Origin of the sequence: Psychrobacillus sp. FSL K6-1267, assembly GCF_038003265.1 — a bacterium.
Classification (GTDB): domain Bacteria; phylum Bacillota; class Bacilli; order Bacillales_A; family Planococcaceae; genus Psychrobacillus; species Psychrobacillus faecigallinarum.
Map to the genome: position 1 here is coordinate 3,113,936 of NZ_JBBOOR010000001.1, position 57,455 is coordinate 3,171,390.

Annotated in this window: 65 protein-coding genes (2 of these 65 running past the window's edge); 17 read left to right on the plus strand and 48 right to left on the minus strand. The window is 36.4% G+C overall.

Features of this window, described 5'->3' with window-relative positions; genetic code table 11:
- The 10 genes from hisD to hprK form a co-directional block, all read right to left on the minus strand.
- On the minus strand, window positions 1–130 hold the 5' portion of the coding sequence (hisD, locus tag MHB55_RS15990; RefSeq protein WP_340863642.1) for a histidinol dehydrogenase. The gene continues 1,157 nt to the left of window position 1, outside the view; only the first 130 of its 1,287 coding nucleotides appear in the window; the start codon lies at window positions 128–130; the stop codon falls past the left edge of the window.
- 11 nt (window positions 131–141) lie between these two features.
- Window positions 142–771 (minus strand): ATP phosphoribosyltransferase, encoded by a 630-nt coding sequence (hisG, locus tag MHB55_RS15995; RefSeq protein WP_144538979.1) that lies wholly within the window; start codon window positions 769–771, stop codon window positions 142–144.
- A complete protein-coding gene (locus tag MHB55_RS16000; protein ID WP_318245418.1) occupies window positions 764–1,951 on the minus strand; it encodes an ATP phosphoribosyltransferase regulatory subunit in 1,188 nt (395 codons plus the stop codon). Before MHB55_RS16000 ends, hisG begins: the two co-directional genes overlap by 8 nt.
- Before the next feature lie 346 nt (window positions 1,952–2,297).
- Entirely contained in the window at window positions 2,298–2,924 is a 627-nt protein-coding gene (locus MHB55_RS16005; RefSeq protein WP_144538983.1) for a nitroreductase family protein, read from the minus strand.
- 62 nt (window positions 2,925–2,986) lie between these two features.
- Window positions 2,987–3,421, minus strand: coding sequence for a MarR family winged helix-turn-helix transcriptional regulator (locus MHB55_RS16010; RefSeq protein ID WP_151113113.1), 435 nt, complete (start codon window positions 3,419–3,421; stop codon window positions 2,987–2,989).
- Between the two features lie 202 nt (window positions 3,422–3,623).
- Window positions 3,624–4,133 (minus strand): acyltransferase, encoded by a 510-nt coding sequence (locus tag MHB55_RS16015; RefSeq protein ID WP_191697633.1) that lies wholly within the window; start codon window positions 4,131–4,133, stop codon window positions 3,624–3,626.
- Entirely contained in the window at window positions 4,130–4,786 is a 657-nt protein-coding gene (ppaX, locus tag MHB55_RS16020) for a pyrophosphatase PpaX (RefSeq protein ID WP_340863643.1), read from the minus strand. The genes MHB55_RS16015 and ppaX overlap by 4 nt, the downstream gene beginning before the upstream one ends.
- The gene (locus tag MHB55_RS16025) at window positions 4,783–5,721 is read right to left on the minus strand and encodes a nucleoside recognition domain-containing protein (protein WP_340863981.1); all 939 of its coding nucleotides are present in this window, start codon (window positions 5,719–5,721) and stop codon (window positions 4,783–4,785) included. Before MHB55_RS16025 ends, ppaX begins: the two co-directional genes overlap by 4 nt.
- Window positions 5,722–5,744: 23 nt before the next feature.
- Complete coding sequence (gene lgt, locus MHB55_RS16030; protein ID WP_340863644.1) at window positions 5,745–6,554, minus strand: prolipoprotein diacylglyceryl transferase; 810 nt, start codon at window positions 6,552–6,554, stop codon at window positions 5,745–5,747.
- A 28-nt stretch (window positions 6,555–6,582) separates the two neighbouring features.
- Complete coding sequence (gene hprK, locus MHB55_RS16035) at window positions 6,583–7,512, minus strand: HPr(Ser) kinase/phosphatase (RefSeq protein WP_144538993.1); 930 nt, start codon at window positions 7,510–7,512, stop codon at window positions 6,583–6,585.
- A 119-nt stretch (window positions 7,513–7,631) separates the two neighbouring features.
- Between hprK and MHB55_RS16040 the strand changes: the two genes are divergently transcribed.
- Window positions 7,632–8,183, plus strand: coding sequence for an N-acetylmuramoyl-L-alanine amidase family protein (locus MHB55_RS16040; protein ID WP_340863645.1), 552 nt, complete (start codon window positions 7,632–7,634; stop codon window positions 8,181–8,183).
- Window positions 8,184–8,325: 142 nt separating this feature from the next.
- Here the strand turns inward: MHB55_RS16040 and MHB55_RS16045 are convergent, their stop codons facing one another.
- From MHB55_RS16045 to MHB55_RS16060, 4 genes are all read right to left on the minus strand, one after another.
- Window positions 8,326–9,453, minus strand: coding sequence for a DUF4097 family beta strand repeat-containing protein (locus MHB55_RS16045; RefSeq protein ID WP_144538997.1), 1,128 nt, complete (start codon window positions 9,451–9,453; stop codon window positions 8,326–8,328).
- Window positions 9,454–9,554: 101 nt separating this feature from the next.
- The gene (gene uvrA, locus MHB55_RS16050) at window positions 9,555–12,425 is read right to left on the minus strand and encodes an excinuclease ABC subunit UvrA (RefSeq protein WP_340863646.1); all 2,871 of its coding nucleotides are present in this window, start codon (window positions 12,423–12,425) and stop codon (window positions 9,555–9,557) included.
- A gap of 6 nt (window positions 12,426–12,431) precedes the next feature.
- Entirely contained in the window at window positions 12,432–14,414 is a 1,983-nt protein-coding gene (gene uvrB, locus MHB55_RS16055) for an excinuclease ABC subunit UvrB (RefSeq protein WP_154310096.1), read from the minus strand.
- Window positions 14,415–14,877: 463 nt separating this feature from the next.
- Entirely contained in the window at window positions 14,878–15,108 is a 231-nt protein-coding gene (locus tag MHB55_RS16060) for an IDEAL domain-containing protein (protein WP_144539003.1), read from the minus strand.
- A 212-nt stretch (window positions 15,109–15,320) separates the two neighbouring features.
- Between MHB55_RS16060 and MHB55_RS16065 the strand changes: the two genes are divergently transcribed.
- Window positions 15,321–15,830: a competence protein ComK gene (locus tag MHB55_RS16065; RefSeq protein ID WP_229654114.1), complete on the plus strand. Its 510-nt coding sequence runs from the start codon at window positions 15,321–15,323 to the stop codon at window positions 15,828–15,830.
- Here MHB55_RS16065 and MHB55_RS16070 read toward each other — a convergent pair.
- Window positions 15,827–16,180, minus strand: a complete 354-nt coding sequence (locus MHB55_RS16070; protein WP_144539007.1) for a hypothetical protein — start codon at window positions 16,178–16,180, stop codon at window positions 15,827–15,829. The two genes, MHB55_RS16065 and MHB55_RS16070, sit on opposite strands and share 4 nt — an antisense overlap.
- Before the next feature lie 121 nt (window positions 16,181–16,301).
- Window positions 16,302–17,534, minus strand: a complete 1,233-nt coding sequence (locus tag MHB55_RS16075; RefSeq protein WP_144539009.1) for an EAL and HDOD domain-containing protein — start codon at window positions 17,532–17,534, stop codon at window positions 16,302–16,304.
- Between the two features lie 151 nt (window positions 17,535–17,685).
- Between MHB55_RS16075 and MHB55_RS16080 the strand changes: the two genes are divergently transcribed.
- The 3 genes from MHB55_RS16080 to MHB55_RS16090 all read left to right on the plus strand — a co-directional run bounded on the left by MHB55_RS16080 (window position 17,686) and on the right by MHB55_RS16090 (window position 20,499).
- On the plus strand, window positions 17,686–18,462 hold the full coding sequence (locus tag MHB55_RS16080) for an enoyl-CoA hydratase-related protein (RefSeq protein ID WP_144539011.1): 777 nt from the start codon (window positions 17,686–17,688) through the stop codon (window positions 18,460–18,462).
- A gap of 67 nt (window positions 18,463–18,529) precedes the next feature.
- A complete protein-coding gene (locus MHB55_RS16085) occupies window positions 18,530–19,966 on the plus strand; it encodes an FAD-binding oxidoreductase (RefSeq protein WP_445678254.1) in 1,437 nt (478 codons plus the stop codon).
- On the plus strand, window positions 19,963–20,499 hold the full coding sequence (locus tag MHB55_RS16090) for an MFS transporter (RefSeq protein ID WP_144539015.1): 537 nt from the start codon (window positions 19,963–19,965) through the stop codon (window positions 20,497–20,499). Before MHB55_RS16085 ends, MHB55_RS16090 begins: the two co-directional genes overlap by 4 nt.
- A gap of 53 nt (window positions 20,500–20,552) precedes the next feature.
- Here MHB55_RS16090 and MHB55_RS16095 read toward each other — a convergent pair whose 3' ends face one another.
- From MHB55_RS16095 to MHB55_RS16120, 6 genes are all read right to left on the minus strand, one after another.
- On the minus strand, window positions 20,553–21,026 hold the full coding sequence (locus tag MHB55_RS16095; protein ID WP_340844753.1) for a GNAT family N-acetyltransferase: 474 nt from the start codon (window positions 21,024–21,026) through the stop codon (window positions 20,553–20,555).
- Window positions 21,023–21,349 (minus strand): hypothetical protein, encoded by a 327-nt coding sequence (locus MHB55_RS16100; RefSeq protein WP_144539019.1) that lies wholly within the window; start codon window positions 21,347–21,349, stop codon window positions 21,023–21,025. Before MHB55_RS16100 ends, MHB55_RS16095 begins: the two co-directional genes overlap by 4 nt.
- 178 nt (window positions 21,350–21,527) lie before the next feature.
- Complete coding sequence (locus MHB55_RS16105; RefSeq protein WP_186318191.1) at window positions 21,528–21,695, minus strand: hypothetical protein; 168 nt, start codon at window positions 21,693–21,695, stop codon at window positions 21,528–21,530.
- On the minus strand, window positions 21,688–22,218 hold the full coding sequence (locus MHB55_RS16110; protein ID WP_260866639.1) for a GNAT family N-acetyltransferase: 531 nt from the start codon (window positions 22,216–22,218) through the stop codon (window positions 21,688–21,690). The genes MHB55_RS16105 and MHB55_RS16110 overlap by 8 nt, the downstream gene beginning before the upstream one ends.
- 7 nt (window positions 22,219–22,225) lie before the next feature.
- Entirely contained in the window at window positions 22,226–23,245 is a 1,020-nt protein-coding gene (locus MHB55_RS16115) for a serine hydrolase domain-containing protein (protein ID WP_340863647.1), read from the minus strand.
- Window positions 23,246–23,255: 10 nt separating this feature from the next.
- Window positions 23,256–23,729 (minus strand): GyrI-like domain-containing protein, encoded by a 474-nt coding sequence (locus tag MHB55_RS16120; protein WP_340863648.1) that lies wholly within the window; start codon window positions 23,727–23,729, stop codon window positions 23,256–23,258.
- A 90-nt stretch (window positions 23,730–23,819) separates the two neighbouring features.
- Here MHB55_RS16120 and MHB55_RS16125 point away from each other — a divergent pair, with 90 nt between their 5' ends.
- Genes MHB55_RS16125 through MHB55_RS16135 form a run of 3 tightly spaced genes read left to right on the plus strand, consistent with a single transcriptional unit; the run spans window position 23,820 to window position 26,888 of the window.
- Window positions 23,820–24,722 (plus strand): DoxX-like family protein, encoded by a 903-nt coding sequence (locus MHB55_RS16125; protein ID WP_340863649.1) that lies wholly within the window; start codon window positions 23,820–23,822, stop codon window positions 24,720–24,722.
- A gap of 11 nt (window positions 24,723–24,733) precedes the next feature.
- Entirely contained in the window at window positions 24,734–25,342 is a 609-nt protein-coding gene (locus tag MHB55_RS16130) for a DUF4166 domain-containing protein (RefSeq protein ID WP_340863650.1), read from the plus strand.
- The gene (locus MHB55_RS16135) at window positions 25,332–26,888 is read left to right on the plus strand and encodes a YndJ family protein (RefSeq protein WP_340863651.1); all 1,557 of its coding nucleotides are present in this window, start codon (window positions 25,332–25,334) and stop codon (window positions 26,886–26,888) included. Before MHB55_RS16130 ends, MHB55_RS16135 begins: the two co-directional genes overlap by 11 nt.
- 221 nt (window positions 26,889–27,109) lie before the next feature.
- Here MHB55_RS16135 and MHB55_RS16140 read toward each other — a convergent pair whose 3' ends face one another.
- From MHB55_RS16140 to MHB55_RS16150, 3 genes are all read right to left on the minus strand, one after another.
- The gene (locus MHB55_RS16140) at window positions 27,110–27,880 is read right to left on the minus strand and encodes a class I SAM-dependent methyltransferase (protein WP_340863652.1); all 771 of its coding nucleotides are present in this window, start codon (window positions 27,878–27,880) and stop codon (window positions 27,110–27,112) included.
- A gap of 131 nt (window positions 27,881–28,011) precedes the next feature.
- Window positions 28,012–28,401: a DUF378 domain-containing protein gene (locus MHB55_RS16145; protein WP_144539031.1), complete on the minus strand. Its 390-nt coding sequence runs from the start codon at window positions 28,399–28,401 to the stop codon at window positions 28,012–28,014.
- A gap of 76 nt (window positions 28,402–28,477) precedes the next feature.
- The gene (locus tag MHB55_RS16150) at window positions 28,478–28,654 is read right to left on the minus strand and encodes an asparagine synthase (protein ID WP_144539033.1); all 177 of its coding nucleotides are present in this window, start codon (window positions 28,652–28,654) and stop codon (window positions 28,478–28,480) included.
- 335 nt (window positions 28,655–28,989) lie between these two features.
- On the opposite strand from MHB55_RS16150, the gene MHB55_RS16155 reads away from it, so the two are divergent.
- On the plus strand, window positions 28,990–29,529 hold the full coding sequence (locus MHB55_RS16155) for a 2'-5' RNA ligase family protein (protein ID WP_340863653.1): 540 nt from the start codon (window positions 28,990–28,992) through the stop codon (window positions 29,527–29,529).
- A 37-nt stretch (window positions 29,530–29,566) separates the two neighbouring features.
- Here the strand turns inward: MHB55_RS16155 and MHB55_RS16160 are convergent, their stop codons facing one another.
- Window positions 29,567–30,655 (minus strand): mechanosensitive ion channel family protein, encoded by a 1,089-nt coding sequence (locus MHB55_RS16160; protein ID WP_144539037.1) that lies wholly within the window; start codon window positions 30,653–30,655, stop codon window positions 29,567–29,569.
- 98 nt (window positions 30,656–30,753) lie between these two features.
- On the minus strand, window positions 30,754–31,629 hold the full coding sequence (locus MHB55_RS16165; protein WP_340863654.1) for a DMT family transporter: 876 nt from the start codon (window positions 31,627–31,629) through the stop codon (window positions 30,754–30,756).
- A gap of 325 nt (window positions 31,630–31,954) precedes the next feature.
- On the opposite strand from MHB55_RS16165, the gene MHB55_RS16170 reads away from it, so the two are divergent.
- The 3 genes from MHB55_RS16170 to MHB55_RS16180 all read left to right on the plus strand — a co-directional run bounded on the left by MHB55_RS16170 (window position 31,955) and on the right by MHB55_RS16180 (window position 34,610).
- On the plus strand, window positions 31,955–32,653 hold the full coding sequence (locus tag MHB55_RS16170; protein ID WP_144539039.1) for a response regulator transcription factor: 699 nt from the start codon (window positions 31,955–31,957) through the stop codon (window positions 32,651–32,653).
- Window positions 32,646–33,755, plus strand: coding sequence for a HAMP domain-containing sensor histidine kinase (locus tag MHB55_RS16175; protein WP_144539041.1), 1,110 nt, complete (start codon window positions 32,646–32,648; stop codon window positions 33,753–33,755). The genes MHB55_RS16170 and MHB55_RS16175 overlap by 8 nt, the downstream gene beginning before the upstream one ends.
- Before the next feature lie 69 nt (window positions 33,756–33,824).
- The gene (locus tag MHB55_RS16180; RefSeq protein WP_144539043.1) at window positions 33,825–34,610 is read left to right on the plus strand and encodes a M15 family metallopeptidase; all 786 of its coding nucleotides are present in this window, start codon (window positions 33,825–33,827) and stop codon (window positions 34,608–34,610) included.
- Window positions 34,611–34,693: 83 nt separating this feature from the next.
- Here MHB55_RS16180 and MHB55_RS16185 read toward each other — a convergent pair whose 3' ends face one another.
- The 4 genes from MHB55_RS16185 to garR form a co-directional block, all read right to left on the minus strand.
- The gene (locus MHB55_RS16185) at window positions 34,694–36,013 is read right to left on the minus strand and encodes a gluconate:H+ symporter (RefSeq protein WP_144539045.1); all 1,320 of its coding nucleotides are present in this window, start codon (window positions 36,011–36,013) and stop codon (window positions 34,694–34,696) included.
- A 363-nt stretch (window positions 36,014–36,376) separates the two neighbouring features.
- Window positions 36,377–37,213, minus strand: a complete 837-nt coding sequence (locus MHB55_RS16190) for a class II fructose-bisphosphate aldolase (RefSeq protein ID WP_151113082.1) — start codon at window positions 37,211–37,213, stop codon at window positions 36,377–36,379.
- 15 nt (window positions 37,214–37,228) lie between these two features.
- Window positions 37,229–38,668, minus strand: coding sequence for a four-carbon acid sugar kinase family protein (locus MHB55_RS16195; protein WP_340863655.1), 1,440 nt, complete (start codon window positions 38,666–38,668; stop codon window positions 37,229–37,231).
- Window positions 38,669–38,670: 2 nt separating this feature from the next.
- Window positions 38,671–39,564, minus strand: coding sequence for a 2-hydroxy-3-oxopropionate reductase (garR, locus tag MHB55_RS16200; RefSeq protein ID WP_144539051.1), 894 nt, complete (start codon window positions 39,562–39,564; stop codon window positions 38,671–38,673).
- A gap of 226 nt (window positions 39,565–39,790) precedes the next feature.
- Between garR and MHB55_RS16205 the strand changes: the two genes are divergently transcribed.
- Entirely contained in the window at window positions 39,791–40,423 is a 633-nt protein-coding gene (locus MHB55_RS16205; RefSeq protein WP_370455706.1) for a GntR family transcriptional regulator, read from the plus strand.
- A 39-nt stretch (window positions 40,424–40,462) separates the two neighbouring features.
- Here MHB55_RS16205 and MHB55_RS16210 read toward each other — a convergent pair whose 3' ends face one another.
- From MHB55_RS16210 to MHB55_RS16230, 5 genes are all read right to left on the minus strand, one after another.
- Window positions 40,463–40,777, minus strand: a complete 315-nt coding sequence (locus MHB55_RS16210; RefSeq protein WP_340863656.1) for a hypothetical protein — start codon at window positions 40,775–40,777, stop codon at window positions 40,463–40,465.
- A 219-nt stretch (window positions 40,778–40,996) separates the two neighbouring features.
- On the minus strand, window positions 40,997–41,692 hold the full coding sequence (locus tag MHB55_RS16215) for an ABC transporter permease (RefSeq protein ID WP_340863657.1): 696 nt from the start codon (window positions 41,690–41,692) through the stop codon (window positions 40,997–40,999).
- The gene (locus MHB55_RS16220) at window positions 41,685–42,605 is read right to left on the minus strand and encodes an ABC transporter ATP-binding protein (protein WP_154310082.1); all 921 of its coding nucleotides are present in this window, start codon (window positions 42,603–42,605) and stop codon (window positions 41,685–41,687) included. Before MHB55_RS16220 ends, MHB55_RS16215 begins: the two co-directional genes overlap by 8 nt.
- A 100-nt stretch (window positions 42,606–42,705) precedes the next feature.
- Window positions 42,706–43,641, minus strand: coding sequence for a sensor histidine kinase (locus MHB55_RS16225; RefSeq protein WP_340863658.1), 936 nt, complete (start codon window positions 43,639–43,641; stop codon window positions 42,706–42,708).
- Window position 43,642: 1 nt separating this feature from the next.
- Window positions 43,643–44,338 carry a response regulator transcription factor gene (locus tag MHB55_RS16230; RefSeq protein WP_154310080.1) on the minus strand — a complete coding sequence of 232 codons (696 nt, stop codon included), beginning with the start codon at window positions 44,336–44,338 and terminating at the stop codon, window positions 43,643–43,645.
- A gap of 213 nt (window positions 44,339–44,551) precedes the next feature.
- Between MHB55_RS16230 and MHB55_RS16235 the strand changes: the two genes are divergently transcribed.
- On the plus strand, window positions 44,552–45,535 hold the full coding sequence (locus MHB55_RS16235) for a C39 family peptidase (RefSeq protein ID WP_340863659.1): 984 nt from the start codon (window positions 44,552–44,554) through the stop codon (window positions 45,533–45,535).
- A gap of 212 nt (window positions 45,536–45,747) precedes the next feature.
- A complete protein-coding gene (locus MHB55_RS16240; RefSeq protein WP_340863660.1) occupies window positions 45,748–46,140 on the plus strand; it encodes an MFS transporter permease in 393 nt (130 codons plus the stop codon).
- 207 nt (window positions 46,141–46,347) lie between these two features.
- Here the strand turns inward: MHB55_RS16240 and MHB55_RS16245 are convergent, their stop codons facing one another.
- The 8 genes from MHB55_RS16245 to MHB55_RS16280 form a co-directional block, all read right to left on the minus strand.
- Window positions 46,348–47,025 (minus strand): hypothetical protein, encoded by a 678-nt coding sequence (locus MHB55_RS16245; protein ID WP_340863661.1) that lies wholly within the window; start codon window positions 47,023–47,025, stop codon window positions 46,348–46,350.
- Between the two features lie 53 nt (window positions 47,026–47,078).
- Window positions 47,079–47,498, minus strand: a complete 420-nt coding sequence (locus MHB55_RS16250) for a DUF2262 domain-containing protein (RefSeq protein ID WP_144539069.1) — start codon at window positions 47,496–47,498, stop codon at window positions 47,079–47,081.
- Between the two features lie 184 nt (window positions 47,499–47,682).
- Entirely contained in the window at window positions 47,683–48,405 is a 723-nt protein-coding gene (locus tag MHB55_RS16255) for an amino acid ABC transporter ATP-binding protein (RefSeq protein WP_144539071.1), read from the minus strand.
- A complete protein-coding gene (locus MHB55_RS16260) occupies window positions 48,398–49,054 on the minus strand; it encodes an amino acid ABC transporter permease (RefSeq protein WP_144539073.1) in 657 nt (218 codons plus the stop codon). Before MHB55_RS16260 ends, MHB55_RS16255 begins: the two co-directional genes overlap by 8 nt.
- 46 nt (window positions 49,055–49,100) lie before the next feature.
- Window positions 49,101–49,901, minus strand: a complete 801-nt coding sequence (locus MHB55_RS16265; RefSeq protein ID WP_144539075.1) for a transporter substrate-binding domain-containing protein — start codon at window positions 49,899–49,901, stop codon at window positions 49,101–49,103.
- A gap of 22 nt (window positions 49,902–49,923) precedes the next feature.
- Window positions 49,924–51,231 (minus strand): aspartate aminotransferase family protein, encoded by a 1,308-nt coding sequence (locus MHB55_RS16270; protein WP_144539077.1) that lies wholly within the window; start codon window positions 51,229–51,231, stop codon window positions 49,924–49,926.
- A gap of 236 nt (window positions 51,232–51,467) precedes the next feature.
- A complete protein-coding gene (locus tag MHB55_RS16275; protein ID WP_340863662.1) occupies window positions 51,468–51,872 on the minus strand; it encodes a hypothetical protein in 405 nt (134 codons plus the stop codon).
- Window positions 51,873–51,885: 13 nt separating this feature from the next.
- Window positions 51,886–52,431: a GNAT family N-acetyltransferase gene (locus tag MHB55_RS16280; RefSeq protein ID WP_229654021.1), complete on the minus strand. Its 546-nt coding sequence runs from the start codon at window positions 52,429–52,431 to the stop codon at window positions 51,886–51,888.
- 130 nt (window positions 52,432–52,561) lie between these two features.
- Here MHB55_RS16280 and MHB55_RS16285 point away from each other — a divergent pair, with 130 nt between their 5' ends.
- Window positions 52,562–53,266 carry a class I SAM-dependent methyltransferase gene (locus MHB55_RS16285; protein WP_340863663.1) on the plus strand — a complete coding sequence of 235 codons (705 nt, stop codon included), beginning with the start codon at window positions 52,562–52,564 and terminating at the stop codon, window positions 53,264–53,266.
- A gap of 7 nt (window positions 53,267–53,273) precedes the next feature.
- Here MHB55_RS16285 and MHB55_RS16290 read toward each other — a convergent pair whose 3' ends face one another.
- Window positions 53,274–54,122 carry a DUF2268 domain-containing protein gene (locus MHB55_RS16290; protein ID WP_154310073.1) on the minus strand — a complete coding sequence of 283 codons (849 nt, stop codon included), beginning with the start codon at window positions 54,120–54,122 and terminating at the stop codon, window positions 53,274–53,276.
- Window positions 54,123–54,285: 163 nt separating this feature from the next.
- Between MHB55_RS16290 and MHB55_RS16295 the strand changes: the two genes are divergently transcribed.
- The gene (locus MHB55_RS16295; protein WP_340863664.1) at window positions 54,286–54,537 is read left to right on the plus strand and encodes a hypothetical protein; all 252 of its coding nucleotides are present in this window, start codon (window positions 54,286–54,288) and stop codon (window positions 54,535–54,537) included.
- 375 nt (window positions 54,538–54,912) lie between these two features.
- Here MHB55_RS16295 and MHB55_RS16300 read toward each other — a convergent pair whose 3' ends face one another.
- The 3 genes from MHB55_RS16300 to MHB55_RS16310 all read right to left on the minus strand — a co-directional run.
- Window positions 54,913–55,665: an SDR family NAD(P)-dependent oxidoreductase gene (locus MHB55_RS16300; RefSeq protein ID WP_225216123.1), complete on the minus strand. Its 753-nt coding sequence runs from the start codon at window positions 55,663–55,665 to the stop codon at window positions 54,913–54,915.
- 333 nt (window positions 55,666–55,998) lie between these two features.
- Window positions 55,999–57,132 carry a bifunctional cystathionine gamma-lyase/homocysteine desulfhydrase gene (locus MHB55_RS16305; protein ID WP_191697612.1) on the minus strand — a complete coding sequence of 378 codons (1,134 nt, stop codon included), beginning with the start codon at window positions 57,130–57,132 and terminating at the stop codon, window positions 55,999–56,001.
- A gap of 3 nt (window positions 57,133–57,135) precedes the next feature.
- A protein-coding gene (locus MHB55_RS16310) for a PLP-dependent cysteine synthase family protein (RefSeq protein ID WP_154310071.1) crosses the window boundary here: on the minus strand, window positions 57,136–57,455 show its 3' end. Its footprint extends 610 nt past the window's final position; the window shows 320 of its 930 coding nt (coding positions 611–930); its start codon lies off the right edge, out of view; its stop codon occupies window positions 57,136–57,138.

Genomic DNA, 57,455 nt, shown 5'->3' on the forward strand with positions numbered 1-57,455 from the left:
CGAATAACGCTTGATCTCCGTTTTCTTTTACATCGGAAATCACCTCATGTACAGTTGTCACGTGATCGATATTTGCCTGTTCCATAGACCGCTGTAAAGAAATGGTGTCTGTAAGCTTTTCTATTTTCATCGTGGCATTCCCTACCTTTTTAGAAGTTCTTTATTTAGCTTCGCAACGAACGCTCGAATTCGCTCGCTTTTTACTCGATAGCTTACCGGATTGACGATTATCCTAGATGATATATCTACAATTTTTTCATATTCTACTAAACCATTTTCCTTTAACGTTTGTCCTGTAGATACAATGTCGACGATACGATCGGCAAGGCCAATCATTGGAGCTAGCTCAATAGAACCGTTCAGTTCAATGATCTCCACCTGCTCCCCTTTTTCCTTATAAAAATTGGTCGCAATCGTTGGATATTTAGTAGCAACACGAGGAGCTATCTCATTCATAACAGTATTCGGCAAGCCTGCTGTCGCAATATAGCAGTTACTAATATGCAAATCTAATAGTTCATGCACGTCCCGATGCTGCTCTAGCAAAACGTCCTTCCCCGCTATTCCAATGTCAGCAACCCCATGCTCCACATAAACTGGAACATCCATGGGCTTTGCCAGAATAAATTGTATCCTCTCATCCGGTGCCTCTACGATCAACTTACGAGAATCACTAATTTCGGCTGGTAAGTTAAATCCTGCGTCGATAAATAATTGATATGCTTCTTCAAAAATACGTCCTTTAGGCATTGCAATCGTTAATTCATTCACTTGCAGAACCACCTTCTACTACCTTAATTATTTCATGAAAACTATCTTGATAGGCTTCTATGTCATGGACACTGTCCTTATATTGAAGGGTGACACGCTCTCCATTATTTCTTCTTGCATCCGCTAGCACATTAGCCTTCAGGAATGAGCCCTTATCAAATAAAAGAAGCGTATGCTTTTCATCAGTTGCCTTTTTAGGCAATACTTCTAACAAGCGATCAACCCGTATTCCAAAGCCCGTAGCTCCCACGCTTTGTTCAAATTGCCTAAATAGCTCGTCATATCTTCCCCCATTGCCAATTGGAAAACCACTTCCTGCTGCATGAATTTCAAATAACATACCTGTGTAATAGCTCATATGACTCGCCAATGAAAAATCAAACGAGTAAATAGCAGGATCACTCAGTTGTACTTCTAAAAGCTTCTTTAGTTGTTCAATCTGATCCAATAAATACTGTTGTTCGTCTGTCAAAAGCTGTCTAAAATCTTCCCATGATTTAGACTCTAGCGTATAATCTACAAGCTTTGTCAAATTCTCCTTTTGTGTGTCTGTCAGCTTCAAGTCATCTAGCATTTGTACAAATCCTACAAAGTTCTTTTCTACTAGGAGCAGTCTAAGTGTTTCGACTTGCTCTAGCTTGCTAGTATTGTTAGAAAGAATTGCTGTCAGTATTCCAGCATGACCAATAGTAATTTGGAAGTTCTCCACGCCTAACGCTTTAATGAGTTCTACTGCGGTATAGATAATTTCACTGTCTCCATAAGCACTAAAATCACCAATCAGCTCTAGGCCCAGCTGTTCAAATTCCGCTGGTCTTCCGCCTTCACGTTGCTGTGCACGAAAGACGTTAGCATAATAAGCTAAACGTAATGGATTTTTTTCCTTTAAAAGCTTTGATGCTGCAATTCTAGCAATCGGGGTTGTCATATCAGGTCTAAGAACAAGCATCTCACCTTGATTGTCCACCAACTTAAATAATGAGGATTCATCGATTGCAGATGCTTTCCCAATGGTTTCAAAATACTCTACCGATGGCGTTTTGATAAAGTCATATCCTTTGTTTCGAATAAATTCTCTCGCTATAGATCTTATGTATTCTTTTTGCTCATTAACCTCTGGAAATGAGTCTCGCATCCCAAGCGGCTTTTCAAACATTTGAATTTTACTCAATGGTTTCACCTCTTATTTTAAATACTTCACTATGCTAGAGTGCTAATATAATAAATTAAGTAAATTTTATACTATTTCATACTATTCGTCAACTTCAGAACGTTATCGAAATCAGTAGGATTTTGAACAAGCTTACAGCTTCATTCAATAAGTAATAAAAAGCTTGAGATTGGAGGACAATCTACTATTTATATTATTTGTACTAATGCTTTGTGAATCACTTCCGAAGACTGATTTGTAGTGTAGAGATACTAAGAGCTTGCTCGACTCAGCGACAAATATTTGAAAAAGAAAAAAAGTACCTGCTTAATGATTAAGCAGATACTTCTTAGATTTTATTTTTCCAATACTTCTATTAAATATACCTAACGATTTGTTCAAGAGGAAGGCGTGAAGATCCGTATGCAGGAGCAGCTGCTTCTCCTATAGCAATAAGTAAAATTGGTACTTCATTTGGAAGTAAGTTAAATTTTTCAGCAAATTTGACTTTATCAAAGCCACCCATTGGGACTGTGTCGTAGCCCATATCTTTAGCTAATAACATAATTTGCATGGATATAAGTCCTGCATCAAAATGTACAATATTTTTCATTGTTTCTTGAGGTAAGTTTCCGTACAAGGCAAGAGAATTTTTTATCATTAAATCAGCTAATTCTCTAGGCATAAATTTTTGTTCATAGTTAGCGTCATATATTTTTTCTGCATTTTTGTACATTTCTAAATCTCCGAGTACAGCTATTATTGCTGATGAAGTCTCCACTTGTTCCTGATTATTAGCAATCACACGTAACTCTTTTTTTACCTGTTGATCTTCAATTACTATAAAACGCCATGGCTGCATATTGCTTGAAGAAGGCGCTGTAATCGCTTTTTGTAACAAAGTTTGTATTTCCTCATGAGGAATAACGACATTTTCTTTATATTTACGTACTGATTTTCTTTCGTGGATTAATTGGTCGATTGTTGTTTGTGTTTTTGGCATCTTAGATACCCCTTTCAAATGAATTATTTCGAAGTTTCAAGGAATGTCGTGTATTTTTCCTTTTAACTATTTAGCATTTCTGTGTTATCAATTAACTTTTTCACTAATATTTGAAGTTGCTTTATCTCTTGATCTGTAAATCCATTAAATAATTCATCAATAAATTGATTTTTATCTAAATCACAGTTCTCTAAAGTGCTTATACCGGCATCTGTAATCTCTACAATCACTTCTCTATTATTTTGCTTATTTCGATTGCGAACAACAAAGTTCTTCTCTTCCAGTATTTTCAAGTGTCTTGTAATTGCTGCTTGATCAATTTTCAACGTTTGCTGTAACTCTATTTGGGAAAGCTGTGCTCGTTCGAATAATGTGTGTAACATTTCATACCTGGTGAAACTAATACCAGTTCTTTTTTCAAAGTTTTGCGCTACTCGTCTATCAATACTTTGAAGCATAAGCAATGTTTGTTTTATTTCTTTAAAGGATTTAGTCATCGTTCCCCTCCTTACCCCTTGACGAATCAACTCTTGACTAATCAATCATTGACTCGTCAATTATATCTCAGTAAAAATATTAATCAAGTATTTTGCTTGAGAGAATTAGTTGGTAGTTTTTATCATATAAAAACTACACCTCCCCTTGTTAGTTAAAATCTAACAGGGGAGGTGCAGCTCTTTTCTAACATTAAATAGTTTTTTACTTTGCATTACGCTCTAGCATTTGTTCCTTCGTATAAATAATACTCATTGGGTTGCCTCCTACGAAGCAGCCCTCTGGCACGTCAGCATTTACTAGTGTTGCCGCAGAGATAATAGCGTCATTTCCTATTGTTATCCCAGGTAAAATAGTGGAGTTAGCGCCTATTAATACGCGATCTCCGATAATAACATCGCCAATTCGGTATTCATCAATTAAATATTCATGTGCCAATATCGTTGTGTTGTATCCTATAATCGTATTATTTCCTACTTTAATTCTTTCAGGAAACATAACATCTACCATCACCATTAAAGCAAAAGAAGTTTCCTTTCCAACTTCCATTCTTAAAAAAGTACGATAAAAAAAGTTTTTCCAGCTTAAAAAAGGTGAATATCTCGCTGCCTGGATAAAAATAAAATTTTTTATCACCTTCCAGAAAGGTACCGTATCGTACACATGCCACAGGGAATTAGCTCCCTTTACAAGGTATCTCTCCGTTTTTCTCATAAGTGCTGTCCTTTTTTTATAGAAAGTAAATCACTGATATGCTGCAGCATATAGGTTGGATTAAATGTTGCCAAGAATGCCTCACCCTTTATAGACCAAGCTACAGCGGCAGTATCTACTCCAGCACGTTGCCCACCAACTATGTCATGAAAATTGTCACCAATCATGAGGGCGTTTTCCTTACTGACATTCAATTGCTCTAGGGCAAGCAGAATAGGTTCAGGATCAGGCTTAGTATTTGATACATCTTCATAACCCACGATTGTGTCAAATAATGACTGACATCCAACAAGCTGAAGCCCTCTATCAATCATGGATCTTCTCTTTGTAGAAACGATTGCTAACTTATAGCCTTGATTCTTTAATTTTTGAAGGGTTTCGACAACCCCATCGAATGCTGTAACCATTTGATCGTGCTGTTCCTCATTCCACGCCCTGTATGACAAAATAAGTGACTCAGTTAACAATGGATCGATGCCATCAAAGGTTTCCCGAAGTGATGGCCCTAAAAAAGGTATTACACTTTCTCTATCATATTTCCCAGGAAATTTATCTCCTAAAATATGTAAAAAACTTTCAATTATGAGCTCATTAGTATTTAACCACGTTCCATCAAGATCAAAAAGCAACGCTTTATAGGTTGTTACGTTCATGTTGTAAGCACTTCCTTGGTTCTTTTCTGTTCTGATTTCCACCAAATATAGGCGACAATAATCGTCAAGACAAAAGCCGTAATCAATCGAATGAGCAAGAGAGGTAAAATTGGAATTCCTAATGGAACAAAAATTAACGTATCCTCTACAACGGCGTGACATGCCACTAAAAAGATGAATGCTAAAGTTGCGTCCTTCTTACTTACTCCGTCCTCCTGAACCGCTTGAATCATTACTCCTGCTCCATAAGCAAGACCAATCACTAGACCAGCGACTAGAGTCATGGAAGCATTCGGCTGCACACCAATTACTTTGGTGAAAGGTGCCAATTTATCTGAAAACTTTTGTAAGTAATTTCGGTCCTTTAAAAATTGGATGATCACCATAAGTGGAATAACAATTAGAGCAAGCTGCAAAACACCAAATGTAGCTTTTTGAAGACCGAGTAAAATAATTTCCAACCAGCCATCCGGTATGTTTTGTGTTGCGGTAACTACCCCATACTTTGCTACCTCGCCACCGCCTTGCCATACTAAGTTAATAACAACCGCTGAAACTATAGCGAGTCCGAATCGGACAACTAATACGATCCATAGCTTCACTCCAACCTTTAAAGCAACTCCTGTTTCAATAAAGATATTATGGGAGAACGATAGCATGGTTGCTAATATAAATACTTCCTTCACGGTTAACTCTAAAGACAATATTCCTGCTATACCTGCATAAAGATTTAATGCATTTCCTAGGACAAGTGGAATAGCTGCTTCTCCACGTAAGCCTATTAACCCCATAAAAGGCTCTATAAATTGTATAATCCATGGCAAAACAGGAGTGTGCTGCAAAATCACTACTATTAATGTTATTGGAAAGATAACCTTACTTAACGTCCACGTTGTTTTTAGACCGGCAGACAATCCCCTTTTAAGAGTCCCCATTTCCATACCCAATCCCATCTTTCTTACTTGTCTTGATAACGCACAACTGGCTTAACCATCGTTCTTCTATAAACAAATATAATAATTGCTACTGCAATAGTCACTAGTGATACAACCTGTGCAGTACGCAAATCACCTATTAAATATAAACTATCTGTACGCATTCCCTCGATAAAGAAACGTCCAACTGAATACCATGTTAAATAGAAGAGGAACATTTCTCCGCGACGCAAGTTCACCTTACGAAGGAACAGCATAATAATGACTCCAACCAAGTTCCAAATAGACTCATAAAGGAATGTCGGGTGATAATATTTTCCGTCAATATACATTTGCTCTATAATCCAGTTTGGAAGGAATAGGTTTTCTAAGAAAGTTCTCGTTACCTCTCCACCATGTGCCTCCTGGTTCATAAAGTTACCCCAACGGCCAACTAACTGACCAATCAAAATACTTGGTGCCAATATGTCCGTAACCTTCCAGAAAGAACTCCGACGTTTTCTCGTAAAGAAGTAAGCAGTTAAGAACGATCCTATTAAAGCACCGTGAATCGCTATACCACCCTCCCATATTTTAATAATATTCTCTGGGTGCTGACTATAGATATCCCACTTAAAAATTACGTAGTAAATACGTGCACTAATAATAGCGATTGGAACTGCCCAAAGAAGTAAATCGGTTAAATAATCCGGATGAAATCCTCTTTTTACCATTTCACGCTGTCCAACTATAAATGCAAGTACGATTCCAAACGCAATAATTATACCGTACCATCTTACTTCTAGCGGTCCTAATGAAAAAGCGACCGGATCAATTGCCTGTAGAATATTCATAAAAGCTCCTCTCAACCAAATATATTATTTAAAACTCTCCATTTTGGTTTATAACATCGTCTAATCGCTTTGCAAAATCCTCTGCTGCATTAACACCCATTTTTTTCAATCGGTGATTCATGGCAGCAACTTCTATGATGACCGCTAAATTTCGACCTGGTCGAACTGGGACCGTTAGCTTAGTCACCGCAGTATTAATAATCTCCATTTTCTCTTCCTCAAGACCTAGTCTGTCGTAAGTTTTCTTTTCATCCCAGATTTCTAGCTCGATTACAAGAGTGATTCGCTTATAGCTTCGAATGGCGCTAGCACCAAACAGTGTCATAATATCTATTATACCTAATCCACGAATTTCCAAAAGATGCTCAATCAATTTTGGGGCGCTTCCTACTAAAGTGTCCTCGCCCTCCTGTCTGATTTCCACGCAATCATCCGCAACTAACCGATGTCCCCTTTTCACTAATTCTAGGGCTGTCTCACTTTTACCTACACCGCTTTTTCCAGTGATCAATACACCTACACCATATATATCTACCAATACTCCGTGAACTGCAGTAGTAGGTGCTAGCATACTTTCCAAATAATTCGTAAGCATACTAGAAAATCTAGTGGTCGGCATGCTAGTAGTTAGAACAGGCACCGAGTTCTCGTTAGATGCTATAATTAACTCACTGGGAACCTCCATGCCATGAGCAACAATAATAACAGGTGTGTCCTGTGCACAAAGCTTCATCATCCGGTCAGATCTTTCTTTAGGTTTGAGTAATTCAAAAAAGGAAACTTCCGTTTTTCCCATTAACTGAATGCGATCGGAAGGATAGTGCATAAAGTAACCAGCCATTTCTATACCAGGTCTTGAAATATCACTTATAGAAATGTGTCGTCCAATACCCTCTTGTCCGCTAACTAAGGACAAATTAAATTTCTCTTGTATATCTTTTGTCGTAACATGAGACACATTTTCCACTCCTTTTACCCTCTGATAAACTTAGTTCTTATTTTAGCATGAATAAACATTGAATTAGTATCCATTTATCTTTTCTCTTCCTATTTATTAGTTAAAAGGAGTGAAGCGTATTGAGGATTATATTAGATGCAGGTCATGGCCCAGAAACAGCAGGAAAAAGAACCCCCGATGGTAAGATGAAGGAATTTGAGTTTAACAGTGCGGTCACAAGATTAGTTAAGAAAGAATTAGATAACACCGGAATCGTAGTTATTTTTAGTCATTCTGATGATGTCGATGTACCATTACGAGAGCGAACTTCCCTTGCGAACAAGTTAAAAGTACAAGCTTTTATTTCCATCCACGCCAATGCATACGGGAGCAATTGGAATGAAGTGAACGGTATAGAAACCTACACGTATTTGAAGCCTTCCGCCGATTCTATTTTACTAGCAAAACATATTCAAGAATCCCTCTGTATCTCTGTGGAAAGGAAAAATCGGGGGATTAAACAGAAGGATCTAGCTGTTGTACGAGATACTATCATGCCAGCAGTTCTAGTGGAATGTGGTTTTATGACGAACAAAGAGGAAGCAAGGCTTCTGCAATCCGAAGAATATCGTTTAAAATGTGCACAAGGAATTGCCACTGGGATAAAGATTTGGGTAAAAAATAAAAACTAAAAAAGTAGAAGGGTGTTTGTGAACATCCCCTTCTACCTTTTTCCTACCTATTGCTTTTCTTAAGCGTACCAACTCTATATAATTTTGAAGGACTTTATAAAGAAAAGACCAAGTCAACAAATGACTTGGTCTTAGTTGTTTATTATGCCTCCGTTGTATATCTAACTAAAACTGATCCTGTTTTAGCATCTCCATATACTCGTAACGGCTCTCCCTCAGAGTCTACTACTTTTGTGAAGCCTACTTTTTTATTGAGAAGCTGCTCAGATTGGTTTAACTGAGTTACATCAGAAAGCTGCACATCTATACGCCCTAACTGTGTAGAAGTTTCGCCTTTTAAAGAAACGTTTTTAGGTACATAAATTTCAACAGTACCTGCTACCGCTGTTCCTTCGATTTTACGTGCTTCTTTGTCTTTCGTTGTCAGAATTACATGTCCACTAACCGAAGAGCCTTCTATGTCCTTCAATTTTCCATCTACGTAAATGCGGCCATTCATCGTTTCTACCTCAACGGTGTCACCTTCAACATTTTGAACCTGGACTGAGCCATTTACAGTTTCTATGTCTGCTCTATGGAACTTACTATCTTCCAATTCCACCTTACCGTTTGTTGTCTTAATCTTAAAGGTTTTAGATTCTAGGTTTTTCGCAATGAAATCACCGTTAAACAAACGCGCAGAAATATGATTATATTCTTTTTCTGGTATATAAAGTGCTACTTGTACGGCTACCGTTTTCATATCACTATAAACACGTAATTTATTTCCTTCAGTAGTAAAGATAAACTCATTTTGGAATCTTGTTCTTGCTTCTTCCTCTGTAGAATTTTTAAAGGATTTTACCTTCACTGTAGCGTGGGTAAAAGGCTCCTCAGATGGATGAATTTCCACTTTACCATTTGCAAGATTAATCGCGATATCCTCAAATTGTATATCTTCTTTTACAAATTTTTCTTCAAACGTAACCGGATCACTTAATTTAACTTCAAACTCGAAATCCTTCATCTTATCTACAGTTCCTTGCATGAATTGCATGAAGCGATCTCCTACCATAGTAAAATCACGTTTCAGCTCTTCGATAAAATCAGTATTTCCTTGTCTCGTTTGGTGCGTTTTTTCTTTTTCTTTTTCTTCAAACTTCTGCTCATTTACTTGGGGAGTGACTATTGTTGCTTGCTTACCGAGCTCTTCTAAAAGTGCTAGTGCTTCCTGTGCAGTAATCGTGCCGTTTTCAACCATATCTAAAATACGTTTACGTTCCTCTTGCATAGTGAAAGGCCTCCTCATAAATTAAAAGTGTATTGCAAATTTCTTCCTATTAGTTATACGTTCTATGAGTCAAAAAGTTTCATTGAAGCTTTTTGAGTTTTTTAACTTTTTGTAGTTGCTTTGTTAATGCCTTCTTCCATTCTTTTACGGTCACGCTCTAATATAGTTTTTAAATACTTACCAGTATAGGAATTCTTGGCTTCTGCAATTTTTTCTGGTGTTCCAGATGCTAGGATTGTTCCACCTTTATCGCCACCCTCTGGTCCCAAATCAATTAAGTAATCAGCTGTTTTAATGACGTCCAAATTATGTTCAATGACTAGAACAGTATCTCCATTTTCAACTAAGCGCTGTAAAACAATAAGTAATCTTGCAATGTCATCGACATGTAATCCTGTAGTTGGCTCATCCAAAATATAAAATGACTTACCATTAGAGCGCTTATGTAGCTCTGAAGCCAGTTTCACACGTTGCGCTTCTCCACCAGAAAGAGTGGTTGCGGGCTGACCAAGTTCCATATAACCTAGCCCCACATCAAAAAGGGTTTGTATTTTGCGACTGATTTTCGGATGGTTTTCAAAGAAAGCAACCCCTTCTTCTACTGTCATCTTCAAAATGTCCGAAATGCTTTTTCCTTTATATAATACTTCCAGTGTCTCTCGATTATAGCGTTTACCATGACATATCTCGCAAGGCACATAAACATCCGGTAAAAAGTGCATCTCGATTTTGATAATTCCATCGCCTCGACAAGCCTCACAGCGTCCACCTTTTACATTAAAGCTGAAGCGTCCTTTTTTATATCCTCTAATCTTAGCCTCATTAGTCGTTGCAAAGAGATCTCTTATATCATCAAAAACGCCAGTATAAGTGGCAGGATTTGAGCGAGGTGTGCGTCCAATCGGCGACTGATCGATATCAATCACCTTATCTAGCATTTCTATTCCCTCTATTGCTTTATGTGCACCTGGCAACGTCCTAGCTCGGTTAATGTTGTGTGCTAATGATTTATACAGAATTTCGTTGACCAATGTACTTTTCCCAGAGCCAGATACACCTGTCACAGCAGTAAATACCCCTAGTGGAATATCGACGTTTACATTTTTCAGGTTATTTTCCTTAGCACCTTTAATCTTAATAAAACGACCATCTGGTTTTCTTCTTTCTAGAGGAAGAGGGATAAACTTTTTCCCGCTTAAATATTGTCCTGTAAGAGAATTTTTATCTTTCATTACCTCTTCAGGAGTTCCGGCAGCTACTATTTGTCCACCATGTACTCCTGCTCCTGGACCTACATCAATCAAATAATCAGCAGCCATCATCGTATCTTCATCATGTTCTACAACGATTAAAGTGTTTCCTATATCTCGCATATCCTTCAGAGTTGCTACTAAACGGTCATTGTCTCTTTGGTGTAGACCGATAGAAGGTTCATCAAGAATATAAAGCACACCCGTAAGACGAGAGCCTATTTGGGTCGCTAAACGAATTCGTTGAGCCTCTCCTCCGGATAATGTCCCGGATGCCCGATTCAGAGTCAAATAATTTAGTCCCACATTATCTAGAAAGCTAAGTCGTTCATCAATTTCTCTTAAAACTAATCGAGCAATTTGCATATCCTTCTCTGACAATTTCAGTTCACTGAAAAATTTATTTGCTTCCTCAATCGAAAATCTAGAAACTTGGCCAATATGCAATGAATCTATTTTCACGGCCATCGTTTCTTCCTTTAAACGGTAGCCCTTACAAGTAGGACAGTCATGCTCTGCCATATACTTTTCCATTTGCTCTCGAATATAATCAGAGGAAGTATCTTTATAACGTCTTTCAATGTTAGCAAGTACACCTTCGAATTGAATCGAATTGTCCCTTACTTGGCCATATTCGTTTTGATAACGGAAACGAATTTTGTCCTTTCCTGAACCGTACATAATTTTGTTCCAATGATCTATAGGTAATTTTTCAACTGGAACATTCATTTTTATTTTGTAATGCTTACACACTGCCTCTAGTAGCTTCGGATAATATTGAGAGCTCGTAGGCTGCCATGCTACAATGGCTCCCTCTTCCAGAGTTAATGATTTATCTGGAACAACTAAATCTGGATTTACCTCTAACTTGGTGCCTAACCCATCGCAATCTGTACACGCACCAAATGGACTGTTAAACGAAAACATTCTCGGCTCTAGCTCGCCAATGGAAAAGCCACATATTGGACATGCATGATGCTCGCTAAATAGTAGCTCCTCTTGTTCCATCACATCTATTAGAACTTGTCCATCTCCGAGTCGTAACGCAGATTCTAAGGAATCGCTTAATCGTGCAGCTATACCTTCTTTTAATACAACTCGGTCGATGACTACTTCAATATTATGTTTTTTATTTTTATCTAAGTTTATATCGTCATCTAAGTCTATTAAATCTCCATTAATGCGAACGCGTACATATCCTTGCTTTTTCATGTCCTCTAGTAATTTCACATGAGTTCCTTTACGACCAGACACAATCGGAGCAAGAATCTGCATTTTAGTTCTTTCTGGATACTCGCTTAATCGGTCAACCATTTGCTCAATTGTTTGCGAGGATATTTCAATTCCATGGTTTGGACAAATTGGCTTCCCTACCCGAGCATATAACAATCGCATATAATCATAAATTTCTGTAACAGTTGCTACTGTAGATCTTGGATTTTTACTTGTCGTCTTTTGATCAATCGAAATGGCCGGTGATAGCCCTTCTATTGAATCAACGTCTGGTTTATCCATTTGGCCTAGAAACTGTCTTGCGTATGCCGATAAGGATTCTACATAGCGTCGTTGTCCTTCAGCATAAATAGTGTCAAAGGCTAAGGAAGACTTACCAGAACCAGATAAACCTGTCATAACGACAAGCTTATCTCTTGGTATTTTGATACTTATATCTTTTAAATTATTTGTACGAGCACCTTGAATATTAATCTCTTGGTTTTTCACCAATCATCATCCTTCCAGCTTGAGCTCCAGAATTGCATCACGTAATTCAGCAGCTCGTTCAAAGTTAAGCGCTTTTGCAGCATCTTTCATTTCTTTTTCTAGCTTTTCTAGTAGTTTACCCTTTTCCTCTTTAGTTAAGACTTTTCCACTAGTTAATTGCTGTGCATAGCTTTCCTCTTCTTCAGCCACTTGAGAGGCTCTAATTACTTCTCTTATTTTCTTCACAATTGTTTTAGGTGTAATGCCATGCTTTTCGTTATATTCCATTTGAATTGTACGACGACGCTTCGTTTCATCGATTGCTTTTTTCATGGAATCTGTCATTTTATCTGCATACATAATAACTTCTCCGTTGGAGTTTCGGGCTGCTCGACCAATCGTTTGAATCAATGAACGCTCCGAACGTAGGAATCCTTCCTTATCGGCATCCAAAATAGCAACTAGTGAAACCTCTGGCAAGTCTAACCCCTCTCGCAACAGGTTAATGCCGATTAAAACATCATAAGTACCTAATCGAAGCTCTCGAATAATCTCAATTCGTTCTAAGGTTTTTATCTCAGAATGTAAATACTGCACCTTAATGCCTATTTCTTTTAAATAATCCGTTAAATCCTCGGACATCTTTTTCGTCAAAGTAGTTATCAGTACTCGTTCATTTTTTGCCGATCTTTCATAAATCTCATTGATTAAATCATCTATTTGACCTTCAATAGGTTTTACGGTAATGACTGGATCCAATAAACCAGTTGGGCGAATAATTTGTTCAACCATTTCTGGTGTATGCTCCAATTCATATGGTCCCGGTGTTGCTGATACATAGATTGCTTGTTTTACATGTCCCTCAAATTCCTGGAATGTTAGAGGTCTATTATCTAAAGCTGATGGCAAACGGAAGCCGTAATTCACTAATACTGATTTACGAGCCTGGTCCCCATTATACATTCCTCTAACCTGAGGTAACGAAACGTGACTTTCATCTATTACGAGCAAGAAATCCTCTGGAAAATAATCTAATAATGTATAGGGTGTCGCTCCTGCTTCTCTTAATGTTAAGTGACGAGAATAGTTTTCTATTCCAGAGCAGAATCCCATTTCCTCCATCATTTCTAAATCATAATTGGTCCGTTGCTCCAATCTCTGAGCTTCTAACAATTTATCCTCACTGCGAAGGATAGTTAGTTGCTCTTCTAGCTCTTGACGAATATTATTAATCGCTATTTTCATTTTTTCTTCTCTAGTTACGAAGTGGGATGCAGGGAAAATAGCTACATGGTCACGCTCTCCTAATATTTCTCCTGTTAATGCGTTTACTTCACGAATTCTATCTATTTCATCACCAAAAAATTCTACCCTTAGGCATCTCTCATCTCGGGAAGCAGGGAATATCTCCACCACATCTCCACGGACACGGAATGTTCCACGAGTAAAATTAATATCATTACGTTCATATTGAACATCTACAAGCTTTCTTAATAGCTGATTCCTATCGATTTCCATACCTGTTCTTAAAGACACAACCATCTCTCTATATTCTTCTGGATTCCCTAAACCATAAATGCAGGAAACTGAAGCGATGATAATGACATCCTTACGCTCAAATAATGAGGAAGTGGCAGAATGTCGTAATTTATCTATTTCTTCATTTATACTTGAATCTTTCTCTATATAAGTATCTGTTTGTGGTACGTATGCCTCTGGTTGAAAGTAGTCATAATAACTAACAAAGTATTCTACTGCATTGTTAGGAAAGAATTCCTTGAACTCACTATATAGTTGTCCTGCCAGTGTTTTGTTATGGGCCATTACAAGGGTTGGCTTATTGATTTGTTGAATTACATTAGAAATAGTAAAGGTCTTACCGGTACCTGTGGCCCCTAGTAATGTTTGATGCTTTTTACCTTTCTTTACTCCTTTAACTAGTTCTTTAATCGCTTCTACTTGATCCCCTGCCGGCTCATACGGAGATTGTAAATCAAAGATTTGTTCCATATGTTTGCCTCCCGTGTGCTTAATAAATTTAGTGTAACATAATCATTTTTCTAACACTATTAAAACGAACATACGTTTTAAAACTTTTTATTTTGAGTATGTTGGACTATTGATGTAGCAACGTTTGAATAAAATATTACTCCTTGTATTACTACCCTCTTTTCAAGAAAAAGCTACATAAGATTCTAATTTGTCAAAGAGTAAAGGAATAATTTTTATTTTTGTTTCTACAAGAAGCCCTTACTATCTTAGAAAAATTGAAGTCCACTTATTTGAAGAAATCGTTTTAAACGATGAATCTTACTGCCTACATTGATTTACGCATTCTGCGCGATGACCATCATCCAAACAACTAAGTGAAACTTGTTCATTTTTAATGGCAAGGCTCTATTTATGAAATTAACTCATTTTTAAATTCAACTCCATAAATAGAAAAAAGCCGCTCTGCATAAGCGGCTTTTGTTTAACTCTTTAGTTGGAGCAAAACATTTGTATATTCGTTAAATGCTTTTCTGTCCTTACGATCCAACGCCTCATCTATCAACTCTAGTAATCGATAACTCCTTTGCTCCCGGTGGACAACATTTAAAAACATATCAAGATAAATTTCGTTTAACAATTTTTCTGCGGAGCTTTCTTTCCCTGTTTGTCCCATTGCTTTCATAAAATCTGTATATGAATATTGTTTGTCCATTATAATCACCCCGATGCCTTTTTTATATTATATAAAAGCTAAAGGCTACTTGCAATCATTTTAAGAAAATTTAGATTATATAGTAAACATCAAATATTTTAATAATTAGATATATTAACTTGATTTATTTCCAAATTTAACTATAATTTAAATTATATTATACTAAGGAGTGAAATTTTCTGGCAAAAAAATATGAGAATAAATCCCATCTTATTTCCTTTGAAACAGCGTCCCTTCAACCTTTAGTAGTAAATAACAAAGTTTACACGAAAGTTATTAATTTTTCTGGCGAGTCTTTCATTGTAAGTAAAAAGCCATATGAAATTGTTCGCTACTCCTGTGCTTTCTACGGTTCTTCCTTTCAACATGCTGTAAATTTGTCTCGAGAAACCATTGGTAACTACTTTAAGCTTCCAATTGTACTTGCGCATGACTATGGTTCGCCTTGTATTTTGCTTCCTATCCTTTCTCCTAAATCTGATTTAAATATCTGGTTTTCCTTTCAAGCAATTGAAGCATTCTACCCTACTCAAAAAGGCTCTACTATCGTCTTACCGAACGGTGACACAATTGATGTTCCTGTTTCTACGAATACTATCAGCCGTCAGATTGCCTATTCCAATATTTTAAGTACCCATTTTCTTAAAAGAATGAGCCATCTTTTAAACCACGGTTTTATAACTTCCAGACATGCAGTTCGAAAAACATTACCAATCGATTAGGAAATGGTTAAGTACATTGTAAGTAGTTCTTCTACGCGGTTACGAAGACGGACATTCAAATAACGTCGATGCTCCTCGTAGCCACCATGAAAAAATACATATTCTGTGAACATATCATCTCCTTCTCCTCGGAGCACTTTCATACTATGCCTCCTCATGTAAATATGTGTGTCTTTTAACTCTTTTTGTACCTGCTTCACTGCTTCTTCGACAATGTTTATATATGGTCTGTTTAATTTGAAGGGAGCCTTTTCAAAAATCGTCCGATCCTTTTCCAAGATGGTAAATACCATAGGAAGATAAATCATATTTTCAAAATAAGGAATCGCCTCTTCAGGTATTAATGGCATCTTAATCACCTTTCTTTTTAAGAACACTTGTTCTTATTATATTACAACTTATCAAAGAAAATGCAATGGAAAGAAAAGAAATTCAATAAAAAAACTGCCAATCCGAAAATTGGCAGTAGTATTATTGAGTAACTATTTCAGAAGCCCACCGACGGGCCTCCTTATAAAAGTTATTAAGTGAGGGGAAATCAATACCGATTGTCTCAGCACCTTCAAACATATCAGTCCAGCGTACCTCGTCATAAGCAATTGTTAAGTCTAAGAAAGCCGTCAGGTCTGTTTTAGTACCAGACAGAGTCGCTGCTACTTCATCTGAAAGAGGTAATTCTCTTACTAGTTGCTCCATTTCTCTATGCAATAATGTATCCATTAAGGAGAACATCCCTACCAATAAATATTCAGAGGAATTATGTAGACGCTTTTCTTTCGCTAACAGCTCACAAAATTTCGCTCTAAACAAGGATGCCTCTATAATAGCTAGTCCGTCTCCGTTATGTGTGTTATGTGCTTCACGTAGCATTAATACATGAATCCAATGATTGATTTCCTCAAGCCCGAGCATCAATACACCCTGCTTGATCGAGCGAACCTTGGAGCGAGTTTTAATAGCTGATGAATTAATCAATTTAAGCACCTTAAAGGTCAAAGAAACATCACGTTCAATTTCAATAGCTATTTCATCCAAAGTGGCTTCCTCATTGCGCAAAAGACTAATCAGTCTCAAATACTGCATTATATTACCTGGAATCTCCGTGGACTTAATGATTTCAGGTTTGGCAAAAAAGTAGCCTTGAAACAATTTATAGCCTGCTGCCTTTGCCTCATAGAAATCGATACGGGTTTCAATCTTCTCTGCAAGCAAAACTATATGAGGATAATTAGTTTGAACAATCTTTTCAACAGCATTTCGCTCCTCTATTGAGCTAGAAAGAAAGTCTATTTTGATGAAGTTAACAATACTAAATAATTCTTCATAGTAAAGAACATTATTTTTTAGTACAAAATCATCTAATGCCAAGAGAAAGCCCATTGCTTTTATCTGTCTAATATTTTGTATAATACTTGGCGTAATTATAATGTCCTCTAAAATCTCCACCACAATTCTGTTGGAAGGAAATCTTTTTAAAACTTCCTTATCGAGAAGATTTTCAGTAAAGTTGATAAAGCATAGCTTATCACCTGCAAGCTCATTTATACCTATAGTAAGAAATGAATGCGTTAGCACATCAATGGTAGCCATATCTGCATCCACTTCTGGGAAAGAATTGTCTTCGTTGTTTCTATATAACAATTCAAAACCGAATAACGATTCGTTTATATTAAAAATTGGCTGTCTTGCAATAAAGATATCCATTTTAATTCCTCTTGTTCTAAGAAATGTAATTTATAACTATTGTATCAAAAAAAGTAAGGAAAAACGACCTATTTTTTCCTTTAGTGACAGAATAATCATAAAATGATATGTTAAGATATGAGGAACTTATCGTATTTTAGGGGGAGATATAATGGAAACCATTGCTTATGAACAACAAGGTAATATTGGATATGTGACATTAAATAGACCCGAGGCATTGAATGCATTCAATTACGACATGCTACGCGAGCTTGGAGAAATAGCCGAATCCATTCGCATTAATCCTGACATTAGACTAGTAATCTTTACAGGCTCTGGCGAAAAGTCCTTTAGTGTTGGGGCTGACTTAAAAGAGCGTAGAACATTAACAGAGCAACGAGTAAAGCGAAATATATATAAAATAGGTGAAGTATTTTCTATGATTGAAAACCTGCCACAGCCAACCATTGCCATGTTAAATGGTTATGCTTTTGGAGGTGGTACTGAGCTGGCACTCGCATGTGATTTCCGGATTGCAGCAGATGACATTCTAATGGGACTAACGGAAACAAGCTTGGCCATCATTCCTGGGGCTGGTGGGACACAGCGTTTGCCACGTTTAATTGGAGAGTCGAAGGCGCTGGAGCTTATCTTAACAGCTAAGAGATTAACAGCACATGAAGCATTCACATATGGACTTTTAACTAAAGTTGCTAGTCGTGAAACGTTAAAGCAGGAAACCGAGAGCTTCGCAGCCCTTATCCTTGCAAATGGCCCTGTAGCACTTCAGCAAGCGAAATTTGCCGTAAAAAAAGGAATGAACGTAGATTTACAAACCGGCTTACAAATTGAACGTAAGGCTTATGAGGTCACTATTCCAACCGAGGATCGTGTAGAGGCATTAAATGCATTTAACGAAAAAAGAAAGCCTGTTTTTAAGGGGAAATAATACAACAAAAGGGATATTGTCTTAATGGCACTATCTCTTTTTTATCTATATTAGGAGGAGAAAAATCATTAATAAATCTCGTATCCTTTTTAGTGTCATTTACATAGTTTTGTTCGTCGCATCTTACACACTTTTTCAAACAAAACAAGCTACCCAACTCGTTGAAGATTCTGGGGGTTTATTGCCAGTCAAAATGAAGTCAATTGAATCTACTGGGAAAGTAGAGGATATTCAAAGAATTGTGCAAGAAGCGAGCCGCAATAAAGAAACTATTTCTATTGCAGGTATGCAGCATAGCCAAGGGGGACAAACCTTATATCCGAATGGGATTTTACTAGATATGAAGGGGTATAACAAAATACTAGAGCTAGATGAAAAAAACAAAATGATAACAGTTCAAAGTGGAGTAACATGGGCAGATATTCAATCCTATATCAATCCCTATGGGCTCTCTCTTAAGGTCAGCCAGTCTCAGAATATTTTTACTGTTGGAGGTTCATTGAGCGTAAATGTTCATGGAAGGAATATTGAGTATACCTCCTTAATCGATACAGTTGAATCTTTCCGACTACTGAATGCTGATGGGGAAATTCTTCATGTTAGCCGAAAAGAAAACGCTGAACTTTTTCCTTTGGTTATAGGAGGTTACGGATTATTTGGAATCATTTTGGACGTTACATTGCATTTAACGGATGATGAGCTTTATCAAATACGTACCAATTCCTTTGCCTTTGATGAATACAGCTCCTATTTCCGTGAACAAATTTTACAGGATAAACGTGTCAAAATGCATTTAGCCAGAATTTCTGTTGCACCCAACAATTTTTTAGAGGATATGTATGTAACTGATTACTACTTAGCAGACAATCAATCAATACTGGAAAGCCATTCAAAGTTAAAAAGAGAAACAATAATTGCGATCCCTAAGTTTTTCCTGGGTCTCTCACGAATAAATGACTGGGGTAAGAATATATTTTGGAGTACTCAAGAATCGTATAACCAAAAATTAGAGGATACGTATATTTCCAGAAACAACGTTATGCGCTCTGAGTCGGCATTTATGGAGTATGATAACCATAGCAAAACGGAAGTATTACAGGAATATTTTATACCAATAGATGAGTTTAGCACCTATATCGAAGATTTGAGAGATATTTTAAAGGATGAACAAGATTTTAACCTTCTTAATATTACTATTCGTTACGTGAAGAAAAACGAAGAGGCTGTCATGTCCTACTCAAAGGATGATATGTTCGCACTTGTCCTGTTGGTTAATCAGGGAACAGACGAGGAAAGTATGCAGGAAACGACACGCGTCGTTCGAAGTATCATTGATATTACTTTAGCTCATGATGGAAGCTATTATTTACCCTATTATCATTTCCCAACAAGGGAACAACTAATAGAAGCCTATCCGAGAACAGAAGAGTTTTTTTATATGAAAGAAAAATATGACCCTGAAAATAAATTTATGAATATGTTCTATAAGGAGTACCACCAATGAAATACAAAAAATTCATCCTCTACCAAGGCATCATCGGAATGGCATCCAGTATGATCTTTCCTTTTTATGTTCTTCTATTAAACAATGTTGGAAGAAGCTATTCTCAGTTCGGTTGGGCTTATGGATTATTTGCTCTTACTGCAGCATTAACCTATCCATTTGTCGGTAAACTTGCAGATAAAATTGGAGATAAGCTTTTGCTTATTCTGTATTCATGGGGAATGGCTGTTATTTTGTTAATTTTCCCATTAGCCTACGAGATATGGCATGTATATATGCTTCAAATTTTTATGGGAATATTAGGCGCTGTTCAGAAGAACTCTGAAAAAACAGTACTTGCTCGGAATGTAAAAAAAGAATCTGCTGGAAAAGAAATTGGTACGTACCATATTTGGACCTCTATCGCTGCAGCAGTAGCCGTAATTGCCACCGGCTATCTTGTCGACTTTTTAACTATCGGTACTATCTTTTACCTAGCCTCTATTATTTTTGCATGGAGCGGTCTATATATTCTTAAGCTCAAAATAGAATAATAGTTAACTGGTGAGACTTCAACGAAAAACCACAGCAAGACAGCCAAAGAGATTTACTCCTTGGCTGTTTTATAAATCATTTTGACAAATTCATAGCTTCCTCCGTTAGTATCCTGTGAAAAATTACTAACCTTTTCAAAGCCTATTTTCTTATAGGTAGCTATAGCTCGCTTGTTAAAGGCAGCGACAGATAAAGTAATGATTGTCGGTTGAAATCTATTTAGTGCAAACTGCATGCCTGCTTGCAAAAAATCTAACCCTCTTCCCCTACCCGTTAAATCTGGACGCATGCCTAGTCCAATATCAATTTCCCCAGGGGATACGGAAGTAAAGCCAAAGAAGCCGATGATTTCATCATGCTCCAAAACGACAAAATAAGAATCACCGCGGCTTATCGGATTTAGAAATTCTTCCAAATCTTCTTTATCAGCCTCCATATTATAAAAGGAATATGGTTCCTCATAATGCCAGCTATAGGCAATAACATTTGCCTGATTTTGAGTCATTGGTTGAAGTGTATAGCTCAAGCACTTTTTTCTCCCCTCTTACCCTGTCTTACAAAATAAATAATAGGGTTTAATAAACTCAACAAAGTTATAGCGAGGAACATAACGGTTGAAACTATATCTCCTCCTAAATTAAGCTCATCTATTATAATTCCTTCTATATAAAGCATTTGGGCACACGCAACTATAGAAACAATAGAAATGCTAGAAATAGTGAAGCTCGTTAACCATTTTCTTTGTATAGGGAGAACTACTATTATAAATAACATCACAGACAAAAGTAGAAACGTGATAAAGACAGGTCTCATTAATGTAAACGTACTAAAAGCTTCAAAACTGTACATAAGCACTCCCCATTAGGAAATAGATAAGGAACAGCAGCAAAAAGAATGTACATACTGCTCCCAACAATTTTTGATTTTGATAGTTTTTTCCTGCCTTCAATTTCTCAAGTAAAACTATTAAATTTAAAAACCACCAAACCCCAAGCAATGGAATGATTATAAGGAGCCACATCATACCTTAATAACCTTCTGTTTTCTTCTTGTGTAAAATTTCTTTTAAAGTGTTGTGGATGTTAGTGAGACTGATTATTATAAACCCTAGCATAACAAATGTAACAATTTCTCCTGTAAAAAATGAAACAACCCCTAACACAATAAAATACAAAATATATGTCCAATTATTCATAAAATCTCTCTCCTTTTAGCACCTTCCCCATAATGACATATGGCTCATCAGCTGGAGAAGGAATAAAATTTTCTTTTACCACTACCCAGCCTAAGCTAGTATATAATGTCTGAGCGGCTAAATTACTTGCCTGAGTAGTCAATACAGACGTTCTCCTATGAGAATTGTTTACCAATTTATCAGCCATTTTCTTACCGAAACCATTTTTCCGATAAGAGGGATGAACCGCTAACTCTACAAATTCAAAGCAATCACTTAACCACATTTCTATTTCTTCAGAAGTTAACTCCTTTTCTAGAAGCTCACGGTAATACTGCCCCTTCTCCGACTTGTAGCCATAGGCAAATCCCACACACTCGTTTGTATCACTGTAAGCTACAATTCCTAAAAAACCTTCGTAATCTGCATGCCTTTGAATACGTTCGAAAAAGTCATCCTCTTCTTTTTTCCATATTGCTTGATAAAGCATAGCCATTTCCTCTGCGGTATGCACGCTATGATCAAATTGCTTAAAAATAATCATTTATTGTTCACTCCTTTAAACTCTTCATCACACTATCGCCAAAGGACCTTATATCCGCTAGAAAATCATGGTTTTCTGGAGAACCGTAGCTATTAACCATTCGGACTGCCACTATATCGCGATCGGGTATCACAAGCACTGCAACTCCTGTAAACCCTAAAATTTGATAGGAGCCACACGGGACCATTTCCCCAATCTCCGTCTTTTTCGCCAATAAATCCTTCACAAACCAAAGGAATCCGTGCTGAGGCAGATTCTTATCTATTGTACTTGGACTTATAAGGGAAGTGGATAGTTGAATAATTTCTTTTGGTATAACCTGCTTGCCGTCTATAAATCCTTGCTTTAAATGAAGGTACCCCCAATAAGATAGGTTTCTTGCTGAAATGAACATATTGATTTGATCACCTTCTGCACTGCTTGTAGCTACTTTTTTTGGTTGACCGGTTTCACAAATTACTTCGGCGATTTTTGGACCGATTTCCGTATACCAGCCAGTCTCGTTTAACTGTAAAGGCCGAAACACCTGCTCCGTTAGTAGATCAGCTACTGTTTGTCCTGTCGTTATTTTTACTAATTCGGCTAGTAATTTAATATTAATCTGTCGATATGCCCAGCTTTCCCCGGATAAAAACTCTCGCACGATTTTCCCGTCCTGCTCGGTTAACCCATGCGAGTGTGTCAATAGGTGTCTAATCGTCGTTCCACGAAAAATCTCTTCCTCTAGATTTGCAATATACTTTGTCACTTCGTCATCAATCGAAGCGATATAGCCATGATGTACGGCATATGCTACCGCGAAACCTATGTAGCTCTTTCGAACAGAAGCTACATGGAATTGTGTATCTGCTTGAATATTTCTGGAATTAGTCCTAGTCGATTGGGTACCCCAATATTTTTCTAATACAATTTCATCCTTATAAATGACGATAGCAGCTGCTCCAGATGCAAAAACCGATTCATATGTATGCTGAACATGCTCTTCTACTAAACTGAATTGATTAGTTAGGTTATTTATTAGTTGCATTCCTCTATCCTCATTTCCATTTCAATGTATCTAATAGCTCTACATCTAAGTTGTGACTATCCTTCCAGCTAGTAAATATCTCTAAATGCCATTTTTCCTTTGCTCTCTCATATTCTGTTTCTTCTATTCTATTATGGAGTACTTTATAGGAATTAAATATTTCATGATTCGGTCCTCTATGTCTATATGATCCATATCTTTGAGGAGGAATTGTTAAAGCCATCATATCTTCTGGAACATTCACAAAATCCGTTACTTCTACACATACCCAATAACCATCTTCCTCCTCAGATTGAGCATCTACTATGAATGCCCCTATTTGAACTGATGGGTTCTTTACCAGTCGAATTTCTCCTATTCTTCGGTCTAGCTCTAGAGAAGCTTTTGGGATTTCTTTACCAAATTCTTCTCCCGGACACAATACGCGAAGTCCGATTAACTTCAGCTCTCCTAAATCCTTAACCCATTCATGTACTATTGTCATCTAGATCCCCCCTTAAAAGCCCATATATTATCCCTATTCTATATACCTCGTACAAAGTCCTTTATGATATTCTAAAGGAGAGGTGGTAATATGAAAAATAAACCAATTTATGTAGAGACTACAATTTACACAGATATGGACAGATTATGGGAGGCATCTCAAGATCCCTCACTACATGAGCAATGGGATTTGCGTTTTTCCTCTATCACTTATTTACCTAAAGAAGATAATGAACCACAATTGTTTGAATATAAAACGAATATTGGATTTGGATTAGCCGTTGCCGGTTGGGGAAAAAGTGTGGGTACCTTTCATGCTAATGATGATTCTCGAACATCCTCCCTCCATTTCGGTACCAATCAATGGATCTCTCCTATTAGCGAGGGAAAGGGTTATTGGAAGTACATTCCAGAGAAACAGGGGATTACCTTTCTGACTCAATATGATTATGATGTGCGGTTTGGAGGACTAGGAAAAGTAATCGATCGGCTGCTTTTTCGACCAATGATGGGATGGGCAACAGCACTTAGCTTCGATGTACTAAAGAGGTGGCTAGAAAAGGGTGATGCACCATCTGGACAGTTTATACGATTTTTCAGTCACTGGATTATCACCATCTTGTTCTTTTTTGTGTGGGTATATCATGGTCTAATTCCTAAGCTAATCCTAATGCACCCTGAAGAAGTATCGATGACCCAAGGCTTGCTTCCCTTTACCTTCAATGAAGCGCAAAATATAGTAGCAACAGCTGGGGTAATAGAAATTGTATTTGGTCTCCTATGGTTACTATATAAAAATAAAAGAAGATTATTAAAAATCCAGTTAATCATTTTTCCTTTACTCACGCTTACTACAATAATAGGAGACGCTACAGTTTTCGGAGATCCATTTAACCCATTAACGTTTAACCTATCATTATTTGCGTTAACGATTATCGGTTTGTTCGTTAGCAACGATATACCTACAGCAAAAAACTGTAAACGTTCAAGATGAGGAGCTTAAATATGTCCATCTACAAAGAAATGCTAGGAGAACAATTTCATAGACTCCATCCTATGCTTAGAAGTCGATATACTATTGCACCCCATACAACCTTTAAGGCTACAGGAGTGATGACGAAGATAAAGGGTGGGCCTAGATGGCTATCCCCCTTCTTTCTTTTAGCTACTCGCTGGAAGTTTTTATTTCCCGAGCAAGGAAAAAACATACCATTTCGAATTGTAAACAAAGGTCAAATTGGTCCAAATGGAGAGCAACAGGTCGTCTGGGAAAGAACATTTTTTTTCCCGAAAAAAACAAGATATTTTAATGCATTGATGAGCCTAGATCCAAATGGACTTGTAAAGGATTATCTAGGCGAGCCTAGCTTGTTCTACTCTGAACTTTTTTTCCTTGTAACAGAGGAAGGAAGTATGCAAATAGAATCTAGGAAACAACGCTTGGTTATTGGAAAACTAGAAGTTTCTTTACCTGAACTATTAAAAGGGAATGTTCTTGTGAAAGAAAGCTATCTAGAAAAACTAGATGCGTTTTCCATCCATGTTTTAATTACCAATCCTATCCTAGGCACCTTGTTTGAGTATGAAGGAGTGTTTCAGGCAGATGACCTATAAATGGATCGCCATTCTACATACTATTTTATTTCTATTTGTCGCCATCTTTAGTGTAACTCCATGGTATTTTCTAATGTTGACCGTGGCACAAATTTTATTTGTACCACTTGTATTGAGATTAGTTTTAAGAACAGAGCAGAGAATTTATTTTTTAGTCATACCTGCTATTATTGCAGTTTCTTTGTTACAAATGACAGGTGAAACAAAGTTTGATATTCTACTAGCATTTATATATTTACTTTTTACTCTTGTAGTAGCTACCTATGGATTTAAACGCTTTGTTCAAAGAGGATTTTCCCACTTAGAAGAGTTTGCTATTGATATGGGGTTCATGTATTTATTTATCGGAGGCCTTTGGTTTTTTGCCTCTATAGTCGAGTTAGATACAGGATTTTCACCAATTTTGACTTGGCTGACAGGCATCCACTTTCATTATTCCTCCTTTCTTTTGCCTATTTTCATCGGGTTTTTAGGAAGAATATATAAACCAATTGGCTATAAACTACTCACTACGATTATTTTAATATCACCGATGGTAGTGGCGATTGGCATTACTTTTTCCACCTTAATAGAATTTGTCTCTGTCATTCTTTATATCATTGGAATTTACGGATTCATAATTTTGTCCTTAAAGACAACATATAAAAATAGCTTACAGAAACGTTGTGTCGTGACATCATTCGGAGCTTTAGGAATTACTATTATTTTTTCTCTTCTCTATACAATGGGAAATGCCTTTTGGTTATTTGGAGTCACGATTGACTTCATGTTGAAGTTTCACGGATTTCTCAACTGTGTGGTCTTTGCTGGGGTTGGAATCTTCGGATGGTCTATGTGGACTCCTCCTACCAAGCATTTAGGCTGGTGCTTTCCAGTAAGCAATATTAGGGGGAAATGGAATGTCGGAGAAAAAATACTATCCAACCATAAAGGAAACTCCAGCTATAGTGGCCTAGTAGACGATATGAATGTATATGTGGACAGCAAAGCACTACCTTCAAGGATTATCGACTTTTATGAAAACACTCAGCGCTATCGTTTGTTTTCTGAAGTCAGTTGGCATACATGGTTTAAGCCTTTTGCAGTTATTTACAAAGTCTTTAGTAAAAAAATGCAACAACTGAATCTACCGATTTCCTCTAAACAAATGGAAATGACAGGTAACATTGTAGCTATAGAAGATGGTCGTATGAAGACGAGAGCTTGGATTCGCAAAGTTGAACAGGATGTCATCTTTGTCGCTTTATATTCCTTACACCAAAAAGGCGACAAAAGCTATATGAATATTGCCTTACCACTCCCTTGGTCGACTATGATTGGCATATTGGAATTACATGAAAAGAATGGGAAGCTGCTGTTAACTAGTAAGAGAGCATCAACCTCTGATGCTGGAATTTACCTCGCCTTTGGCAATAATGTCTTTAAGCTTCCTCTGGAGGAACAATTTCTTTTAGAAGAAAAGAGTGATGTACTAACTGCAAGACATCAGATGCGAATCTTTTCAGTTCCCTTTCTGACAATCAAATATAAAATTATTTGGAAATAGTTAAAAGCGCACGCTCCCATTGACGGGACAAGACATGCTTAATTTCCACTACTATATACGGACACTTTCACTGGAAGAGCGATAAGTCATCACCGGCGCTATACGCGTTGTATGGTGATGTCTTATCTGTCTCACTCATCACATTGGAGTCGCCTGTCGCTTCAATTAATAAATAATAGAAAGTTGAGAATGAAAGACTATCTTTCTATATATTAAACTTACTACTTTTCAAGTTCTTCATCGAATTGTAATTTGCTACATTTAATAATGAGAGTAGTCGGTATAAGCTGTGCTTTTTTAAATGAGTACCATCTATTCACATGGCGTTGTAAATCTTCCTCCTCCGAATACACCTCTTCTATAACTTCTTCGATTTTAAAACCAGCGTTTATAAGCTTATTGATATATGTACTAACTTTAAATTGTTGCATGATTGCTTGAGTATCCCAAAATTCATGGTCATATGGACCTTCCTCTTGATAGGATTTGTTGAAAATAAAGCTTCCTTCTTCATGTTTCACTCTACTATGTAAAGGATGCTCCCAACTAAAAACAAAAATACCTCCTGGTTTTAAATAGGAATGGACATTCTCTAACGTTTGATCTAAGTCTGTAGTCCAACCAATTGCAAAAATAGAATATACTACATCAAAATAGTTTAGTGGCAATCCAGGATTCGTTTCCATTGGTGACTGGAATAATCTCACTAAAAATCCTTGTTTCTTTAACAATGTTTTTGCAGCGTTAATCTGGTTTTCCGATAGATCTATACCCCAAAGCTCTCCAGCGCCTCTCTCTCCCATATACAGCAAGGAATGGCCACTTCCACAGCCAATATCCAATACTTTGAGATTTGCTACTTTTCCAAAAAGATTCATTTGCTCCTCACGCGGGGCCATTGGTCCATACTCTGGAAGAGGGTTTCTTCCATAAAAACGTTTTGCTGATTTTTCCCAGCTTTCTTTATTTATCTTCAATGACTCAATATTCATCTTTTTCCTCCATATAATCCAAATTATTTTCTTTTAATATTCGCTATTTGCTCCTATTATCCTTTTGTTTGCATATAAAAAAACTGACGAACGTTAAAACGTTCGTCAGTTTTCCTAGTTCTCATACAGAATTATTTCTTCTTTTTCTTAGAAGTTTTTTTATAATAATTCGTTTGAGGGTTTGTTGTTGAATTACCAGTCGAAGCTTTAGTTTGTGGATCCGCTGCAACAATAATTTCCTCTTCTTCTGCAAATTCCGTATCATAGCTTAGATTTCTGTAAGCTTGACGATTACCGTCTTTAGAAGAACTCGTACTTTTTTGTTCGTCCTCTTGTGCAAACAAAAGTGGTATACACGCTATTCCGCTCAAGCCAACAAGTGCGTACACTACTCGAGCAAACGCAGAAGTTTGTCCACCGAAGATAGATGCTACTAAATCAAACTCAAAGAATCCGATTAAACCCCAGTTTAATGCACCAATAATGACTAAAGCTAAAGCAATTCGGGATATTACTGACATGGAACAACACCTCCTTCATTTTGTGTATGTGAAGCTAGGTAATAAGAAAGGAAAAACGAATTCCTTCATTTGAATCTTAGCGACGGTGTTCAACTAAATCGATTGCTCCTAACACTATATGTGCCAGGCCAAAACCTATAATTGAACTCGTTATTAATGGTGAGATGCTTCTATTGTTCCTCAACGCTACTCCAGTTGTAGTTACTGCTGTCCCTAATACTGTCGGGATTAATCCCTCGCGAATACTCTCCATAAAAACACTCCTCTCATTAATTGCTATGATTCGTTCTTATCTTTCGCAATAACTATCTGTTTATACAATTCATCGAATACGAGGGAAATTATGATTTTGAATGTTTTTCATTGGCTCTAAAATTTTTACATCTTTTGGATTCTCAGTAAGTATCTATATGACATAATTGGGCAAATAAATTCTCTATATGAGAAGAGTGACAGGTTTGGGCTTGTTGGTAATAATGGCATTGGCATACTTACCAATCTTTTATAGAATACATAAACGACTGGACAATTTAGAAAAAGAAGTAGAACGTTTCAGAAATGAGCGTTAACTAAAAAGGTGTGTGTATTATGTATGGAATAATTGCTTTATTTGATGAAGAAACCGAACAACAGATTATTGAGGTATGGAATGATTTGAAAGATCAAAACATCTCTTCCTATGCATCTGAAGTCAAAGACCGAAAACCACATATAACTATTGCCAGCTATAAAAATTTAAATGTTGAACAATATATAAAAGAAATGGATCGATATTTGCAAGAGAAGGTTTCATTAACTATTTCTTTTGAAACGATTGGGTCATTTATTAATTCTGGAGCACTTTTTTATTCTCCCCTAGTTACTAAAGAATTAATGGATTTTCATATGGACTATCACGAACATTTCAAAAAAAATCAAGAAGAAGACTCGTTATACAATCCAGGTCGTTGGATTCCCCATTGTACAATTGCTAATCGTTTGACTAAGGAAAAACTATTAGAGGCCATGCATCATTGCTCATATAACCAAACATCCATTTCTGGTTTTATAAAAGAAATTGCCTTGATTGACACATCGACGGTAGGATATGCACCTATGTTATATTCCAAAAAATTAAAAATTATATAAAGAAAAAACCGCCAAGAGATAGTCTCTGGCGGATATATTATTCCTCTGTTTTCATCGTTTCATTCTGAACTAATTCAGAATCCACATAAACTTTTCGACTTTGAAGGGCAATGGAAACTCCTTCGCGTTCTAAAATTTCCATGATACTAAAGTTAATATCTTCTTTTACCTTTAAAAACTCAGCCCAAACTGTTGTATTAGTAAAGAAATATAAGAAAATATCATACCCATTTTCTTTAAATGCATCAAATTTTACGAAAATCGTTTCTGGGTGAACTCCTGAATGCTTACTTACAAGCTTTTCAATTTCTTTTACTATTAACTCTAATTTTTCCTTAGGCGTCTCTTGAGATACTCGTAGGTTAAAATTAATTTGTCTTTTACCCATTTTACTCCAGTTTGTAATAGGACCATTTGCAATAGTCGCATTCGGCAAGGTGACTACTGCTTGTGCAAAGGTCCGTATTCTTGTGCTTCGGAAAGTTATATCCTCCACTGTTCCCTCAACATCAGGAGTTAAAATCCAATCCCCTATTCTGAAGGGCTTTTCCGTGATAATAACAAAACCACCTAATAGATGAGAAAGAGCATCCTTTGCAGCAAAGGCAATAGCTACTCCTCCTAAACCTAGTCCTGCTACAAATCCACTTACGTTATAACCAAATTCCTCAGCAACAACACTAAAACTAATGACAACAATAATAACTCGTAAAGCCTTTGAAAGAAAAGGAATGAGTATATCATCGATATCGAGGTTATATCTATTTCTCATTTTAGTGAAGAAAGTAGAAGAATCAGATGACATATTATATAATCCCCAGCTTATAAGAATAATATAGGAAACTCTTATAAGCACCAGGAAGAATTTATTAGTTTCATCAAAGTGTGGAAAGAAGCTAGCTGCTACATAAATACCGACTGTAATAAACATCCACTGAATAGGCTTTTCAAAAGAACGAAAAAGATTAGTCAATGTATCGGTCGGAGTTTTATCGCTTAGCCTGATTAACAGGTTAAATACATATTTCGAGAAAATTTTCCTCAAAATAAGAAACACTAATAGTATACCAATAGATATACTAAGGTTCTTCCAAAAAATATACGTGATAAAGATAGACCAATCCATAAAACATAATACCTCCTAACAAAATCAATCCATATCATAACACAAATTCTTACTAAACTTTAATGATTTGCTGTTATTAAATAGATTGAAAATGTTCCTTATATGGAGGTTCGCCTTTTTTTCAATAAGTTAAACTTTGTTTCTGAAATAACAATAGCTAATAGTATTAGTATCGCTCCCACAAGCATTTTAACTGTTAATATTTCACTTAATATGATGACCGAGAATACCATACCCCAGAATGATTCCGTTGATAATATAATAGCCGCTTTTGTTTCTGTTATGTACTTTTGAGCAACCGTCTGCATTAAATAAGCAATCGTTGTTGAAAAAACACCTAAGTATAACAAATAAAGAACTCCCTCTGTTTCAACAGAAAAAGTCGTCTCTCCCCTAAAGAATACAATAATCCAAGCAATTAAAGCCGATGTACCCATTTGTACTATCGTTAATACAACTGGATCCTCTTTCTGAACGAAGATAGCAGTGTAAAAAATGTGAAATGCAAAGGCAACTGCACAGCCTAGCGTTAGCAAATCTCCCACATTAATCTCGGCAGACAATTTTAAAGATAGAACTGCAACACCAGCTATTGCTAATATTGCCCCTGTTAGTTCATACATATCGATTTTCCGCTTGTATATTAAAAAACCGATAAAAGGTACAATTACAACATTTACAGCGGTTAAAAATGCATTTTTGGACGGAGTTGTAAATTGAAGCCCCACCGTCTGTAAAGCAAATGCAACATACAAAAATACCCCCAGTACTATTCCGCTTAACAAAGTACGCTTTGTAAGTCTTTTGAACTTTTTAAAAAACAAAACGCTTAATAATAATGCGCCCATTAAAAAACGCACGGCCAATATTTGATAGGGTGTATAGTGCTCCAACGATACCGCACTTGCTACAAATCCGCTCCCCCAAATAATAGCGGTAACAATCAACAATATTTCTCCTATGTATCTTTGCATTCTCTTCACCAACCTAACCAATTTCATACCTGTAAGTATATCGTATAGATTGAATAAATAACTATTTTACTTTAAAAAAACAAGTCAAGTTCTTGCAGGAATAGTTTATAAAAAAATGGTTGATTTCTATTTTAACCGGACGCGTTCCGTGGGGTTGTGATGGCTCATCTGTCTCACTCTGTACAGCTTGATGCAACAAATTCTTCTAATAAATGTTAAGCACTTTACTTCAGAAAAATTTAAGATTTATCGTCTATAATAATTATATTTGCTAAGATTGACCTATATTTATAACAATTAATATTGAAATGGAGGCATTTTCACCTTGAAAACAAGAACAATACTAATAATCGATGACGAAACAGAAATTGCCCAACTTGTTTCGATTCATTTGCAAAACGAAGGATTCAAAACCTTACAGGCACATAATGGCCTTGAAGGTCTTGAAATATTTAAGAATAATCCTATTGATCTCGTCATTTTAGATATTATGATGCCTCATTTAAATGGTCATGAGGTGCTTACACAAATACGCCAAACACATCAAACACCGATCATTTTTTTAAGCGCCAAGCAATCAGACTTCGATAAAATTAGCGGGCTTGTCATCGGCGCAGATGATTATATGACAAAGCCCTTTAATCCTTTAGAGTTAGTCGCTCGGGTTAAAGCACAATTAAGAAGAGCCTTTCAGTGGAGTCAAACGGAACAGACAAACACGAAGGATATTATTCAACTTCAAAATCTCATTATCAAAGCAAGTGAAAGAACCATCACGGTAAATGATGAAAAAGTTGATTTAACCCCTAAGGAATTTGATATTTTATTATTGTTAGCAAGCTCCCCTAACCAAGTATTTAGTTCTGAGCAAATCTTTGAAAAGGTTTGGAAGGAGCAATATTTTGAAGGGGCTAATACCGTCATGGTTCATATTCGCACGTTACGAAAAAAATTAAATGATTCGAACAAAGCTAAAAAAATCATCGAAACGGTTTGGGGAGTAGGCTATAAAATCAATGAATAAATTTATACACAGCTTCCGCATGCGCATTATTTATTTGTTTATAAAAAGCTTACTCATTGCAGCATTTATTACATTTTCCATTTATAAGCTATTGCAGCTTTATTACCGAAAAAATGTTTATTACGGTGACACCTATATGTATTACCGTCAATTGATGCGACAAATCGGCGATGTCTATGTATTCATGGTCATTTATATACCGTTGGCCATTATCATTTTCTATTTGTTAACAAGAACGTACACAAAATATTTTAAGGAGATTTCTGAAGGCATCCGTCATTTAGCAGATGGTGACTTTTCCTACAAAACACAAATTTCCTCCAATGATGAATTCCAATACATTGCGAAAGATATTAATGAGGCAAGTACCCGATTGAAGCAAGCAATTGAATCACAAGCATTGTCTCAGAGTAGTAAAGAAACATTGATTGCCAATTTAGCGCATGATTTACGGACACCATTAACCTCTGTCATTGGTTATTTAAACTTATTGCAAAATCAACTCAACTTAACGCCTGCACAAATAGAAGAATACACAAAAATTGCCTATAATAAATCACAATATTTAGAGGAGCTCATTGAAACATTATTTGATATTTCTAAATTAGATTTATCTTTAACTTTAAACACAACGGAACAAACGACTATTAATATACAACAATTACTTCTTCAATTGATTAATGAAATGTATCCCCTCATTGATGAGAGGGATGCCAAAATCGAAGAAAGCATTGAACCGAATCTATTCACTATGGGGAATGGAAAGGAACTAGCACGTGTTTTTGAAAATTTATTAAGTAATGCCCTACGGTACGGTGACTTGACAGAGCCTATACAAATCATAGCCAAAAAAACTAGCAAGACAATCGAGATTCGCCTCAGTAACCACGGTAGACCAATTTCTGAGGATGACCTGCCTCACCTTTTTGATATGTTTTATACAGTAGATCAATCGAGAAGTTTACAAAAAAAGCAAACGGGGCTAGGTTTGTATATAGCCAAAACAATAGTGGAAAAACATCATGGGTCCATCCATGTTTGGAATGGAGAGCAGAGAATTCATTTTGAGGTAACGCTTCCTCTCGATTTAAGAAATATTTAAGCTTTTACCCACTTTCTATTTAAACTCTCTTCCTTAAGCTAGGAACTATTAGAAAAGGAGAGAGTTTACATGAAAAAAATATTAGTGGCCATTGTATTGATAATTATTGGTTTTCCATTCTTTTTAAAGAATTCTCCAGCTCTAGAGCAGGAAATCCCGTTACATAATGAATCTGTCCATAACGGAGAGCTAATCTTAGTCAATAAAGAAACAAAACTACAGCAAGACCCAACTAACTTAGCTGTTATCCCATCAAACCTAGCGAGTAATGTCGTCGTAGATTCAGAGTACCTGCTTGAAAAGAAAGTCATTGAACCTTTACAGAAAATGTTTGAACAAGCTGCTAATGATGGTATTCATCACTTTAAAATCAATAGTGCCTACCGTAGCGGAAATCTACAACAGCAACTTTATGAGGAAAATGGTGCTAGTTATGCACTTCCTACTGGATATAGCGAACATCAAAGTGGCCTTTCCTTAGATATTGGATCCACTCAAGGTACGATGGAGAAAACGCTAGAAGGTGAATGGCTGGCAAAGAATGCTGCTGATTACGGCTTTATATTACGTTACCCCAAAAACAAAGTAGACGTTACGGGCATTGCTTTTGAGCCTTGGCATTTCCGCTATGTTGGTCTGCCTCATAGTGTCATGATGGAGAAAAAGAATTTTGCGTTGGAGGAATATTTGTTATTTTTAAAAGAAAAGCGACATTATAAAAAACAAATAAAAGGTATTACTTATTATGTCCAGTATGTTGAAAACATGGAGGTTGCTCACATACCAAATACTGATCAAGTTAATATTTCTGGAGACAATCATACTGGGTATATCATTACTTCTGTTATTAATTAATGCGATTCATGGTTATAAAATAAGAAAAGTGAAGACAAGCCAAAATCGGCTTGTCTTCACTTTTTTAAGAACCTTTAACATGCTTAAACAAACATATTTAATATTAAAACTCCTGCTAATCCAACTAAGGAGATAATCGTTACCATTACAGACCATGTTTTAATCGTTTTCCCGATAGACAGGTTAAAGTATTCTTTATAGATCCAGAACCCTGCATCATTTACATGAGAGAAAGTTACACTACCAGCACCTGCTGCTAATACCATAAGCTCTGGACTTACACCAGTAATACCAACTAAAGGCGCTGCTATACCAGCAGCAGTCATACCAGCAACTGTAGCAGATCCAACTGAAATCCTTAAGATAGCAGCAATTAACCACGTCATTAACAATGGTGAAAGAGTAGAACCAGCCATTATATCTGAGATATACACATCAATTTGACTATCAATCAGCACTTGCTTGAACGCACCGCCTGCAGCAATAATTAGAAGAATCATAGCAATCCCACCAACTGCATCAGAAACAGATTGCATTATATCCTTCATCTTTTTGCCTCTGTTTATACCAAATGTAAAGAATGCAAAAATTACTGACAATAGCAATGCCACGTTTGCATTACCGATAAAATCAAAGAACGGCATAACAGCTGAGTCAGGTGCAATAATTTCAACCACTACCTGAGAGCCTATTAAAATAACCGGCATAAGAGAAGTAATAATACTTGTAACAAATCCTGGCATCTCTTCTTCCGTGAACTCTTTAGGATTAAATAAACCCTTTGGAATCTCTACCTCTAAAAAATCCTTTTTAAATAACTTTGTGTATAAAGGACCTGCTAGAATAATCGCTGGAATCGCAATTAAAATTCCATATAGCATTGTTTTACCTATATTGGCATCAAACACACTTGCCACAGCAGTTGGTCCAGGATGTGGTGGTACGAAGCCATGCATAGTAATTAGTGCGGCTATAACCGGCATACCAATGTATAAGACTGGTACTCCAGCGGCAGTTGCAATTGTAAATACTAAAGGAATCAGTACTACTACTCCTGTTTCAAAAAACAACGCAATTCCCACTACAGAAGCTGTAAGTACCGCAGCTAGCTGGACTCTCTTTTTACCAAAAGAGTTTATCAGGGTATTGGCTATTTTCTGAGCACCACCTGAATCCGTCATTAGCTTACCAAGTATTGCTCCAAATACAATAATCATAGTCAGACTTCCGAGTGTTCCCCCTAGCCCGCCTTGAACAGATGTCATAGCTTCTAAAGGGGTCATACCTTCTAATATCCCAACGACTAAAGCAACTAAAATCAATGAGATAAAAGCGTTCAACTTGAATACAATCATTAATAAAAGTAATAGGGCAACCCCTATACAAATAGATACTATTGGCATTGTAATCCTCATTTCTATAAATGTTATTTAAATTCTATTTATTTGAATCAATTTTAAAAGTCAGAATTATATAAAAAGATAATACGGAAATATAAAATAGAAATACATACTTTTTAATCATAAAGTATAATTGATTTTCGCTCTAAGCGGACGCTTTCCGCGGGGTGAGCGATAAGCCATCACCGTCGCTTACGCGTCGGGTGTGATGTCTCATCTGTCTCACTCATCCCGCCGGAGTCGTCGCCTGCCGCTACAATCAACCATGTGTTAAATAGTCATTTTTTATCAGTAAAGTACTCAGGTTAACTTAATTAAGATAAAATTTTAGAAATAGGTAAAGTACTACTTATGAAGTTTACAAACTTATTTATTTGCAAATAGACGAACAAATTTCGTCATTACTGGTTCCATTGCCTGTTGCATTTCAGACATAACAGTTGATAGATGAACCATATTTTTAGAAGCTAAGTAGTCTTGCATAAATGAAACGGCAGCCATCGATACTTCAGTATTGACGTTCACTTTACATATACCAAGTTGGACTGCATCTTTTACTACAGCCTCTGGAGTACCAGAGCCCCCGTGTAATACTAAAGGAAGATCTACTGCTTGCTGGATTCTCTTTAGTAAGGGTAGATCGATCTTTGGCTCTCCCTTATACATACCATGCACCGTACCAATCGCTGCAGCTAGGAAATCTACTCCCGTAGCTTCCACAAACGCTTTGGCAGCCTTTGGATCGGTTAAAGTTCCCGTTCCCTCTTCCTCATCAGAAAATTCTCCTTTGGCTAAAGATCCTATTTCTGCCTCTACAGATACACCTGCCATATGCGCAATTTCAACTATTTCCTTCGTCAGGCGGACATTTTCCTCGAATGGATGTGCAGAACCATCAAACATTACTGAAGTGAAACCACATCTAATAGCGCGGATAATAGATTCTTTTTCATAGGCATGGTCTAGATGTAAAGCAACCGGCACTGTTGCTTTTTCAGCCATCGCTTTAACCATTGCTGCAAATCCCTCTACATCAACTGTCGGGAAGTATCTTTCTCCTAATGCAATGATGACAGGCTGATTTTCTTGTTCTGCTACCTTGATCGCTGCTTGGACTGTTTCTAAGCTATATACATTAAAGGCAGCAACAGCATATTGATCGCGTTGAGCATCCGTTAATATTTTTTTTGTATCCACTATCATCTTTAGAATCTCCCCTTATCTATTCAACATGTCTACTGTCTCTTTTAGTGTTGTTACCGCTCCCACATTTCCTGGGAAAATAACGTAAGCTATTCCTGGAAATTTACTTTCTTCACCAGTGAGCCACACTGGAATACCTGGCTTGATTTGCCCAGCTACTGTAGCTCTTTTTACTTCTAAACCTCTTGTCCCAATATCACTCGAAGTAATACCGCCTTTAGCGATTATGAAGTTCGGGCGAATACTTAGACGTTGAACAATGCTAGTAACTGCATCTGAAATTTGAACAGAAAGTTTTAGCTCTTCTTCCTTTTTACCTTCGCCTAAATCTAGTCGTTCCCGTCTTGTATAAACTGTGACTGTCTTGCCTTCTTTAATAAGGCTCTCGGTTGTTTCAATCACACGATCAATTTCTTGTTGGAATTTATTTGCCTCTAAAACTAAATGGCAATCAAACTCGATAAATTCAATAGATTCGTTTGTTTTCAACACTTCTAATTGCTCGGTAGTTTTTTTCACATGAGATCCCACTAAAATTAACCCGCCATGATTTGTTTCTTCCTTAATCAATTCTTCTCTTGTTAAAAGTGATTTATCGCTAACTCCTCCAATAACCTTTGTGAGCGCTGCTGCACTTCTAAACATAAATTGCTTTCCAGCCTTCATAGCCTTCACTAGGGCTATAACAAAAATCTCGACATCTACGTAATCTACTGCATTTACGACTACCTTATCGAAATTTTTAACTTGTAGCAGTTGGTTTGTAATACCTTCTACATTCAATTCTCGTAAGCTAGTTAATGAAATATAAGTTGTTTTTTCAGCAGTATACTTACCTTCCGTTTTTTCTTCTACCCATTCACCTAAATGAGACTTTTTATATCCGAAGGTTCTATCTTTTGCGAACTCTGTCTCTCCCGTAGGAACCAATTGTTCGTCATATTGCACATAGTGAATATTGTCTGTTGTGAACCGCCCGCCCTCCTTGAAGAAAGGAAGGATTACCTCACCGTCATATTGAACATTAGAATTCTGTTCAACCGTATTTTTTAAAACTTCCGTTTCAAGTGGATAATGACCTCTTAGAGTGGAATCTCCTCGACTAATAACAATAAAATCTTTGTTTACTTTATTGGCTACCTTCACAATATTTTCAGCAATCTCTATATGAGCTTGTTCCGTTTCTGCCGCAGTAAAGCCTCGAGAATTGGTTAATAGAAAGAACATTGTATTGTCTTCCTTGAAGCCCATTTCAATACTTTCTATAGACCAATCTGTATAAACAGAAATTCCGTGTACGGTTTGAACACCGGTTGGATCATCATCTAAAACGATAATTTTTTTATTTAAATTACGTAATTCATCTTTCAGCATTTGTTGAACTAATTTTGTATCTACCGAAGGAATAGATGCTAATACCTCTTGTGTATTGCGTGCTTCTTTACTGTTTATCATCATTACGCTCTCCCTACTTCAACATTCGCAAGTTTTTCGTAATACTGAACAATTCCACCATGGTCATCTGCTGCTTTTCCATCTACTTTTAAAGCATGGAAAATTTCGACTAGCTGACTTGACAATGGAAGAGGAACACCAATTTCGTGCGCTGTTTCCATCACATTTGTCATATCCTTAAGATTAATGTCAATTCTTCCTCCAGCAACAAAGTTACGGTCTAGAATTAGTGGAACCTTTGCATCAAGCACTGCACTTCCCGCTAATCCACCACGAATTGCTTGGTACATTTTTTCTACATCGATTCCTGCTTTAGCAGCTAGCACTAATGCCTCGGACATTGCTGCAATGTTTAAGTTCACTATAACTTGGTTTGCTAATTTTGCAGTAGTACCACTACCATTCCCACCAACTAAAGTAACTTCAGCTCCCATTGCATATAAAACGTCCTTCACTTGATCAAAAGCTTCTTCTTTCCCACCAACCATGATTGCAAGTGTACCGTCGATTGCTTTTGGCTCTCCTCCACTTACGGGCGCATCTAACATTTCTACACCTTGTTTTCTCGCCTTTTCCGCAATCTCTTTAGAAACTACAGGAGAAATAGAACTCATATCTATAATTACAGAGCCTTCTTTAGCTCCACTAAGTACTCCATTTTCTCCTAGCACTACTTGCTGTACGTGATGAGATGCAGGAAGCATTGTAATAATCACTTCACTGTTTTCCCCAATGACCTTTGCTGAATCTCCCGCAGTTGCCCCGGCATCAATTAATGCCTGCACTGCTTCTTTATTTAAATCATTTACCATTACTTCAAAACCTTTAGACAATAAATTTATCGCCATTGGTTTTCCCATAATTCCTAATCCGATAAAGCCAACTTTTTTAGCCATAATATATATTTCCTCCTAGTGTTTTTGTAATAATTATTAAGTTTTTATAATTGAAACCGCTTGCAGGTTATTTCAATAAAGTTATTGTATACTCTTTTTTTATTTTTGTATACATTTTAGACATATTTGTATCCATTAAAAATCAAGATTTTTTCTAAACTATCTTTCTTTCTTTATTTTTGTTAAGTTTATGGTAGAGAATTAATGGACTTTAGGAGTGAATTAAATGGGAATGTTACATTCAAATAGTCGGACAGCTTCCCAGCAAGCATACGAGGAAATAAGAGATCGGATTTTAAATGGAGAAATTACTGGAGGCACAAAAGTAGTTGAAGAAAAACTTGCTACGGAAACAGGCTTTAGTCGCACTCCTATTCGCGAGGCTCTTCGTCAGCTAACGAACGAAGGCCTCATCGTAAACAAAAAAGTCGTTCAACCTTCCGAAAAGGACCTACGGAACCTTTTTCAAATGAGGATTCTATTAGAGGGCTTTGCTGCAAAGACAGCTGCTACCTATTTACCAGAGCAAGATTTGGAGACTTTAGCAAACTGTATTAAGGTTGGCAGGGAAGGAACTCCAGAAGAAATTATGGAGGCAAATGAACTCTTTCACCAAATTATTGTTAATTCTAGTGGTAATTCTCATATGATTGAAACAATTGATCGGATGAAATCTATTATTTATTTGTTCCGAAAAACTGTAGTATTATATAAGCGACCACAACTGATAGATGAGCATGAGGAAATTTACAAGGCTATTTCCCAGCAGGATACCGAACAAGCAAAAGAGTTGATGGAGAAGCATTTACAAGCAGATTTAGACTTTTGTCTCCATATTCTCAATGTTTCAAGAAATTAAAAAGGATGGTTGTGACAATGTCACACCATCCTTTTTCCATCAATTATCAAGCTCAAGTACCTCTTTATATATAATCAAGGCATATTTGTATATTTGAGCATTTATCTGCTCATCTAAATTTCTATATTCCTTATCGGCTTTTTCAATTGTTTTCATGAAATCTGCTTCTAGACTTTCATAATTAGGACCTTCAAATCCACGGCTTTCTATTACCTCAAAAATATTCACCATTTCTTTCAAATAAGCCTTCTCAATCTCAGCGTAATCATTAGCACCAATCTGCTCCAACATTATAGCCAGTCGTCTTAAGTATTCTCGTGAGTACCCATCTGTTTGATTGGCTGTGAAAACCAATTGAGCAAGCTTTCATGTCCACCGCTTTCCATCTCACAAAAATAATTAAATAAAATTTAGAAATCATTCATTTTTTCATTTTCTGTCGGAAAAGAGTAGTTTCCATAGGCGGCTAAAATTGCATTCCAAATGTCATCGTTAGTGAGTATCTCACTTCGCTTGATTTTCATGTTTGGAGCCCCCTGACTTGGTTTTGAACTATATCTCCTCAAGCTTTACTTATACTCTTATATCCAGCCTATCAATATTTCGAATAGCAAGATACGCAACGGTTAGGCCAATCACTGCCAACGATAACGGAATTATAATTATATCGTTTAATGAAAAGCTACCATTATTGTTGGAAACAATCATTACTATTAAAATCGAAGTGATAATAGTAGTGGGAATTGAATATTTCTTCATTCCAAAGTAAAGCGGAATTAGTGCCATACATGAGGCAGAAATTGCATTCATCAATACACTCACACTATGTTCTTGCAAAAAGTCAGCTGTTAACGAACCTGGAATTAGCTGATAGTTTACGGTTAGATAGTAGTAGACAGTTGTAATAAAAACATTAGAAATAATAATCCATGTAAAGGTAAAAATAATTATAATTGTCAGCTTTGCTGCTATAAGTTTCTTTCTGCTTATTGGATACATAAATAAAGTAGTAATCGTTTTCTTTTTGAATTCTCCTATTATTAGCTTAGCTATTAGAGTGGAGGCAAAGATGATAAAGGTCGCTCGGACAAAGGATTCGATAACTCCTATAGCCTCTTGATAATTCACAAAGTCAGTATCTCCCTCCATTTTAGATATAAAGGAAATAAGAAACATAAAACCGAGAATAACAAAATTAGCAATTATCGCGCTGCGCGAGTAGGAAGACAACTTAAACTTTTTCATTTCTAGCTTCATCAGTTTAAACACTTACTACACCTCCATTAATAAGCTTCATGAAATAATCCTCCAATGAGCTCGTTTTTTTACTAATGGCCTCAATTTCTATATCATGTTCGTACAATACTTTGGAAATCATTTGTTGAGAGACTGACGATTCATATATTCGAATACAATGATCATCAACCATTTTAAAGTTAACTAGCTGTAATTTGTCGCTCAATAGAAAAGCGGCTTTTTTTCCATCCTGAACGACCAATTCTATATAGTCAGATTGACTTTGAGCTAACTGATTCATAGAGATTTCTTTTATTAGCTTTCCATTATTAATAACACCAATTGTATCTGCTAATTGTTCTATTTCACCTAATATATGACTAGAGACGAGAATCGTAATTCCGTATTCCTTACAAAGCATTCCAAATAATTCTCGCATTTCTTTAATGCCAATGGGATCTAATCCGTTTATTGGTTCATCTAAAATAAGCAATTCTGGCTTTGTGATTATGGCACGCGCAATTCCTAAACGTTGCTTCATTCCAAGGGAAAACTCTTTTACTCGTTTACCTCCTGTATGAAGATTCACCATTTCTAATACTTTCTCTATTTCCTTCTTGTCGTAAAAGCCCATGTACTCACAATGAAGATCCAATGTTTCTCTAGCAGTTAGTTTCTCATAAAATATAGGGTACTCAATTATTGATCCGATTCTTTTAAGTACCTCATATGACCGATCTGTTAGCTTTTCACCAAAAATCTCTATTTCCCCATTTGTTGGCTTTATAAGATTAGTAATCATTTTCATGACAGTTGTTTTACCAGCACCATTAGGACCTAAAAACCCATAAATCTCTCCCTTTTGCACATGCATGTTAACAGAAGATACAACTTCCCTTCCTTCGAATACTTTCGTCAAATGATTGGTTTTCAATATATACGACATTAGAACCCTCTCCCTATTTCTTACTATCCTTAGTATAGGAAATGAACCTCTCTTTTTTATTAATACAATCTTACGAATTTCTTAAGTTCTTCTAGCTTTTTTAATATGTTATTCGTTTCAAGGTAGCTGTAAAGACAGTCTTTTCATAAGGAATACTTGAGAGCTGAATAGAACCTCCCATTATTTCCAGAAGTCGCTTTGTGATCGTTAGGCCAAGACCACTGCCTTGGAAGGATTTGTTTCTAGAATCCTCCATGGTGTATGTTCTTTCAAAGACCCGATCCACATGGTATTCATCAATTCCTTTTCCTTTATCCCAAATATCAATGTAGATGTAAGCTTCGTCATTTCTCAAAGCTAATCCAATTATCTTGCCTTCAGCACCGTATGTTAGAGCATTAGATAAAAGATTGTTCAAAGCCCTATCAATTGCCTCTTCATTACCAAATGCATAAAGTGGGGCTTCTGGAATATCAATTTTAATATCCATATTCATCGCTGTTACCATATCGTAGAAGGTTAGAATGTTCTTACGACATATTTCGTTTATGTTTACCTTAGATAGTGGGTAGTGCTGGTCGCCCGCTTCTATTTTAGCTAAATCAAAAAATGTATGAATAATTTTAAGTACTTCATTTGTTTTAGTATGTAGTTTAAGAAGTAATTGTCTTCTTTCCTCCTCATTTATGGAGTGGTCAATTTCTAGCATTTCAATATATCCAAGAATCACTGTTAACGGTGTTTTTAAATCATGGGATACATTTGAGAGCATCTTCCTCATGGACTCTTCCAACCTTGTATGGGTTACTAAAACCTTTTGTTTTTCAACTAATAGTTCATTAATCATATTTAACAATTGCATGAGCTCTTTATGTTCTGTATGTGCCAAGACTTTCTCTATAGTGTTTTCTTGAACAATCATTTGAAGCTTTTGGTGTGTGTAGGCAATGTTAGAGGTAAGGTTTCTTTTTTCTTTGTATTGAAAAAAAATGAAACCAATTAACAATGCAATTATGATAAATAATATAAGCACCATATCAGAAACCTTCCAACTTATAGCCAATCCCCCACAAAGTCTTTATATACCTTGGGTTAGAGGGTTCTACTTCAATTTTCTCCCGAAGCCTTCTCATATGCACATTAATAATATTTTCATCCCCATAATATTCATCTTTCCAAACTAGCTGATAAATTTGTTGTTTAGTAAATACACGGTTTTGATTGGCAGCAAATAACTTTAAGATAGCAAACTCTTTTGCAGTTAGTTTTAAATTTTCATTTCCTTTAGTAACAGTAAAATTCTTAACATCTATTTTTAAATCTCCTATTATAAGGACATCCTCGCTTACATTTAGCTCCTTTGAATATTTTGTGGCTCTTCTTATAGCAGCCTTAACTCTGGCAGAAAGCTCGAGTAACGAAAAAGGCTTGGCAAGATAATCATCTGCCCCTAATCCCAGTCCTAATGCTTTGTCCACATCGCTATCCTTTGCTGACATGATTAGTATAGGTACAGCGCTTTTCTCACGAATAATTCTCAGCACTTCCAAGCCATCTAATTTGGGCATCATAATATCTAAGATAACTAAGTCATAGGCTGACACCACATTTTGTTGGACTGCAGCTTCTCCGTTATTTACGGTAGTAATTAGAAAACCTTCACTTCTTAAATACTTTTCTACCATCTCACAAATAGATTCATCGTCTTCAACTAATAAAATACGTTTAGGCATTCCTTTACACCTCTTATATACGCTTTTTCTCTTAATCATATCTAATTAATGGAAGTAAATATATATATAAACTAATTTTTCTCACATGTTTATTTTAATAAGCCACTTCAAAATAAATTAAAAAAATAATATAAATTTATCTATTGAATTGTATCCTACTTTCTATATAATAAATTCTTGTGTTTCAAAAAAATATGAAAAGGATGGGGATAAATGAAAAGAACCCTTACAGCAGTTTTAGCATCCGCAATGCTATTATTATCTGCGTGCTCAGAGAACACAGATTTACAAGCGGAGGTTAACAAGGAAGTAGACACAAAAGCGTCAGCCGAAACTACTGTGGCAGTTAAACCAACAATGATTAAAGGCGAAGACTATGATGAAATGGGCGGTGCTGATGCATATGCAGAAGCAGGCGACAATGCAGAGTCTCGTTACTTCAAAGCACCTGATTTTTATAACATGAAATCAGATGATCAATTACTACTAATCGAAAATTTTCAAACGATGCAGCAAACAACGGAATGGTCTTGTGGTCCAGCAACAGCTTTAATGGTTGCTAATCATTTTGGATATACGGAAATGACGGAGATGGATATTGCAGAGCAGATGAAAGCAATGACCGACTTAGACACTCCGGGGGCTAAACCTGGTTCAGCAAATAACTTCCCTGAATATGGAACTGACGTTAGCCAGCTTCACAACTTCTTTACTAGTTTAGAAGGCTTTGAAGTTGTTGAGACAAGCTATAAAGTGAATTATTCAACAGAGGATATTATTCAAGAAACAGATGGAGCAACTGGAAACAATGTAGGAAACCTACCTGCTACCTTCACGTGGAATAGCTTATATGCTTCTGAAAACAGCGATACAACCGAAGCTTGGGTTACAGATGCAAAGGATAGCTACTTTGTTAAGTGGTTAACTAGCCACCTTTCCAACGACCGTCCAATTATGGTTGAGTGGGCAGATTGGGACGGACATTGGCAAGCAATCATTGGCTATGATAATAATGGTACACCTGGTATTGGTGATGACATGCTCATCTTTGCTGACCCGTATGATACATCAGACCATTGGCAGGATGGATATTACTTCTATCCTTTAGAAAGATGGTTTGGACAATGGAATGATCGTAATATTGCGCCGAAGCCATTCCAATTACAGCCTTACATCGTTGTAGATTATAAAAAATAAATTATAAAGAGAGCAATGACTACCGTCAAAGCTCTCTTTTTTTGTTACCCCAACTTCCAAAACCAACATCCATACATCTATACGAAGGTCTTCCTACTAACCACTGAACAGTTTCTAAAAATCTGTCGATTGCTTTCATTCACCTATTTTCATATGATAATAAAGCAAATAGACAACACATTGTTCAGTAATTAAGTAAAGGAGAATGTAAAATGAATAAAAAATATATTTTTATGTTTGGTTCATTAATTATAGCTATTGGATTGATGCTTGCAGCCGTAATTACCAACGACGACATAGTATCTTATCTAATGATATTCTTTTGTGTAGGATTAGGGCTAGCTTTACTGCGTTTATTAGTGAATAGTGCTATCAAAAAAATGAAGGGGAAAAGCATTTGGACTAAACTCCTATTCTTCACTGTTCTCCTAGGGTTTGGTCTACCTTTCCAAAACTGGTTCCGCAAAGATGTGATTTTTGCCATGGACTCTGATTATATCCTTCGCTGCATTGTCATTACTGTTATGGGAGTTATTTTCATGACCTTCCTTTTCGGGATGTTGTTCTCTAAAAAACGTCAGACACAAGTTGAAATAGTCGAGTAAGCTAATAAAAAGAAGCACCATCATCCAAATAAGTGAATGAAGGTGCTTCTACTATTTTTTTAAAGGATCATGTAGTTCGTTAACTACAAACTTCAACATTTACTATTTTAATGTTCAGAGCTTGTTATTTTTATAATTGTTTTAGTAAATACGTACAAATTGGGTCTATATAATCGGCCTTTGGATGTTCACTTAACAACAGTCTAGTTAACTCCTGTTATATTTTATAGTTTCTAGTCTCTTAAACTCTGGAGTACTCCCTAAACTATATAAATCATTTTTGTATTTTTCATGTATTTCTTTTACTTCTTTAGAGGTTAAATCGATAGTTACTTGATAAAGTAAAACCAATGATTTACCTCCACGTTTGATCAACCATGGTCTTAATGGAGATTTACATTTCGTTTTAGTTAGGTCAATGCCTAGCTCTTCTTGAATCTCCCTTTCAATGTTTTTATGTATATTGATATACCCTTCTTCTAAATCATTTTCGTCTAATCCACCAGCAGCAAATTGAATTCGATCCGGATTAGCTGTTCCTTCATTCATATGACCAAAAACTATATATTGGTCCGAAGTAAGGATGAGTGTAGCGGGGTAGACAACAATACAGTCATACTGAGATGGTAACTCCAGTTTCCTACTATAAAGAAAATGGGCATAATCAGTATGGGTAAGGGAAATAAGTAGATTCTTTTCATTCTCTTGAACTTGATCAATACTAAAAACCTTTCCTCGATTGAATATCCCTTTTCTGTTAACATTCTCCCAGTATTGATTTATTTTTGTTCTTATTTCGCCTGGTAAATCTATCGGCTTATCTAAAACATTTATCCTTATATTTGTAGGTATCTTTTCTAAACTAATATTATCGGAAAACTCCATATGTAACCTCTACTCTCAGTTATTTATTCATCTCGCCCAACAACAAATTAATCTCATCCAAAAATTTGAGCATCTTGATATAAACCGTTCTCATCAATATCTACTACTATCGTGTGTCCCCAAAATAAGTCTCCATCGTCATAATATAATTCTGCGTTTCCCTCACAAAAGATTAACATTCCCTGCATTTTAATTCGTTTTTTAAATTCATCCTTATTGGTCATTCTTCCTTCATTCCACACTTCGTTATGTAGCTGCAGTAAATCCTCTGCTATTTTTTCTTTATATAATTCCTCAGAGACTTTTATTGTTTCAAAGGTATTTTCAGCTACTTCAAATACTAAATCTTTATCAAATGACTCAACAGATATAGTTACATCTATAAAATAACCTTTCTGTATTTCGACTTTTCCCTCATAATTACCCCTGTCTATATCAAAGGTTAGAACATCAAAAATACATTTATTTTCCACATTTTACCTCCCATTATTACTCTTCCCTATCTAACAGCTACTCAGTTTATGTATAACAATATTCTCTTTAATTCTACAAATACAGCACTAATACCTTTTTCAGTCATCCTTGCAATTTATTAATGCTAAAAAAGACAGCAAGCTCCAAATTATTGAGCTTGCTGCCGTTTGAATACATATTTTCTTATAAAACCTTTTCTAGGAATTCTTTTGCACGCTCCGATTTTGGAGAACTAAAGAATTCATTTGGTGGTGTGTCCTCTACTAATACTCCACCATCCAAAAATAAAATACGATCTGCTACCTCTTTGGCAAAGTTCATCTCGTGTGTCACGATAATCATCGTCATTCCTGATTCAGCTAAATCCTTCATAACCGCCAAAACCTCTTTTACCATCTCTGGGTCTAGGGCAGATGTCGGTTCATCGAATAGCATCACAGAAGGGTTCATCGCTAAGGCACGGGCAATAGCTACACGTTGCTTTTGTCCTCCTGACAAGCGATTTGGATATTCTGAACGTTTCTCAAAGAGTCCAACCTTTCTTAAAAGGTCCTCAGCAGTGGCTGTCGCCTCTGCCTTTGATTTCCCTTGAACCTGCATTGGTGCATAAGTTAGATTCTCTAATACCGTTTTATGAGGAAACAGATAAAAATGCTGAAAGACCATTCCTACATTTTCACGTACCTTCATAATATTTGTTTTTTTATCCGTCACGACATCATTTCCAATACTAATAACACCGCTTGTTGGGATTTCTAAAAGATTCAAGCAACGCAAAAAGGTAGACTTACCAGAACCGGATGGTCCAATGATTGCAATTACTTCCTGTTCCTTTATTTCCGTGGAAATGTTCTTTAAGACTTCATTTTTTCCAAATGATTTATATAATTTTTCTACTTTAATCACTTCTACTCATCCTCTTTTCTAGCTTCTTGCCAAGGAATGATAAAATAAGTGTAAGAATATAGTACATCACTCCGGCAATCATTAATGCCTCTAAATAACGATAAGAAGAACCACCAACGACATAAGCACGACGCATTATATCTAAAGCCCCGATCACTGTTACAATTGCAGATTCCTTCGTTAAAGTTATAAATTCATTCATAAGAGCAGGCATGATATTTTTCATAGCTTGTGGCAGGATAATATCCTTCATCATCTTTGCGTATGGAATGCCTAAAGCTAATGAAGCTTCCAACTGGCCTTTATCAACAGCATTGATACCTCCACGAATAATCTCTGAGATATACGCACCAGAGTTTAAACCAAATGCAATTATTGCTGCAGGCATTGGCTCAATATTAATATCAAAAAGCTGAGGAATTGCATAATAAATAATCATCAATTGTAAAACGAGTGGAGTTCCTCGAAAAATGGACGTATAAAAGTCTGCAAACCATCTCAATGCGGTAATTTTACCAATTTTACATAGAGCCAATAAAATACCTAAAACTAATCCGATAATTGTGGCTCCAACAACTATTTGAAGTGTAACACCTATTCCTTTTGCAATATAAGGAATAGAGGGAACGACTGCAGAAAAATCTAACATATCGTTACCCTCCTTTCTATCTAACTATTATATTTTTTATGCTAAATTATTCTGCTTCTACTACAAACCATTTTTCTCTAAGCTCATCAATTTTTCCTTCTTCAATTAGCTCATTGATAGCATTATCAAATTTCTCTTTAAGTTCACTGCCTTCTGGAAATACAGCTGCCTTATAATCGATTTCATCTACTACTACTGGGAAGAATGTAAGGTCATCATTACGCTTTACATAGTTTTCTGCAACAATATCTTCAATGATTGCACCATCGAAACGCTTTGTCATTAATTCTTGAATAACCTCTGGTATTAAGTTGCGGCTCTCCACTTTCATATCTACTGTTTGCGCTACTTCATTCGCTAGCTCTTCTTGAATAGATGAAATTTGAACACCAACTGTTTTACCAGCTAAATCTTCCACTGATTTAATGCCACTATCTTTTTTAGTTACGACCATTTGCACTGTTTCGTTATAAGGAACAGAGAAGTCAACTACTTTGTCGCGTTCCTCTGTTGGTGTCATTCCTGATAATACGAAGTCTAATTTACCTGCTTGAATCGCTGGGATTAATCCGTTAAAATCGATGTTTTCCACTTCAATCTCATATCCTAGTTTTTCCCCGATTAAATTTGCTAGATCAATATCAAAACCGATAATTTCTTCACCTTTTGCAGTGTCCACATATTCAAATGGTGGATAATCAGCTGAAGTACCCATTTTTAAAACTTGTTTTTCTTCTGAAGGAGATGATGCATTACCAGAATCTTTCGCCGTATCCTCTTTTGTTCCACATGCTGCTAGAATTGCTATAATCATTGCTAATATAACTAAAAGTAATTTATTTTTCATGATTGTTACTCCTTTTTCTATTTTATTTTGTTTCATTTGTATATCGAATAATTGCTTTTTCAAGCATTTTTAATCCATCATCAATTTGTTCCTTTGTTACTGTTAATGGAGGAATCATACGAATAACTTCTCCCACGTTTCCACAGAGATAGAAGAGCACACCTTCCTCTAATGCGTAATCGAGAATTTTCATGACTGCCTGTCCATCTGGCTCTCCTGTTTCAAGGTTGGAGATTTCAATTCCGATCATTAAGCCGACAGAGCGAACATCACTAATTATCGCGTATTTTGCTTTTAGCTCATTTAATTTCTTCGTTGCATACGCCCCTACCACTTTAGAGTTTTCAACTAAGTTTTCCTCGTGAAAAATTTCTAATGTGGTCAATGCCACAGAACACGCTATCGGATTTCCACCGAAAGTAGTTCCATGCATACCAATTGGCCATTTCTTCATTAACTCTTTAGAAGCAACAGTTGCACTAAGTGGCAGCCCAGAGGCGATTCCTTTAGCGATGGCCATGATATCGGGAGTTACTCCAAAATATTGGGAAGCAAACCATTCACCAGTTCGACCAAATCCAGTTTGAACTTCATCAAATATTAATAGTATTCCATGTTCATCACATATCTCTCGGATTCTCTTTACCCAAGATTTAGGAGGGATAATGTAGCCGCCCTCGCCTAGAACTGGTTCTAAAATAACGCATGCAACCTCTTCAGGAGTTACCTGATGCTTAAAGAGCCGCTTGAAATCTTTTTCTAACTGCTCTACACAGTATACTTCCGGGTCCATACCCTCTGGACAGCTCTTCGCGTCTGCATAAGGAATTTGGTAGGATAAATGCGATGGCTGTAAAAATTTCCGATACTTGCTTTTGGATGTTGTAACGCTTAATGCACCAAGTGAACGTCCATGAAAACAGCCTGTAAACGAAACCACATAAGGTCTTTCAGTGACAAACTTCGCTAGCTTTAAAGCCCCTTCAATAGCTTCGGTTCCGCTATTTGCAAAAAAGAAACAATCTAAATCTCCAGGCAACACTTCACCAAGATTTTTGGAAAGCTGGAGAATGGATTCATACATGATGACACCTGACGGACCATGTACTAATTGATCGGCAGCATCCTTGATGCTTTGAACGATTTTAGGATGACGATGCCCAGTATTCGTTACGGCTATACCTGAAGTAAAATCTAAATATTTTTTACCGTCTGCACCAAAATAATAACAGCCTTCTTCCTTGACTATTGGGATATTAGGATGGTCCTTTGCCATACTAGGTGCCAGAAAGTCTTCCATATTATCATATAAATTCAACCAATTACTCATATTGCTCACCTTCGCTTTTCTTCTACTATCATTTTCAAGATAGAATCATAGAATATATATTTAAATATTTATTAGCTAATGGATTTTTCTAATATTTATATAATATATGCCTTTATGTATAATTATACAATAGTAAATTTATGCAAAATAAAAGTTTAAATATGTCGTATTTTCAAATTAAAAATAATTAGTATTTTCAAGAGTACACTCTCTTCTTACTGAAGAGAGTGCTTACCTCAAATATGCTCCGTAATTTCTCGTGTCAACAACCATTGTCCCTTTATCTCTTCCCAATCCTCTAACGTAAAAAAACGAGTTAACTCTTGTCCGTTCTTTTCAATAATCATCTCATAAAATACTACGAACCTACCTGCATCACGCTGTCTAATAATTCGATGTTCAAATCTTTTTTTGGCGCCCTGTAAGGCTTCCACTGACTCCCTCATCCCCTGTACAGCTTCTGGACGGTCAAAGAACTCTGGCCTTTCAACATGACCATTAAAAAAAGTAACATAGTAATTTTGAGTCATAATTTCAAGACCTTCAGTTTTACCGGTAGACATTGCTACATTCCATGCTTGAATAAAGTCATCATGCACTTGTGTGAACTGTTCTACGGACTTTTGAAAAACATCTGCCATCAAATCCCCCCTATTATTTTGTCATCCTATCCCGGCTCAAACTGCTATAGAGAAAAGAGTCTCTCCAGCCGTCCTTCAATAAAATATTTTCTCTTAATAATCCTTCCTGTATCATACCTACTTTCTTTAAAACCTTTTCTGATGCAATATTTCGGACATCACAAGTAGCAGAAATACGGTTTAGCTTCAGCTTTTTAAATCCAAAATCAAGTAGTAAATGCGCAACCTGTGTAGCTATACCGTTACCCCAAAAGTTTGGATGTATTATATAGCCCATTTCTCCATTCTTATTGGCGTAATCTACATGAAATAGTTCTCCAGCTCCAATCATCTTATTACTTGTCTTTTCTACAACAGCAAACACATACCTAGTTCTTTTATCTTTCATAACGTCAGCTAAGACTTCCTTCAAGTAAGTTTTAGTGTCTTCGATACTATTTGGTCCCCAAGGCTGGTATTTGCAAACCTCTTCGTTAGATGCATAACCATGAATATCCATGAGAAAGCCATCTGTCATTTCAGTTAAGTATATGGTGTTGTTTTCTAGTCCATTCTCCATTTGAGGAATCTCCTATTTCTATTTACTTTCTTATGTTATTCTCCTTTATACGTTATTTTCCCTTTAATCTACCTAGCTAATTAGTTATTTGACGCATATGCTATTTATAATGAAAACGGGAGGTTGCTTCATGTCAAACAAATACCTAGATTTACTATCATATTTTGGAATTGGAAGTGCTCATCCAGGTGGGTTTGGATTAACACAATTTCTTTTAAGAAAAGAGAAAATTCAAGCGTCTGAGTCTGTTTTAGATATTGGTTGTGGAACAGGAAAAACCTCTGCGTTTTTGTCTACTAAGTATGGTTGCAGTGTAACAGCTGTTGATAACCATCCACTTATGATAAAAAAAGCTCGGGAGCGTTTGGATTTACTGGAGGGTACCATTCATTTAATCGAAGGGGATATCGAACACTTAAATTTAGAAGAGAATTCTTATGATGTCATTATTTCCGAATCAGTCCTTGTATTTACTAACATAGGCAATACCTTAAGTGAAATAGCTCGAATGCTAAAGAAGGATGGCAGGCTACTATTGATTGAAATGACTGGCACCTCCAATCTTTCGGAGCAAGTAAAGGAGAAAGTGAAGGAGCTCTATGGCGTTCAACAGCTATTTAGTGAGGAAGAGTGGAAAGATTGTTTGCAAAAGGCAGGATTTCAGCATATTGAAATGCTTGAGCCTCCAGTCAATATGGAACAAATAGACATCGACGACATAAATCCATCCAGCGAAATAGATATGTCACTTTATGATCTTTGGGATGAGCATAACCAATTTCTAAATGAATATAGTGACCTAGTAGGCTACCGGATTTTTAGATGTCGTCTATAGATATCTATTAACCTTTAATTGAAAAACTAGATCCTGCAATAATTTCCTTTGCTGTTTTCCGGTATAGTTCCCCATTTGGGAATGGCCCCTGTTTTTTTACAAAGGAATCTACTAAATGAAAGCCAATATGATACCCTATCCATTTTGGAAAGGGACTTCTAGGTTGGCCAAATAGAAAGATCTGATGATTTTTTATATCCTTTACTTTTAAAGAGGGAATAAAATGCTTTTTCCATATTTCTAGTGCTTCATCGTGTGAATAGAGTTCAATCCATGGGGCTAACCTTTTTGCTCCACAAACCTCTTTTACTGCATATTCCCCCAGACCTTCAATTATGAGAGAATCCTCCAAGGTTGTTTTTAAAGGAGAAAGGTTCAAAAATTGGAGCCTGCAAACATGATTATATTCATGTACCAGGGAAGCTTTGATTTCCTCATCAGAAAGATCCTTAGACACAAATAAAAACAATGCCTTTTTATAGGCCACGCCATTTTTAACTGGTAAGGGCTCTCTTGCCTGGCCTGTGCCTCTTATTTTAATAGGGAAGATATAAATCGGCACCTTGGGACCATTCCACAGTTTTCTTAAATGCTTATATTCATTATTTACTAGCTCCCATACTTTCCTTTCCTCCATTTTTTCTACAATGCTTTTCACTTCCTGCCATTCGTTTGGTTCAAATAATCCAAATCGTAGAAGTTCATAATGAATTGCTTCTCTATTTGTCTTAGGGAAAATATCCATCAGTGGCTCACATAGAAATTCACCCTGAAGCTGATAGACATCTTTCCTCTCTTCTTTTTCGCATGATTCAATAAATTCATATAACCAACTAGAAGTTTTGATAACAGCCAACCTATCATTCCTTTCTCATTTCCTATTATAAGTTCAGGTTTTGTATAAATCTTAAAACTATTAAGCCTAGTATTCATAGACGATTGTCTACTGTGAAAACTTCCATACGGCATATGTTATAGAACATACTTGTATGTAATTTTTTGAGAGAGGGGGACAAAAAATGAATCAATCACAAACATATGATTTATGCTGTAGATACCATGGAAAAAGAGTAAGAATTACGGACAACCAAGGTAGAACACATGTAGGACAAATTACAAAGGTAGATCGAGATATGGTATGGATTCGGCCTAACAATAACTTTGGAGGATATGGATTAGGTTGGGGCTGGGGCTTCGGACCAGGATTTGGTTTCGGTATTGCATTAGGAACAATTACTGGAATCGCTTTAGCTGGGGCATTTTTCTGGTAATATTTCTTTTTTAACACTTCTTAAAAAGGGAATGGGCTAAGACCTATTCCTTTTTCATTTTAGATTAAATTGTATTAAATGCCCGTTGCATGTAAAAGAAAATTCAGATTCTCTTGTGATAAATGCTTTCTACGCGCGGATTTATACCGATGGATTTGATGCCTGCCACTACAATTACATATTAATAAATGTTAGTGCTTTACCGGTAAAGTGCTGTTGACTCGAATGCTCTTAATTAGTATGTCTTCCTGTTTGCCGAACAGTGTTGTTGCTGATCTTAAGGCGTTTAAGATACAGATGTTCTTGAATTTAAAAAGCATACCACATAAGCGGTATGCCTTAATGTTATAGTATGCAATTGTCCAAATAAGTTACCTAGATAGCAGTAAATCCTCCATCAATTGGTACGACAGCACCATTAATGTATTTAGCCTCGCTCATCAATAAAAAGGAAACCAATTCAGCAACTTCCTCTGGTTGTCCTAAACGACGTTGTGGAATTGTAGCGGAAACTGCCTTAAATACATCTGGATTCATTTCTCTATATTGTTTAACCATAGGGGTTTCAGTAGATCCTGGAGCTACTGCGTTAATTTGAATTCCCTGATTTGCATATTCGGCTGCTAAAGATTTGGTAACACCGACTATACCATGCTTTGTTGCTGAATAACTTACTACACTGTCCTGTCCTACCAATCCAGCCGTAGAGGAAGTATTAACTATGCTACCTCCCCCATTTTTAATCATTTCCGGTAGTACATAATATAGGCCGTATAAGGCACCTCTTAAGTTAATATCCAAAACAAGATCAATTTGCTCAATCGAATTGTCCAAGAATTTTTTACCTGGCCCTGAGATTCCTGCATTATTAAAGAACATATCTACCGAGCCAAAGGTGCTCACTGTTTTGTCTACGTACTGCTTAACCTCTTCAGCATTAGTAACATCTGCCTTGATAAAGATGCCCTTAGCTCCTTTTTCTTCAATCAAACGAACAGTTTCGTTCCCTTGCTCCTCTGACACATCAATAATGCTAATATTGACGCCTGACTCTGCAAGTTTTAAGGCTGTTGCTCGACCCAGCCCGCCACCGCCACCTGTAATGATTGCTGTCTTACTTGTACTCATATACATAACTCCCTTCTTACGTTAGCTTTCACTTATTAAATTCCCTAAACTAAACTCATAAAACATTATTTCAATATAGTAGGGAACTATAAAGTCTCTCGTATTATTATGATATAAAATTCCTTCATCATACTTGAGTTAATTTCATAACACCTATTTTTATGAAGACATACGAACAATTAAGAAGAGAACAATTATATATGCAATATTTTCTAAAATTATAATTTAATTAATTTCTTGGCAAAGTGCTATAAAAAAACCCCGTAAAAATTAGATTAGTGTCTAACTTTTACGGGGCAGTTCATAACAAAGGTGGTGTGTTTTTTTATTTACTTAAGCTAATGCTTGCTCTAAGTCCTCAATTAAATCCTCTACATCCTCGATGCCTACAGAAATACGAACTAACCCATCGGTAATGCCCAATTCTGCTCTGCGGTCACTCGGTATTGATGCGTGAGTCATACGAGCAGGCACAGAGATTAAACTCTCTACTGCTCCTAAACTTTCGGCAAGAGTAAAGTATTGAAGCTTCGCTAAAAGTTCATCTGCCTTTTCAGCACTTCCGACATCAAAGGAAATCATGCCTCCAAAGCCAGTAGTTTGTTTTTTCATTAGTTCATGCCCTGAATGGGTAGAAAGTCCAGGATAAAATACTTTCCCAACCGCCTCATGCTCATTTAAAAATTCTGCAATTCGCTGGGCACTTTCATTGTGCTCTTCCATGCGTAGCCCTAATGTTTTAATACCACGCATCAATAGCCATGAATCCTGTGGACCTAATACTGCTCCAACTGAGTTTTGAACAAAATGCAGTTCGTTAGCTAACTCTTCAGAATTAACTACAGCTAGGCCAGCCACTACATCACTATGACCGCCTAAATACTTTGTAGCACTATGCACAACAATATCGGCACCTAGAGAAATTGGTTGTTGGAAATAAGGTGTCATGAACGTGTTGTCGACAATAGTTAACAGCCCTTTCTCCTTTGCATATTTTGCGACTGCCTCTATGTCAGTAACCTTAAGCAAAGGATTTGTTGGAGTTTCTAAGAAAATAGCCTTTGTATTATCTGTAATAGCAGCCTCCACATTGGCAAGGTCTCCAGTATCGACGAATGTTGCGTCAATTCCAAAACGGTTCAATACTTTAGAAATAACTCGAAAAGTCCCACCATAAACATCATCTGTTAATATCACATGGTCTCCCTTGCTAAAGAGCATCATTATAGAGCTTGTTGCTGCCATGCCTGAGGAAAAAGCAAAACCTGCTACCCCTCCCTCTAAATCACTAATCAAGACTTCTAATGCATGACGAGTCGGATTACCAGTACGTGAATATTCGTATCCCTTAAATTTACCTACTGCCTCTTGCTTATACGTACTTACTTGGTAAATCGGTGTAGACACTGCCCCTGTTGCTTCATCTCCAACGATCCCTGCATGAATAAGCTTTGTTTTTGCGCGCATATTTTATTCCTCCTTGAATAATTCATATACCTTCTGACTCAAATATCGTTCGCTAGAATCTGGGAAGATGGTTACGATATGGCTTCCTTCTTTAGCTACCTCAGCTTCCTTAATGGCTGCATAGAATGCTGCGCCAGAGGAACTTCCAACCAGTAAACCCTCTTTCTTCGATAGTCTACGTAACTCGGAAAAGGCATTCTTATCACTTACAGTATGAATTGCATTGAAGTAGGATGAATCCATAAACTTCGGTAAAAATTCCATACCGATACCTTCCGTTGTATGAGAACCAGCTTCTCCTCCATTCAAGATGGATCCAACTG

Bases quoted from the DNA above. Each gene is read 5' to 3' on its own strand.
- MHB55_RS16005 (WP_144538983.1), bottom strand. From the start codon at position 2,924: ATGCCAAAAACACAAACAACAATCGACCAATTAATCCACGAAAGAAAA.
- MHB55_RS16010 (WP_151113113.1), bottom strand. From the start codon at position 3,421: ATGACTAAATCCTTTAAAGAAATAAAACAAACATTGCTTATGCTTCAA.
- MHB55_RS16015 (WP_191697633.1), bottom strand. From the start codon at position 4,133: ATGAGAAAAACGGAGAGATACCTTGTAAAGGGAGCTAATTCCCTGTGG.
- ppaX (WP_340863643.1), bottom strand. From the start codon at position 4,786: ATGAACGTAACAACCTATAAAGCGTTGCTTTTTGATCTTGATGGAACG.
- MHB55_RS16025 (WP_340863981.1), bottom strand. From the start codon at position 5,721: ATGGGGACTCTTAAAAGGGGATTGTCTGCCGGTCTAAAAACAACGTGG.
- lgt (WP_340863644.1), bottom strand. From the start codon at position 6,554: ATGAATATTCTACAGGCAATTGATCCGGTCGCTTTTTCATTAGGACCG.
- MHB55_RS16045 (WP_144538997.1), bottom strand. From the start codon at position 9,453: ATGCAAGAGGAACGTAAACGTATTTTAGATATGGTTGAAAACGGCACG.
- uvrB (WP_154310096.1), bottom strand. From the start codon at position 14,414: ATGGAACAAATCTTTGATTTACAATCTCCGTATGAGCCGGCAGGGGAT.
- MHB55_RS16060 (WP_144539003.1), bottom strand. From the start codon at position 15,108: ATGGACAAACAATATTCATATACAGATTTTATGAAAGCAATGGGACAA.
- MHB55_RS16070 (WP_144539007.1), bottom strand. From the start codon at position 16,180: ATGCCATTAATACCTGAAGAGGCGATTCCTTATTTTGAAAATATGATT.
- MHB55_RS16075 (WP_144539009.1), bottom strand. From the start codon at position 17,534: ATGGATATCTTTATTGCAAGACAGCCAATTTTTAATATAAACGAATCG.
- MHB55_RS16080 (WP_144539011.1), top strand. From the start codon at position 17,686: ATGGAAACCATTGCTTATGAACAACAAGGTAATATTGGATATGTGACA.
- MHB55_RS16090 (WP_144539015.1), top strand. From the start codon at position 19,963: ATGAAATACAAAAAATTCATCCTCTACCAAGGCATCATCGGAATGGCA.
- MHB55_RS16100 (WP_144539019.1), bottom strand. From the start codon at position 21,349: ATGTACAGTTTTGAAGCTTTTAGTACGTTTACATTAATGAGACCTGTC.
- MHB55_RS16105 (WP_186318191.1), bottom strand. From the start codon at position 21,695: ATGAATAATTGGACATATATTTTGTATTTTATTGTGTTAGGGGTTGTT.
- MHB55_RS16110 (WP_260866639.1), bottom strand. From the start codon at position 22,218: ATGATTATTTTTAAGCAATTTGATCATAGCGTGCATACCGCAGAGGAA.
- MHB55_RS16115 (WP_340863647.1), bottom strand. From the start codon at position 23,245: ATGCAACTAATAAATAACCTAACTAATCAATTCAGTTTAGTAGAAGAG.
- MHB55_RS16120 (WP_340863648.1), bottom strand. From the start codon at position 23,729: ATGACAATAGTACATGAATGGGTTAAGGATTTAGGAGAGCTGAAGTTA.
- MHB55_RS16125 (WP_340863649.1), top strand. From the start codon at position 23,820: ATGAAAAATAAACCAATTTATGTAGAGACTACAATTTACACAGATATG.
- MHB55_RS16130 (WP_340863650.1), top strand. From the start codon at position 24,734: ATGTCCATCTACAAAGAAATGCTAGGAGAACAATTTCATAGACTCCAT.
- MHB55_RS16135 (WP_340863651.1), top strand. From the start codon at position 25,332: ATGACCTATAAATGGATCGCCATTCTACATACTATTTTATTTCTATTT.
- MHB55_RS16140 (WP_340863652.1), bottom strand. From the start codon at position 27,880: ATGAATATTGAGTCATTGAAGATAAATAAAGAAAGCTGGGAAAAATCA.
- MHB55_RS16145 (WP_144539031.1), bottom strand. From the start codon at position 28,401: ATGTCAGTAATATCCCGAATTGCTTTAGCTTTAGTCATTATTGGTGCA.
- MHB55_RS16150 (WP_144539033.1), bottom strand. From the start codon at position 28,654: ATGGAGAGTATTCGCGAGGGATTAATCCCGACAGTATTAGGGACAGCA.
- MHB55_RS16155 (WP_340863653.1), top strand. From the start codon at position 28,990: ATGTATGGAATAATTGCTTTATTTGATGAAGAAACCGAACAACAGATT.
- MHB55_RS16160 (WP_144539037.1), bottom strand. From the start codon at position 30,655: ATGGATTGGTCTATCTTTATCACGTATATTTTTTGGAAGAACCTTAGT.
- MHB55_RS16165 (WP_340863654.1), bottom strand. From the start codon at position 31,629: ATGCAAAGATACATAGGAGAAATATTGTTGATTGTTACCGCTATTATT.
- MHB55_RS16175 (WP_144539041.1), top strand. From the start codon at position 32,646: ATGAATAAATTTATACACAGCTTCCGCATGCGCATTATTTATTTGTTT.
- MHB55_RS16180 (WP_144539043.1), top strand. From the start codon at position 33,825: ATGAAAAAAATATTAGTGGCCATTGTATTGATAATTATTGGTTTTCCA.
- MHB55_RS16185 (WP_144539045.1), bottom strand. From the start codon at position 36,013: ATGCCAATAGTATCTATTTGTATAGGGGTTGCCCTATTACTTTTATTA.
- MHB55_RS16190 (WP_151113082.1), bottom strand. From the start codon at position 37,213: ATGATAGTGGATACAAAAAAAATATTAACGGATGCTCAACGCGATCAA.
- MHB55_RS16195 (WP_340863655.1), bottom strand. From the start codon at position 38,668: ATGATAAACAGTAAAGAAGCACGCAATACACAAGAGGTATTAGCATCT.
- garR (WP_144539051.1), bottom strand. From the start codon at position 39,564: ATGGCTAAAAAAGTTGGCTTTATCGGATTAGGAATTATGGGAAAACCA.
- MHB55_RS16205 (WP_370455706.1), top strand. From the start codon at position 39,791: ATGGGAATGTTACATTCAAATAGTCGGACAGCTTCCCAGCAAGCATAC.
- MHB55_RS16220 (WP_154310082.1), bottom strand. From the start codon at position 42,605: ATGTCGTATATATTGAAAACCAATCATTTGACGAAAGTATTCGAAGGA.
- MHB55_RS16225 (WP_340863658.1), bottom strand. From the start codon at position 43,641: ATGGTGCTTATATTATTTATCATAATTGCATTGTTAATTGGTTTCATT.
- MHB55_RS16230 (WP_154310080.1), bottom strand. From the start codon at position 44,338: ATGCCTAAACGTATTTTATTAGTTGAAGACGATGAATCTATTTGTGAG.
- MHB55_RS16235 (WP_340863659.1), top strand. From the start codon at position 44,552: ATGAAAAGAACCCTTACAGCAGTTTTAGCATCCGCAATGCTATTATTA.
- MHB55_RS16240 (WP_340863660.1), top strand. From the start codon at position 45,748: ATGAATAAAAAATATATTTTTATGTTTGGTTCATTAATTATAGCTATT.
- MHB55_RS16245 (WP_340863661.1), bottom strand. From the start codon at position 47,025: ATGGAGTTTTCCGATAATATTAGTTTAGAAAAGATACCTACAAATATA.
- MHB55_RS16260 (WP_144539073.1), bottom strand. From the start codon at position 49,054: ATGTTAGATTTTTCTGCAGTCGTTCCCTCTATTCCTTATATTGCAAAA.
- MHB55_RS16265 (WP_144539075.1), bottom strand. From the start codon at position 49,901: ATGAAAAATAAATTACTTTTAGTTATATTAGCAATGATTATAGCAATT.
- MHB55_RS16270 (WP_144539077.1), bottom strand. From the start codon at position 51,231: ATGAGTAATTGGTTGAATTTATATGATAATATGGAAGACTTTCTGGCA.
- MHB55_RS16275 (WP_340863662.1), bottom strand. From the start codon at position 51,872: ATGGCAGATGTTTTTCAAAAGTCCGTAGAACAGTTCACACAAGTGCAT.
- MHB55_RS16280 (WP_229654021.1), bottom strand. From the start codon at position 52,431: ATGGAGAATGGACTAGAAAACAACACCATATACTTAACTGAAATGACA.
- MHB55_RS16285 (WP_340863663.1), top strand. From the start codon at position 52,562: ATGTCAAACAAATACCTAGATTTACTATCATATTTTGGAATTGGAAGT.
- MHB55_RS16295 (WP_340863664.1), top strand. From the start codon at position 54,286: ATGAATCAATCACAAACATATGATTTATGCTGTAGATACCATGGAAAA.
- MHB55_RS16300 (WP_225216123.1), bottom strand. From the start codon at position 55,665: ATGAGTACAAGTAAGACAGCAATCATTACAGGTGGCGGTGGCGGGCTG.
- MHB55_RS16305 (WP_191697612.1), bottom strand. From the start codon at position 57,132: ATGCGCGCAAAAACAAAGCTTATTCATGCAGGGATCGTTGGAGATGAA.